The organism is Lactiplantibacillus modestisalitolerans, assembly GCF_005405425.1.
GTDB classification, from domain to species: Bacteria; Bacillota; Bacilli; order Lactobacillales; family Lactobacillaceae; genus Lactiplantibacillus; species Lactiplantibacillus modestisalitolerans.
Map to the genome: position 1 here is coordinate 1 of NZ_BJEA01000018.1, position 57,671 is coordinate 57,671.

Annotated in this window: 50 protein-coding genes, 2 tRNA genes, 1 CRISPR repeat array, 1 riboswitch and 2 other annotated features (1 of these 56 running past the window's edge); of the genes, 27 read left to right on the forward strand and 25 right to left on the reverse strand. The window is 49.3% G+C overall.

The annotated features are described in order from the left end of the window. Window positions 1-126: 126 nt before the first annotated feature. The 7 genes from FFM79_RS10435 to FFM79_RS10465 all read right to left on the reverse strand — a co-directional run bounded on the left by FFM79_RS10435 (window position 127) and on the right by FFM79_RS10465 (window position 7,682). On the reverse strand, window positions 127-672 hold the full coding sequence (locus FFM79_RS10435; protein ID WP_137643424.1) for a phosphoribosyltransferase family protein: 546 nt from the start codon (window positions 670-672) through the stop codon (window positions 127-129). Window positions 673-674: 2 nt separating this feature from the next. Next, window positions 675-1,751, reverse strand: a complete 1,077-nt coding sequence (locus FFM79_RS10440; RefSeq protein WP_137643425.1) for an NCS2 family permease — start codon at window positions 1,749-1,751, stop codon at window positions 675-677. A 215-nt stretch (window positions 1,752-1,966) separates the two neighbouring features. After that, on the reverse strand, window positions 1,967-2,488 hold the full coding sequence (locus FFM79_RS10445) for a GNAT family N-acetyltransferase (protein ID WP_137643426.1): 522 nt from the start codon (window positions 2,486-2,488) through the stop codon (window positions 1,967-1,969). A 111-nt stretch (window positions 2,489-2,599) separates the two neighbouring features. Beyond that, a complete protein-coding gene (locus tag FFM79_RS10450) occupies window positions 2,600-3,436 on the reverse strand; it encodes a metallophosphoesterase family protein (RefSeq protein ID WP_137643427.1) in 837 nt (278 codons plus the stop codon). Between the two features lie 290 nt (window positions 3,437-3,726). After that, window positions 3,727-5,067 carry an Nramp family divalent metal transporter gene (locus FFM79_RS10455; RefSeq protein WP_137643428.1) on the reverse strand — a complete coding sequence of 447 codons (1,341 nt, stop codon included), beginning with the start codon at window positions 5,065-5,067 and terminating at the stop codon, window positions 3,727-3,729. Beyond that, window positions 5,048-6,013, reverse strand: coding sequence for a ferrochelatase (gene hemH / locus FFM79_RS10460; protein ID WP_137643429.1), 966 nt, complete (start codon window positions 6,011-6,013; stop codon window positions 5,048-5,050). Before hemH ends, FFM79_RS10455 begins: the two co-directional genes overlap by 20 nt. Window positions 6,014-6,293: 280 nt before the next feature. Then, complete coding sequence (locus tag FFM79_RS10465; protein ID WP_137643430.1) at window positions 6,294-7,682, reverse strand: amino acid permease; 1,389 nt, start codon at window positions 7,680-7,682, stop codon at window positions 6,294-6,296. 107 nt (window positions 7,683-7,789) lie between these two features. Between FFM79_RS10465 and mmuM the strand changes: the two genes are divergently transcribed. From mmuM to FFM79_RS10480, 3 genes are all read left to right on the forward strand, one after another. Continuing rightward, window positions 7,790-8,722, forward strand: coding sequence for a homocysteine S-methyltransferase (mmuM, locus tag FFM79_RS10470; RefSeq protein ID WP_137643431.1), 933 nt, complete (start codon window positions 7,790-7,792; stop codon window positions 8,720-8,722). Between the two features lie 209 nt (window positions 8,723-8,931). After that, complete coding sequence (locus tag FFM79_RS10475; protein WP_137643432.1) at window positions 8,932-10,218, forward strand: hypothetical protein; 1,287 nt, start codon at window positions 8,932-8,934, stop codon at window positions 10,216-10,218. 15 nt (window positions 10,219-10,233) lie between these two features. After that, window positions 10,234-11,904, forward strand: coding sequence for a hypothetical protein (locus FFM79_RS10480; RefSeq protein WP_137643433.1), 1,671 nt, complete (start codon window positions 10,234-10,236; stop codon window positions 11,902-11,904). A gap of 180 nt (window positions 11,905-12,084) precedes the next feature. Here FFM79_RS10480 and FFM79_RS10485 read toward each other — a convergent pair whose 3' ends face one another. Continuing rightward, window positions 12,085-12,804, reverse strand: a complete 720-nt coding sequence (locus FFM79_RS10485; RefSeq protein WP_137643434.1) for a hypothetical protein — start codon at window positions 12,802-12,804, stop codon at window positions 12,085-12,087. A 110-nt stretch (window positions 12,805-12,914) separates the two neighbouring features. Next, a riboswitch (SMK box riboswitch) is annotated at window positions 12,915-13,021 on the forward strand. Between FFM79_RS10485 and metK the strand changes: the two genes are divergently transcribed. From metK to FFM79_RS10500, 3 genes are all read left to right on the forward strand, one after another. After that, window positions 13,019-14,206 (forward strand): methionine adenosyltransferase, encoded by a 1,188-nt coding sequence (gene metK / locus FFM79_RS10490; protein WP_137643435.1) that lies wholly within the window; start codon window positions 13,019-13,021, stop codon window positions 14,204-14,206. It overlaps the preceding riboswitch by 3 nt. A 152-nt stretch (window positions 14,207-14,358) precedes the next feature. Further along, window positions 14,359-15,960 carry a hypothetical protein gene (locus FFM79_RS10495; protein WP_137643436.1) on the forward strand — a complete coding sequence of 534 codons (1,602 nt, stop codon included), beginning with the start codon at window positions 14,359-14,361 and terminating at the stop codon, window positions 15,958-15,960. 102 nt (window positions 15,961-16,062) lie between these two features. Beyond that, entirely contained in the window at window positions 16,063-17,583 is a 1,521-nt protein-coding gene (locus tag FFM79_RS10500; protein ID WP_137643437.1) for an MDR family MFS transporter, read from the forward strand. Window positions 17,584-17,967: 384 nt separating this feature from the next. Then, window positions 17,968-18,972: direct repeats of the CRISPR family, unit length 29 nt; unit sequence AGGATCACCCCCGCATACGCGGGGAACAC. 171 nt (window positions 18,973-19,143) lie between these two features. Here the strand turns inward: FFM79_RS10500 and mnmM are convergent. Both mnmM and FFM79_RS10510 read right to left on the reverse strand, forming a co-directional pair. Next, on the reverse strand, window positions 19,144-19,737 hold the full coding sequence (gene mnmM, locus FFM79_RS10505; RefSeq protein WP_503826022.1) for a tRNA 5-(aminomethyl)-2-thiouridylate-methyltransferase MnmM: 594 nt from the start codon (window positions 19,735-19,737) through the stop codon (window positions 19,144-19,146). Window positions 19,738-19,764: 27 nt separating this feature from the next. Next, window positions 19,765-20,412 carry a phosphatase PAP2 family protein gene (locus FFM79_RS10510; protein ID WP_137643439.1) on the reverse strand — a complete coding sequence of 216 codons (648 nt, stop codon included), beginning with the start codon at window positions 20,410-20,412 and terminating at the stop codon, window positions 19,765-19,767. Window positions 20,413-20,556: 144 nt separating this feature from the next. Next, window positions 20,557-20,764 (forward strand) — a binding site (T-box leader). Between the two features lie 178 nt (window positions 20,765-20,942). On the opposite strand from FFM79_RS10510, the gene leuS reads away from it, so the two are divergent. Continuing rightward, entirely contained in the window at window positions 20,943-23,369 is a 2,427-nt protein-coding gene (gene leuS, locus FFM79_RS10515; RefSeq protein ID WP_137643440.1) for a leucine--tRNA ligase, read from the forward strand. Between the two features lie 75 nt (window positions 23,370-23,444). On the opposite strand, the gene FFM79_RS10520 is transcribed toward leuS, so the two are convergent. After that, a complete protein-coding gene (locus tag FFM79_RS10520) occupies window positions 23,445-23,777 on the reverse strand; it encodes a bacteriocin immunity protein (RefSeq protein WP_137643441.1) in 333 nt (110 codons plus the stop codon). A 297-nt stretch (window positions 23,778-24,074) separates the two neighbouring features. Here FFM79_RS10520 and FFM79_RS10525 point away from each other — a divergent pair, with 297 nt between their 5' ends. Both FFM79_RS10525 and FFM79_RS10530 read left to right on the forward strand, forming a co-directional pair. Further along, a complete protein-coding gene (locus FFM79_RS10525; protein ID WP_137643442.1) occupies window positions 24,075-25,745 on the forward strand; it encodes a putative polysaccharide biosynthesis protein in 1,671 nt (556 codons plus the stop codon). Between the two features lie 7 nt (window positions 25,746-25,752). Then, window positions 25,753-26,481: a pseudouridine synthase gene (locus FFM79_RS10530; RefSeq protein ID WP_137643443.1), complete on the forward strand. Its 729-nt coding sequence runs from the start codon at window positions 25,753-25,755 to the stop codon at window positions 26,479-26,481. Window positions 26,482-27,003: 522 nt separating this feature from the next. On the opposite strand, the gene FFM79_RS10535 is transcribed toward FFM79_RS10530, so the two are convergent. After that, on the reverse strand, window positions 27,004-27,837 hold the full coding sequence (locus tag FFM79_RS10535; protein WP_137643480.1) for an NAD(P)H-hydrate dehydratase: 834 nt from the start codon (window positions 27,835-27,837) through the stop codon (window positions 27,004-27,006). A 119-nt stretch (window positions 27,838-27,956) separates the two neighbouring features. Between FFM79_RS10535 and pepV the strand changes: the two genes are divergently transcribed. The 3 genes from pepV to FFM79_RS10550 all read left to right on the forward strand — a co-directional run bounded on the left by pepV (window position 27,957) and on the right by FFM79_RS10550 (window position 30,804). Next, window positions 27,957-29,360, forward strand: a complete 1,404-nt coding sequence (pepV, locus tag FFM79_RS10540; RefSeq protein ID WP_137643444.1) for a dipeptidase PepV — start codon at window positions 27,957-27,959, stop codon at window positions 29,358-29,360. A 17-nt stretch (window positions 29,361-29,377) separates the two neighbouring features. After that, window positions 29,378-29,884, forward strand: a complete 507-nt coding sequence (locus FFM79_RS10545; protein WP_137643445.1) for a universal stress protein — start codon at window positions 29,378-29,380, stop codon at window positions 29,882-29,884. A gap of 233 nt (window positions 29,885-30,117) precedes the next feature. After that, a complete protein-coding gene (locus FFM79_RS10550) occupies window positions 30,118-30,804 on the forward strand; it encodes a glycerophosphodiester phosphodiesterase (RefSeq protein WP_137643446.1) in 687 nt (228 codons plus the stop codon). Between the two features lie 75 nt (window positions 30,805-30,879). Here the strand turns inward: FFM79_RS10550 and FFM79_RS10555 are convergent, their stop codons facing one another. The 3 genes from FFM79_RS10555 to FFM79_RS10565 form a co-directional block, all read right to left on the reverse strand. Continuing rightward, window positions 30,880-31,527, reverse strand: coding sequence for a deoxynucleoside kinase (locus FFM79_RS10555; RefSeq protein ID WP_137643447.1), 648 nt, complete (start codon window positions 31,525-31,527; stop codon window positions 30,880-30,882). 242 nt (window positions 31,528-31,769) lie between these two features. Then, window positions 31,770-32,150, reverse strand: a complete 381-nt coding sequence (gene mscL, locus FFM79_RS10560; RefSeq protein ID WP_137643448.1) for a large-conductance mechanosensitive channel protein MscL — start codon at window positions 32,148-32,150, stop codon at window positions 31,770-31,772. Window positions 32,151-32,662: 512 nt separating this feature from the next. Next, window positions 32,663-33,373, reverse strand: a complete 711-nt coding sequence (locus FFM79_RS10565) for an alpha/beta fold hydrolase (protein WP_137643449.1) — start codon at window positions 33,371-33,373, stop codon at window positions 32,663-32,665. Between the two features lie 87 nt (window positions 33,374-33,460). Then, window positions 33,461-33,699: a binding site (T-box leader), on the forward strand. Between the two features lie 60 nt (window positions 33,700-33,759). Between FFM79_RS10565 and asnS the strand changes: the two genes are divergently transcribed. The 11 genes from asnS to FFM79_RS10620 all read left to right on the forward strand — a co-directional run bounded on the left by asnS (window position 33,760) and on the right by FFM79_RS10620 (window position 43,517). Further along, a complete protein-coding gene (gene asnS, locus FFM79_RS10570; protein ID WP_137643450.1) occupies window positions 33,760-35,151 on the forward strand; it encodes an asparagine--tRNA ligase in 1,392 nt (463 codons plus the stop codon). A 106-nt stretch (window positions 35,152-35,257) separates the two neighbouring features. Further along, window positions 35,258-35,875 (forward strand): GNAT family N-acetyltransferase, encoded by a 618-nt coding sequence (locus tag FFM79_RS10575; RefSeq protein WP_137643451.1) that lies wholly within the window; start codon window positions 35,258-35,260, stop codon window positions 35,873-35,875. A gap of 99 nt (window positions 35,876-35,974) precedes the next feature. Then, window positions 35,975-36,745 carry a potassium channel family protein gene (locus FFM79_RS10580; RefSeq protein ID WP_137643452.1) on the forward strand — a complete coding sequence of 257 codons (771 nt, stop codon included), beginning with the start codon at window positions 35,975-35,977 and terminating at the stop codon, window positions 36,743-36,745. A 75-nt stretch (window positions 36,746-36,820) separates the two neighbouring features. Beyond that, window positions 36,821-37,312: a P-loop NTPase family protein gene (locus FFM79_RS10585; protein ID WP_137643453.1), complete on the forward strand. Its 492-nt coding sequence runs from the start codon at window positions 36,821-36,823 to the stop codon at window positions 37,310-37,312. Between the two features lie 149 nt (window positions 37,313-37,461). After that, window positions 37,462-38,283 (forward strand): Cof-type HAD-IIB family hydrolase, encoded by an 822-nt coding sequence (locus tag FFM79_RS10590; protein WP_137643454.1) that lies wholly within the window; start codon window positions 37,462-37,464, stop codon window positions 38,281-38,283. A gap of 137 nt (window positions 38,284-38,420) precedes the next feature. Continuing rightward, on the forward strand, window positions 38,421-39,023 hold the full coding sequence (locus FFM79_RS10595) for a hypothetical protein (RefSeq protein WP_137643455.1): 603 nt from the start codon (window positions 38,421-38,423) through the stop codon (window positions 39,021-39,023). Window positions 39,024-39,170: 147 nt separating this feature from the next. Next, window positions 39,171-40,511 carry a sensor histidine kinase gene (locus FFM79_RS10600; protein ID WP_225424435.1) on the forward strand — a complete coding sequence of 447 codons (1,341 nt, stop codon included), beginning with the start codon at window positions 39,171-39,173 and terminating at the stop codon, window positions 40,509-40,511. 5 nt (window positions 40,512-40,516) lie between these two features. Beyond that, window positions 40,517-41,284 carry a LytR/AlgR family response regulator transcription factor gene (locus tag FFM79_RS10605; protein ID WP_137643456.1) on the forward strand — a complete coding sequence of 256 codons (768 nt, stop codon included), beginning with the start codon at window positions 40,517-40,519 and terminating at the stop codon, window positions 41,282-41,284. A 162-nt stretch (window positions 41,285-41,446) separates the two neighbouring features. Beyond that, on the forward strand, window positions 41,447-41,791 hold the full coding sequence (locus tag FFM79_RS10610; protein WP_137643457.1) for a hypothetical protein: 345 nt from the start codon (window positions 41,447-41,449) through the stop codon (window positions 41,789-41,791). A gap of 182 nt (window positions 41,792-41,973) precedes the next feature. Continuing rightward, entirely contained in the window at window positions 41,974-42,342 is a 369-nt protein-coding gene (locus FFM79_RS10615; protein WP_137643458.1) for a hypothetical protein, read from the forward strand. Between the two features lie 479 nt (window positions 42,343-42,821). Continuing rightward, window positions 42,822-43,517 carry a CPBP family intramembrane glutamic endopeptidase gene (locus tag FFM79_RS10620; protein WP_137643459.1) on the forward strand — a complete coding sequence of 232 codons (696 nt, stop codon included), beginning with the start codon at window positions 42,822-42,824 and terminating at the stop codon, window positions 43,515-43,517. On the opposite strand, the gene FFM79_RS10625 is transcribed toward FFM79_RS10620, so the two are convergent. The 3 genes from FFM79_RS10625 to FFM79_RS10635 form a co-directional block, all read right to left on the reverse strand. Beyond that, window positions 43,514-44,101: a C39 family peptidase gene (locus tag FFM79_RS10625; RefSeq protein WP_225424436.1), complete on the reverse strand. Its 588-nt coding sequence runs from the start codon at window positions 44,099-44,101 to the stop codon at window positions 43,514-43,516. The genes FFM79_RS10620 and FFM79_RS10625 overlap by 4 nt on opposite strands. A 357-nt stretch (window positions 44,102-44,458) precedes the next feature. Further along, window positions 44,459-44,935 carry a MarR family winged helix-turn-helix transcriptional regulator gene (locus FFM79_RS10630; protein WP_137643461.1) on the reverse strand — a complete coding sequence of 159 codons (477 nt, stop codon included), beginning with the start codon at window positions 44,933-44,935 and terminating at the stop codon, window positions 44,459-44,461. Window positions 44,936-45,050: 115 nt separating this feature from the next. Beyond that, complete coding sequence (locus tag FFM79_RS10635; protein ID WP_225424437.1) at window positions 45,051-45,551, reverse strand: hypothetical protein; 501 nt, start codon at window positions 45,549-45,551, stop codon at window positions 45,051-45,053. A gap of 116 nt (window positions 45,552-45,667) precedes the next feature. On the opposite strand from FFM79_RS10635, the gene FFM79_RS10640 reads away from it, so the two are divergent. Then, window positions 45,668-45,955, forward strand: a complete 288-nt coding sequence (locus FFM79_RS10640) for a hypothetical protein (protein WP_137643462.1) — start codon at window positions 45,668-45,670, stop codon at window positions 45,953-45,955. Window positions 45,956-46,166: 211 nt separating this feature from the next. On the opposite strand, the gene FFM79_RS10645 is transcribed toward FFM79_RS10640, so the two are convergent. Beyond that, window positions 46,167-46,250: transfer RNA gene (locus tag FFM79_RS10645), tRNA-Leu, on the reverse strand. A 156-nt stretch (window positions 46,251-46,406) separates the two neighbouring features. On the opposite strand from FFM79_RS10645, the gene FFM79_RS10650 reads away from it, so the two are divergent. Then, window positions 46,407-46,479 (forward strand) — tRNA-His (locus FFM79_RS10650). Between the two features lie 265 nt (window positions 46,480-46,744). On the opposite strand, the gene FFM79_RS10655 is transcribed toward FFM79_RS10650, so the two are convergent. From FFM79_RS10655 to FFM79_RS10665, 3 genes are all read right to left on the reverse strand, one after another. Further along, entirely contained in the window at window positions 46,745-48,469 is a 1,725-nt protein-coding gene (locus FFM79_RS10655) for an aryl-sulfate sulfotransferase (protein WP_137643463.1), read from the reverse strand. A 390-nt stretch (window positions 48,470-48,859) separates the two neighbouring features. Next, window positions 48,860-49,288 (reverse strand): hypothetical protein, encoded by a 429-nt coding sequence (locus FFM79_RS10660; protein WP_137643464.1) that lies wholly within the window; start codon window positions 49,286-49,288, stop codon window positions 48,860-48,862. Between the two features lie 146 nt (window positions 49,289-49,434). Further along, window positions 49,435-50,448 carry a hypothetical protein gene (locus FFM79_RS10665; RefSeq protein WP_137643465.1) on the reverse strand — a complete coding sequence of 338 codons (1,014 nt, stop codon included), beginning with the start codon at window positions 50,446-50,448 and terminating at the stop codon, window positions 49,435-49,437. Window positions 50,449-50,614: 166 nt separating this feature from the next. On the opposite strand from FFM79_RS10665, the gene FFM79_RS10670 reads away from it, so the two are divergent. After that, window positions 50,615-51,082 carry a GtrA family protein gene (locus tag FFM79_RS10670; protein WP_225424438.1) on the forward strand — a complete coding sequence of 156 codons (468 nt, stop codon included), beginning with the start codon at window positions 50,615-50,617 and terminating at the stop codon, window positions 51,080-51,082. 40 nt (window positions 51,083-51,122) lie between these two features. Here FFM79_RS10670 and FFM79_RS10675 read toward each other — a convergent pair whose 3' ends face one another. The 3 genes from FFM79_RS10675 to metE all read right to left on the reverse strand — a co-directional run bounded on the left by FFM79_RS10675 (window position 51,123) and on the right by metE (window position 55,731). Beyond that, window positions 51,123-51,482 (reverse strand): DUF1516 family protein, encoded by a 360-nt coding sequence (locus FFM79_RS10675; RefSeq protein ID WP_137643466.1) that lies wholly within the window; start codon window positions 51,480-51,482, stop codon window positions 51,123-51,125. A gap of 68 nt (window positions 51,483-51,550) precedes the next feature. Then, the gene (locus tag FFM79_RS10680; RefSeq protein ID WP_137643467.1) at window positions 51,551-53,407 is read right to left on the reverse strand and encodes a bifunctional homocysteine S-methyltransferase/methylenetetrahydrofolate reductase; all 1,857 of its coding nucleotides are present in this window, start codon (window positions 53,405-53,407) and stop codon (window positions 51,551-51,553) included. A 14-nt stretch (window positions 53,408-53,421) separates the two neighbouring features. Next, on the reverse strand, window positions 53,422-55,731 hold the full coding sequence (metE, locus tag FFM79_RS10685; RefSeq protein ID WP_137643468.1) for a 5-methyltetrahydropteroyltriglutamate--homocysteine S-methyltransferase: 2,310 nt from the start codon (window positions 55,729-55,731) through the stop codon (window positions 53,422-53,424). Window positions 55,732-57,176: 1,445 nt separating this feature from the next. Between metE and FFM79_RS10690 the strand changes: the two genes are divergently transcribed. Then, window positions 57,177-57,671: the 5' portion of a sulfotransferase family protein gene (locus FFM79_RS10690; protein WP_225424439.1), read on the forward strand. It continues 1,167 nt past the right edge of the window; the window shows 495 of its 1,662 coding nt (coding positions 1-495); the start codon lies at window positions 57,177-57,179; its stop codon lies beyond the right edge, outside the window.

Genomic DNA, 57,671 nt, shown 5'->3' on the forward strand with positions numbered 1-57,671 from the left:
TTCCGGAACATAGGCCCTAAACTTCTTATCATAAAACATTGATTTAACAACATTCTTATTGACAAGACGTAGAAAAACAGCCTGTGATTTTGATCACGGGCTGCTTTCGTGTCTTCAGAGTATTACTCAATCAAATAGTGGCAGGGGGGCCAAAAAATCAATGTCGGAACGGTCAGCCGCCGCTCCCTCTGCCAAAATAGCGAGTTGTTTGACGACGGTGGCGCCCGCCCGCGTCAACAGGTCGTGGGCCGTTTGGAGCGAGCCGCCACTACTGATGACGTCGTCGACGATAACCACCTTGCGGCCGCGGATGCGGGTGGTATCGGCGCCGTCCAGAACGAGTTGTTGGTGGGCGCTGGTCGTAATGGCGTGGACGTCTTCACAGCGCGGGGCCTGCATGTAATCCTTGATACTTTTGCGTAGGACAATGAAGTGCGGATGGTGCGTCTGGTCGCTCAGAACCTGGGCTAACGGAATCCCCTTACTTTCCATGGTAACGAGGTAGTCAAAATCGACGTCCACTAATTTTTGTGCTAACTGGTCGGCCGCGTACGCCGTTAGTTCTGCGTCACCGAGCAATACGAACGATGCAATCGTTGTAGTTGGATTAATTCGGATTAACGGTAACGTGCGGGTCAACGGCCCGAGTTTCAATTGATAAGTATTTGCCATTGTTACAACCCCAATCCTAGTAGTGGTAGACCAAATTTTAGTAACGCCCCCGTTAGGAGCCCGGTAAACGGATCAATTAGCGCCGTCACGACTAACGTGAGGGCCGCTACTGGGCCAAATGAACCCTGAAGCGCAGTCGCTGCGTTTTCCGGGAAGGTCACGACCGCACCCAAAATAAACAGAAAGCCGGCAATTGATGTGCTCGGAACGTACTGGCCGATTTTGGGTAGCCAACCAAGTAGTAAAATGACTGCCATTATGATCATCATGAGGACGCCGGCAAAAACCGGCTCCGGGGCGCTGGCGGTCGCGGAGATAATCGTTTCGACCGGGGCCCCTCCCAGTAAACTGGTCCCAAAGTCGGCTAGCGCCTGGGTGCTGGTTAGCAGGTTAAGGTCAACTGGATTAGGTTTTTGACCCGTCATTTGGCCCGTGATCAACCCGTATGAAATGTTCGCGCCAATGTTTAGGCAGGCTAAACTGAGTGCGCCTCGAAGAATTTTTAAATTGAACCGGGGTTTGACGAACTGGAACCTGCGGGCGGTAACGTGGGCGGGCAGGGTGACGTGGTAACGTTCGCCCAATACGGCGTACAGGCTCGTGCCAATCACTGAAACCGCAATCGTCCAGACCAGGTTTTTCGTTACGAGGTAAGTCGCGGCGGCGAGGCCGATTGAAAGCCAACCGAAATGCGGCTGTTCACGGGACATCTGAAGCGCAATCTTCGCCAACATAATGCCCACGCCAGCCATCATCCCGGCCATGATTTGATTGCCGAGTAAGGCGACGATTTTGGTGAGTGAGCCGGTCAGTCCAATGATTAACATGATGCCAGCGCCAAGGAAGATAATTGAAGTTCGTTCACGTAAATCTTTACCGAGGTGACCGGTCAAGGCCAACGATTCGGCCTGAAATGAAATTGGTGCGACCGACCCGGCCACACCGTTGACGAGGGCTGCCAGTCCAAATGAGAACGCGGTTGGGAAAACCGCAAATCCGAGGGTCATCGCCATAATGCCTTGGGGAAGCCCGTTGAGGACTACGCCAATGGCGGCGAGTAAGTCTGCTAACCAGTGCAAGTGTTTCGCCATCCTTTTTATATTTTATACGAACAATATACAATTAAAATAACCTAAATTCCAGTATTTTTACATATAAATATGAATTAAAAGTTTTATTAACGTTTTAATGTTCGTGTTTATGAGTGGTGGTGAAGTGCTGGACAAAACAATTGGATGCAAAAAACCCGCTAGCGCAACCAGAGGATTACGCAAGCGGGTTTTAGACATTAAAATTAATGAATGATTTTTTCGTAAACGTAGCAGACGTCGTCAGTATGGTAAACACCGACCATTTCGCCGACGCGTTCAAAGCCCATCTTAGCAATTAAGTGTTGCATGGGTAAATTGTCCGAATGGGTGTCGATCCGGATACTCTTGATGTCCGGATGTTTAGCGGTAATGTGGTCAATAATCTTTGCGAATAGTTGGGTTGCGTAACCGTGCCCAGCATGACTGGAGTGAATCGCGACGCGGTGAATGACCCGGTAAGGTTGATCGGGATTCAACCACTTGGCAGTTGCCGTATCGTAAGTATCGTCAGGTGATGGGACCACCGCGACGGCACCAACCGTTGCGTTATCATCGGCGTTAAATAGAAACGCGGCGCCTTGCATGATGTCCGCCGTAATTTGGTTACGGGACGGGTAATCGCCTTGCCATTGGTCGACGCCGGCTTCGGCGAGTTGATTGCGACCATCGCTCAAAATATCGATGATCGTATCTAAATCATCAAGGGTTGCTTGTTTAAAGTACATAAATCGTGACTCCTCTCTTAAGACGAACGTTCTGATAAACGCTCGACCTTAAACAGTATACAGAAATCACGAAAAATTGGAACTATTTTTACTCGAAAAACGCTATTTTTTTTAATGCCAATTTTCAAGTAAAATCTTGCGCGCAACCCGATCTAGGTCGTGCTGGGCATTGTAAGCGGCAACAGCACTCGGTGCGTATTGGTAAGTATTGGTGCTTAACGTTTGCGCGTAAAAGTCGAAGTAGGGCAGGTGGTGTTCACGGGCAATTTGAATGGCGCGGTGGGTATCAAAATCAACGTTACGGTAATCAAGGTCGCGTAAACCGCGTTCGTCAATTGTCAGGATCAGGTACATGGCGCGCGGCTGACCGAGTTGGCGACGGGGAGCGGTCGGCAAGCCGACCGTCCCGGCGTTTAAAATCAGTTGACCGCGTGACGAGTAGCGCATGATGGGCTGGTGGGTGTGCGCGTAAATCACAATGTCCGGTTCGCCACTGGCCGCTTCGTCGAAATTGGCCTGGGGTGCGGTTGGCGCGAGGGCGTGCCCACTAACGAAATCGGGTAAAACGTGCTGTAACCGGATGGTCAGGGGCCCAACGTGCTTCGTGACCGTTTTGGGAAGGGGCAGCATTTTTTCAAAGTGCGCTTGACTGAGCTGGTGGCGGTCATAGGCGGTTAAAATGGTGGCCATGACCTGCTTAGGCTTATTAAAGTGGTCGGGATCCGCCGCGAGCACCTTTTGATAATTTTGCTCGTGATTGCCGAGAACCGCCACCGTGGGCTGGACGGAATCGAGTAGCTGTAAGCATCGTTCGGATTCTGGGCCCCGGACGGTCATGTCGCCGACCGTCCAATAAGTGTCAACCCCCTGAGCGCGGGCATCCGCTAAAACGGCTGCTAGGGCGGTGGCGTTACCGTGTACGTCTGACAAGACTGCAATTTTGACCATCGAAAAACTTCCTCTCGCACTTATCCCGGATTTAGTAAGATAGCGATCAATCTGGGTAAAAAAGTGCTTAAAATTTGGTTGATTGTAATGACTATGAAAAGTCATCGTAACTTTAATCTGTTATAATGGACTACGAAACGAAGTAATATATTAGCACGTATATTCAAGCCAATTCGTTTCGCGGCCGTGGTTATCCTTGTGATAACGACGGTTTTTTTGTGGCGCCGTGCTAATTATTACTGATACTGCCGCCAGCACCGGGTGTCACCGGGTGGCTGGAACACGGTTTTCTAAAACCAGTTCATAACTAAAAGTAGGTTCAACCCACTGATGACGGTCGCCAATCCGTAGCCCAGCACCGTACTAATACGGTGGTTAACGCGGTTGTGCATCAACTTATGGCTCGCGGTTAACGCCACTAGCGGGAAAAGCGTGAAGGGCAACGCAATGCTCAGAACGACTTGGGCGTTGATGATCAACTGCTCAAGCGCCTGGTCCCTAAAGCCAACCCGCCAACCAATTAACAGCACCGGAATCAGCGTCACCGTTCGCGTTAATAAGCGTCGCTGCCAAAGCGGGAGCCGAATTCGCAGGTAGCCTTCCATCACGATTTGCCCCGCTAACGTGCTGGTAATTGACGAAATGAGCCCGGTGATCAGCAGGGCGATTGCAAACAGGCTGCCCATTAGTGGGCTGGCGAGCTGCCCGACCACCGCTGGCGTTTGCAGGCCACGGGAAACCCCGCTTAGACTCGCGAACGCCTGGGAATGGCCGAAAAACAGTGTTCCACCCAGCACGAGTAGCAGCGCGTTAATTAGAAACGCCGCCACCAAGTGAACGTTGGAGTCCCACTTGGCAAACCGCAGCGCTTCGCCAACTTGACGGGCATCGTGGCGGTCGTAGCGCCGACTTTGCGCCAGTGATGAGTGCAGGTACAGGTTGTGTGGCATAATCGTCGCCCCGACGATACCTAAACTTAAGACGAGCGCCGCGTGGTTGTCAATGATCACGTGACTGGGGATCAGGCCCTGAAGCACCTGGGGAAAATTCGCGTGGGCGCGGGCCACCTCGATGCCGAAAATAATCCCAACGGTTAGGATGGCGAGGAGTACGAGCATTTCGACGCGGCGGATGCCGAAGCGTAAAAATAGCAGGACAATTAGGACGTCGGCAATCGTTAAAATAATCCCAACCGCGAGCGGCAAGTTAAACAGCATCTTTAGTGCTAGTGCGGTCCCCAAGACACCGGTCATATCGGTGGCCACCATCGCGACTTCGTTAAGTAGCCACCAGCCGTAGCGTAGCGGGCGCGGGAGGTGGCTGGCAATTGCCTGGGCGAGATCCTGGCCGGCGACGACCCCGAGCTTGATAGCCAACGTTTGCATGAACATGGCAATTAAAATGGCGATGGTAAGGACCGTAAGTAAGCGGTACTGAAACTGTCCGCCGCCGGCCAGCGACGTTAGCCAGTTGCCGGGGTCCATGTAGCCGACCGCAACGAGCGCGCCGGGCCCGCTATACGCTAAAAATTTACGCCAAAACGCGGGCTGCGGCGTGTCCGGGACCGCCACGCTTTGGTTGATTTCTTCCAGACTACGGTGGGCTGGTTGCTTAGACGGATTGGGCGTCACGTTGCGCCACCTCCAAACGCTGGGTTGCTAGGTTTGCCAGCATCCGGCAAAACTGCGGGTCGGCGTTCATGAGGGGGGTAATATCTAAACGCTCACCACCGCTAGCCTTAAAGGTTTGGTAATTTTGAACGGCGTCTTCTTCGAGCGTTTCCAGGCAGTCGGTCACAAACGACGGTGTCACTAGTAAGACTTTGCGCTTACCGAGTTCAACTAAGCTCATTAGTTCGTTTTTGAGGTAGGGCTTTAACCACGGTAACGGGCCAAACTTTGACTGGTAGGCCGTCACAACTTTCCGTTGCGGTAAGTCGGGAAGTTGGTTTAAGACCAGTTTGGTCGTTGCTTCACACTGCTGCTGATAGGGGTCGCCGTGCCGAACCATTGCGGTGGGAATGCTGTGGTAACTGAAGACCACCGTGTCGTAGTCGTGTTGCTGATACGCTGCCCACAGCTTAGCCGCCAGTAACTTGGCGTAGTCCGGTTGGTCGTAGAAGTGGTCGATCAATTGGTAGTCGAGTCCGGTAGCGTCGGCTTGCCGGATGATGCCCTGATGGGTGCTCTGAGTGTACTGGGGAAACAGCGGTAACACGATGAGCGGGTCGCAGCCCGATTGGTGTAACGCCCTTAAATTTTGCCCAATGTCGGGTTCACCATAAGTCATCGCGAGCCGCACGTTCCAGTTAGGCAGGCACGCTTGAACCTTTTTATGGATCGCCCGACTATTAACAATTAGTGGTGACCCCTGCTTGGTCCAACTATCGGCGTAAAAGGTCGCTGAGCGCCACGAACGGGTTGGCAAGATGATGCCCTTTAAAATGGGCTGCCACAAGGCCCGCGGCATTTCAATAACACTTGGATCACTTAAAAATTCACGTAGGTAGGCCTTCACGTCCGCCGTTTTGGGCGATGCCGGAGAGCCTAAATTCACTAATAATAACCCTGGTCGCATAGATAATCCCCTCCCATAATCAATAAACTAATCATAGCATAAAACCGCGTCCGTTCCGCGTGGTTAGTGGGGAAAAGCGGTTGTTCTTGGCGATTAGCGCGCGGTCCCAATTAGGGTTAATTTTGTTGCTGGCAGCGGATGGGACCCTTTAGCAAGTCAACACCAATTAGTACAGAGTCCACAAAACGCGGCCAGCCGAACGATTCCGACTGACCGCGTTTTAAACGCTAAAGCTTTTAAATATTTGCTGTTTCAAACAAGGCTGCCGGAAAGGATTGCCTTACCGCGGCGCCTTCAGCTGGCGTTTGTGCCATTTTTGCCGGAGGTAGTAACCCGCGTAGTACAGCAGTACGAACGGCACCGTGTAGTAGAGCGCGATACGCTGGTTCGGGTCAAACCAGATTAACAAGCAGGACAACCCGCTTAAAATGAATGCCAACCAGGGCACTAACGGGTAGCCGGGCGTCTTAAACGCTAACTGGTCGAGCGGCTTACCACTACGGCGGTAGGCCTTGCGGAAGTTGATTTCAGACAGTGCAATTGCCATCCAAACGATCACGACTGCCAGCCCCGAGATCGAGACTAGCACCAGGTAGACCGAATCGGCCGCGTAAACGCTGGAGAGGAGGGCTAAGATTCCGCCCAACATACTGGTGATCAGGGCAATCAACGGTACGTCGCGCTTGGTCGTTTTTTTGAAAATTTTCGGAATGGTCCCTTCGTTAGCGAGCGACCATAGCATCCGCGTCGAGGCGTACAGCCCGGAGTTGGCCGCCGACATAATCGCCGTTAAGACGACGAAGTTCATCAGGTCGGCCGCGTACGGAATCCCGATTTCTTTAAAGACCAGCACGAACGGACTTTGAGTGACGCCGGCCTGTTTGTACGGAATGAGGGCGGCCATCACGAACATACTCCCGATGAAAAAAATAATTAGGCGCCAAAGCGTCGTGTGAATCGCCTTGGGAATCGTTTTAGCGGGGTCCTTCGTTTCGCCAGCGGTAATCCCGATTAATTCGGTCCCGGAAAACGCAAAGTTGACCGTCAGCATGGTCGTGAAGACGCCCCCAAAGCCGTTTGGAAACCAGCCGTTGCGGGTGTAGTTGCTGAGCAACGGTGCCTGGGCGTGACCGTGCAGTGGGAGCCAGCCCACGATGGCAAGGCCGCCGAGTACGATGAAGGCAATGATGGCAAAGACTTTGATGCTGGCAAACCAGAATTCGGCTTCGGCAAACCAACGGACGGATAACGCGTTGACGGTGAAAATGACGACCATGAAGAGCAGGCTCCAGATCCAGGTCGCGACGTGCGGAAACCAGGTTTGCATGATCAGTCCGGCGGCGGTAAATTCGGAGCCGAGCGCGATCGTCCAGGTTAGCCAGTAGAGTACCGCCACCGTAAAGCCGGTCCCGGGACCAATGTAGCGCTTCGCGTAGACGTGAAAGGCGCCGGTGTAGGGCATGGCGACCGCTAATTCGCCGAGGCAGAGCATCACGAGGTATACCAGTAGGGCCCCAACCGAGTAGGCAAGCAGGGTGCCAATCGGCCCCGCTTCGTGAATCGTATAACCGGAACTGAGAAACAGTCCGGTCCCAATCACCCCGCCGAGGGAAATCATCAGCACGTGCCGTGACTCCATTTGCCGGCTAAGGTGGGTTTGTTTTGACATGGTTATTTAGCCTTCCTTACTTGCAAGATTGAGTTGATTAGAATAAGATGAGGAAATCGACAATGTTATTAGAATAACATACCTAACGGACGGAGGAAAACGAAAAAATGCAAGTTTCATCATTCCAATCAGCACTGCAACGGGGGCCAATCGTCTCGGATGGCGCCATGGCAACCGAGCTTGAAAAACGCGGCGTTGCAACCGATAGCGCGTTGTGGTCGGCGACCGCGATGCTCGACCACCCCGAAGCAATTACCGCGGTGCACCGCAGTTATTTTGAAGCGGGCGCTCAAATTGCGACGACCAATACTTACCAGGCCAACGTGCCCGCGTTTGTGAACGCCGGGATTGCGGCACCGCGTGCGCGCAAGTTGATCCAGCAGGCAGTCACGTTGGCGGACCAGAGTCGCGATGCTTACGTGGCGGCGCACCCCGAGCGCCCAGTTTGGGTGGCCGGCAGCATCGGCCCGTACGGCGCTTACTTGGCGGATGGTAGCGAATATACCGGCCACTATAACCTGGACGAGGTCGCGTATCAGGAATTTCACCGGGAGCGTCTCGAGCTAATTTTAACCAGTGGGGTTGATTTATTGGCCCTCGAAACCATGCCGAAGTTAAGTGAAGTGCAGGCGCTTACCCACCTGATCGACCAGACGTGGCCGCAGACGCCGTACTGGGTCAGCTTCAGCATCGCTGATCCAACCCACCTATCCGACGGGACGCCACTGGCGGAAGCGGCCAACTGGGTCGCGACCCAGTCGCACGCCGTGGCGGTCGGGGTCAACTGTACCGCGCTCGAAAATATTGAACCGGCGCTTAAAACGCTGGCCCAGGCGACGGACTTGCCACTGATCGTGTACCCGAACTCGGGTGACGAATACGATCCGCAGACTAAGACGTGGCAACCAACTGAGTTGAGTCACCAGTTTGATAGTTTCGTGCCGCGTTGGTTGGCAGCGGGGGCCCGGATTATTGGCGGTTGTTGTCGGACGACGCCGGCTGATATTGAAACGATTGCGGCGGAAGTGCAGTCGAATTAAAGTGAATTAATGAGGTTGAGGGATGCTTGCGGTCGTGGGACTGGGGCGTCCCTTTTTGAGTGCTTAGGGGACGCCGGTTATTATTGGAAATAATTAGTGATTTAGGCCTTGAAATGTAGCTTAACTTAAGCAGTCGATTTAACAGTTAAAAAAGCGCTTACGAAAGCGTATAATTATAGTTAAATTCGTTTATAATTAGGGTGATTTCCGTGAAATCGAAATGGGATGAGTTGCGAAGTCAAAATGCGGACGTTGTGCATGATATTCAGCAGTTGTCAGAGCGACAGCAAGTCTTAACTGATTATCAAGTTAACTTAAATCGGCAACAACTGGCCATTGCGCAAAAATATCAGCATAATTTTGATGGCTTGCAACAACTATTAAATGACCGTAAGGATTTGGCTACCGTTGCCTACAAAGTCGGGGATGCGGCTAGTCGGGTTAACGAAATCGTGGCTAAATATGCGGATGATTTTAAAACTGCTACTAAATTAAAGAAAAAGGATTTTATCTTTTTATTTACAGCAACAGCTTTACAGGTCGTACGTCAACTTGCCTTCTCAAAAGTTAATAATTATCGGTCGTCTGATCGTCTTGATGATCAAGCAGCTGCAAAGAAGGAAGGACATGGTGGTAAATATGATCGCAGTACCCGCGGTAGTGGCTATTATCACGCTACGTATGAAGAAATGGAGCATAATCCAGTACCCTTTGACACTCAAAATGCTTCTTTTAATTTTGGCGAAAATTTAGGTGGTGGCTGGGGGCACCGTTTCCACACTCTGGGGCATGATCCAATTCTGGGCTGGATTTTTGGGACGGCTAATATTGCGACACGCACCGTTACCATGAGTGATATCGTGAGCTCTTACCATGTTCGTTATGGTCAGTATATGACTGGTAACCAGACATTATCGGTAAGACCAGGGGATTATTTTGCTGCCAGAGCGGACACTTATAAGGTACTTAAGTACGGCTTGGTAGAACCAGCGAAGCATTTGGATAATTGTATTCTGGCAGAGGCACTTTCCGTTGAGGCCCGTCACTTACATTCGGATATAAATTCAAAAGCTTCATTAAGTTTGCCGGGTCTTGAAGCTATGAGTCCAGAGTTTGCCGAAAAATTAAGTCGATATGGTCTAAATATGCATAATCTTACGATGGTTGGCGCGCAGGCTGGCGCTTCGGTTGCGATTAATACATTGGTTGCCATGATTCACCGACTCATGTATGACGCAGCGACGGACGGTGACGAACGACTTTACGAGGTGCGTACGCGTAAAATTATTAGTTACTCTAATATGATTGCTAGTGCCAGTAACGTTGTTTACGTAGCAGTGGCCTCAGCTTTCGGAAATGCGAATGCAATTAATAGCTTAGACATCGGGGGCTTGCTAGTCACCATCGTAACTGTCCTCCGTAACGGGAAGGTTCAAGAGGATATATTTGAAGAGTTTATGGCGAACCGCTGGTATCAAGAAATCATGGATTTATAAAAAAGGGGTATAAAAATGGGACTTTTTGGATTTGGTAAAAAGAAAGCATATAAAAATGGTATGGCGGATGGCGCTAAGCCATTCGAGGAAAAGTTTAATAAGTTGGGTGACCAAGTGTCACAGAATACTGAGCAAACTGAACAAAAACTCAATCAACTTGATGAATCGGTCAAACAATCGAATGAGAATTTACAACAAGCCACGAAAAACGCGCAAGCAGTCAATGATAATGTCCAAGCCATTAATCAAAAAGTAAATCAGCACGGACAAGTTATGGATGCCGTATTAGACTCACTCTCTACTAAGGAACGCTATGACCTATACCAGATTAATACTACTTACGATGTCAGCACTCTGGATGAAACTGAGCGCCAGCATTTAATTGGTTTACTCTATACTTTCAGTGGCGAATTCGATGTCAATGAGCTTCAACAAGAATACTTGCGCCACTTACAGGCTTACTTAAACGTGACGGAGCCGCAAATTGGCGTAAAAATTTCATCGATTGGTAACATTGATAGCTTGAGTACTCAAAAAATTTACTTGCAGGTCTTAATGGAATACGATTACTTAAATGATACTGAAAATTATCAGGACGAAACGTTAAGTGAATTCAGTGTTAATAAACATGATCGCGAAAAAATCGCGAATAACATTCAAAACATTGTGCAAGTGGTCGGTTTTAAAGGACTAATTGAAAAATATGGTTTAAAAGATATTGATGAAGTAAAAGCAGCTCAACTGGCAGCAGAAAAAGCACATGCCAAAATTGAAGCAGAAAAAAGGGCTTTTGAAGAAGAAAAGGCTAAATTCCTAGCTGAACAGGAAAAGAAGCAAGCCGAAGCAAAGGCTAAAAAAGAAGCAGATGAGAAAGCTAAACTTAGCAAAAAAAGGATTACTGCAATAGTTGATGCTCGATCAAAAGAATTGAAAGAGGCTCTTGCTCTTCATAAAAATGACTTGACATATGAAATTAATACGGTTCCTAGTCGTTTGTTCAATAAAAGTCTATTTCAGATTTGGAGAGCGACACCAGAAGAAAGAGAAAATATTTATAATTGGATTGATGATGCTGATGCTATTTCCTACGCGGGACAATTTCCAATCACAGTTCCGAATAATTTGGTTCCTGACGACTTAATTTTTGCTTTAAGCACACGTTATATCTATGATATTTCAAAACTGTTTATTTTTAATGATGGAACAGTTATGTACGTTCAGTCAAAAACTGATAATTCAAATTTTAATCAAAAAACTTTTTTTGCTAATTGGGATTTTCTTAAAAGTATAGCGTCTTCTGATTCTCAGTTGATATTTACCGGTTATCTTAATGCGCCTTATGGGGCTGAAGAGTTATTTTCTCATGATATTCCAAAAAAATTTGAGACTGTACAAACACTGCCAGATGGCGCAAATGGAAATAGACTAAAAGATTCAATGACGGTTCAACAATTGATTTTTAACATCAAGGATATTAAAAAAACGTCTGAAGTTAAACAGGATAATATTAGCAACAATGAATCTATGCAAATCACTTTAGAAAGTGGTGAAGCTTTTTATCTGATAGGTGAATTACAATATATTAGCGAATCTGGTATTTTTAATAAGAATTATACTCACCATTTTTACTTTAAACTTATTTCAAAATTATTAAATGATATTAAAGATGACCTTCAAAAATCATAACAGCAGTCAATACGAATTAATTGAACAAGTTGCTGGTGATTCAAAATGATTTATGCTACTGTGTCTTGGTGTATAAGCCTATACAAGATAGGAAATGGGTCTGTTAAATGGTAACGGTATTTGCCGTTAAAGTCTGAATCTTTCCATAGTAAAAGCGCTGAGGCTGCCTCAGCGCTTTTACTAGTATAGCAACAACATCAACGCCAACTGCACCCCGACGTTCATAAATAGGTGCCAGCGGGTGCGGCCCATGAACTGCTGACTAAACCAGACCGCGATGGCAATGGCAATCGCCAGCATCGTTTGCCAGGACAGCGGCTGGAGGAAAATTGTTAACACCAGGATGATTCCAGTCACGGCCGAAACTAGCTGGTTGATTTGGCGTTCGTGACTGAAACTGGGCACGTAGAGGAATACGTAGCTGGCCAGTAGTGGCGTTAGTTGCCAGAGAAAGGTCGTTGATAAGTAATTATTTTGTAAATCAAACACCGCGACCGGCACCGTAAAGGACATAACCACGCTAAACACGACCAGGCCGAAGTAGTTCTGCATGCCGAACCGGGGGACGGCCATGACGAATAACCAGGCGCTCCCTGTCAGTAGTAGGTAAAGGAGTTCTGATTCCCGGGCAATGATGTTTGTGAATGCAAACGCCACCGAGATTCCGATGGCGACTAGGCACCACTGCGGTGAAATGTGATGATCTAAAATGATAAAAACGGCGGCCGAAATCGCTAACGTGTAACCAATTAACGGTAGTTGCGCGGCTGAAAACTGCGCGGTTTCAAAGGAGCGGCCGTAATCGAGCGCGGCCCACCAACTAACGATACTTTGCAGCAGCGTAAAAACGATCAGCCCGAGGTAGTTGCGGTTGAGCTTTATTTTTCCAATCCGAATCATAAGCCAACATCTTTCTTCATAATGTAATACGTTTATCGTACCGGTCGGGCGCGGGGGCGTCAATCTTTTCTGAAGAATCTTTTAAAAAAGCCTAGATTGTGATACGCTAAAAGGGTTATGAGCCGTTCCCGAAAGGATAAGTTAGTTAATTTTGGCCCGGTGCCAAAGCTTACTTAGATGCCTTGTAACCGAATTTGTTAAGGGGGAATTTACAATGAGTGAACGACACTTATTCACATCTGAATCCGTCTCAGAGGGCCATCCGGATAAAATCGCTGACCAGATCAGTGACGCCATTTTAGATGCAATGTTAGAACAAGATCCACAAGCGCGGGTTGCCGTTGAAACGTCCGTTACGACCGGGTTAGTCCTAGTCTTCGGTGAAGTTTCCACTAAGGCTTACGTTGATATTCAAAAGGTCGTGCGCGATACGATCAAGTCGATTGGCTACGTTGATGGTCAATATGGCTTTGATGGTGATAACTGCGCCGTCCTAGTTTCATTAGACGAACAGTCACCAGACATCGCCCAAGGGGTCAACGACTCCCTGGAAACGCGTGAAGGTGACGGTGATCCGTTGGACCAAATTGGTGCCGGTGATCAGGGGATGATGTTTGGCTACGCCATTAACGAAACCCCAGAATACATGCCGCTCCCAATCGCATTGAGCCATCGCTTGATGCGTAAAATTGCGGCACTGCGGAAGGACGGGACCATTAAGTGGTTACGGCCAGACGCAAAGGCCCAAGTGACGGTTGAATACGATGAAAATAATCAACCGCAACGGGTCGACACGGTCGTGGTTTCAACCCAACACGATCCCGACGTTGAATTACCAACGATTCGGCAGACCATCATTGATCAATTAATCAAGCAGGTGATTCCAGCCGAATTGTTAGATGATCAGACCAAGTACTTGGTCAACCCAACTGGCCGCTTCGTTATTGGTGGCCCCCAGGGTGACGCCGGCTTAACGGGTCGTAAGATCATCGTGGATACTTACGGTGGCTTTGCCCATCACGGTGGCGGGGCCTTCTCCGGTAAGGACGCCACTAAGGTTGACCGGTCTGCCAGTTACGCGGCGCGTTACATTGCCAAAAACGTGGTGGCGGCCGGCTTAGCGGACCAAATCGAAGTCCAACTAGCCTACGCCATCGGGGTGGCGGAACCCGTCTCGGTTGCCGTCGACACTGCGGGCACCGGTAAAGTTAGCAACGAGGCGCTAATCAAGGCGATTCGCAAGCACTTTGACTTACGGCCAGCCGGCATTATTAAGATGCTGAACTTACGGCGGCCCATCTACCGGCAAACGGCGGCGTACGGCCACTTTGGTCGGACCGACATCGACTTACCGTGGGAACACACGGACAAGGTCGACGCCTTGAAAGCTGAATTTAACTAAAAGATATGAATGGTGATCTCCGTATATATAGGAGTGATCCGCTTTCTAAGCGGCCTTCCGGGGTCGCTTTTTTGTTAGGGCAAATTGGCGCTTGCCGAAGTTGGTCGGAAACGATTATAATGAAAGCATTTCAAAAAGAATGGGGTATTTGTATGGGGGAGAAAATCCGCTTTAACCGCGGACGTCAATTTACGGGTTACTGGTTAACCGGTGGGCTAATTGCAGTGATCGTAGCCTTTGCGCTGCTATTTGTAACCGCCAGCCCGTTAAGTCAGGGTAATCCGTGGGTGGATAGTAACGCAATGCTGTCGGTGGGTCACTATTGGTTAGAAGGGCACGTACCGTTCAGAGATTTTTTTGAACAACGCGGCCCGGTCATGTACGCTTACTACTTGGTGGCCAATTTAATTCACGGGCAGGGTTACTTGGGCCTGTTTGTGATTGAGGTACTGAACTTAGTAGCGCTGTGGTGGCTAACGGTTCGGTGGCTCGGCTTGTACTGGTCGCAAAAGCCAGTTTTGATTCGGGTTAGCGCACTAATAGTGCCGCTACTACTGGTGGGGGCGTTTTCGTTTGAAACCGGCGGCTCACCGGAGGAGTTTGCGGGTGCCTGGATGTTACTGGCCCTGTTTGCGTTTGCGGCGTGGAAACGGCAAGTTTGGTCGGCCTGGCGCAGTGGCATCGTCATTGGGGTGGCGTTTGCACTGGTTTTTTGGATGAAGTATTCATTAGTGGGACCGTGGGTCGCGTTAGCGCTCGTGGGCCTCGGTTGGTTAGTTTATTTTCAAGACTGGCGGGCAGCTTGGCGCTTAGCGCTAGGCGCGTTAGCCGGCGTTGCCGTGGTTTCCGGCGTGATTTTAAGTTACTTTGCCTTGGTGGGCGGCTTACAAGCGTTAATTGACGTTTACTTTGTCACCAACTTAACGGCGTACGGGCAGGGGTATCAGGGACCGCTCGCAACGGCCTGGCGTTCAGTTCAGGTTTTAATGTTGGGTTGGCAGCACCATCCGCACCTGTTCGACGGCCTGGTACTGGCGCTTATTTACCAGTTCTGGGGGCAACGCCGGTACTGGTTAGTGGGTGAAAGTCTGGTCATTGGGCTCTTGACGGCCATCCTGGCCTTTTGGTCGGGGGGCAACGACGTTTACCTGTTCATTCCGCTCATTTTACTTATGAGTTGGCTGTTCGCCCTATGTTTAGTCGATTTACTGAACGCGGCGAGTCGGAAAGTGGCCCTCGGCGTGGTCGGACTACTGGTGGCGGTCCTGTTCGTTTTACCGAAATGGACTAATCCGTTCGCTACGGCCGCCCCGTACGTCTGGGAAACTGAACGGCCAGTTGCTGCACAACTGGCGCAAGCGGTTCGGGCGGATGGTCATCGCCAGCCACGCCTGTTATACTATAATACGCTGGACTGGGGCGTGGGCCGCTACGTCCGCTTGCGGTTACCGAACTATATTTTTGAACATACGAACGTTGATGACCAAAAATATCCGCGCCAACCGCAAGCCTTACGGGCCCAAGTGAAGCATCAGTCGCCGGAATACGTTGTGTGGGGCCTGACGTGGGGGACGCCGCCGGTTGATTTAACTGACCGCGCGGCTATCTTAGCCCGGCTCCCCAAGGAATTGCGGCAAAATTATCAAGTTATCAAAGTGGCCAGCATGCCCCTACCGCAACAAGCGGCAATGGGCATCAGTTCGGCCAGTGCCAACCAGCTCGTACTTTTACGTGCGCGCCGGTTAGCGCGTTAGTCTGTAGGTACTCGACGATAAAAGCGACCTGATTTAACCGGGTCGTTTTTTTGCGGCCTGAAACTGAACTGAACACTGTTTTTTTAGGGAGGAAGAACGAACATGCAACAACGAAAAACCAACGTGATGGCAGTCACGGTGGCAATTTACGTCGCTACTTTTATGAGTGCGATTGAGGGAACCATCGTTTCGACGGCCCTGCCGACAATCGTCGGGGACCTGCACGGGGTGTCGCTGATGAACTGGGTCTTTTCGATTTACTTACTGACCAACGCCATGATGACGCCAATTTATGGTAAGTTGACCGATTTAGTCGGCCGGAAGCCGGTCATGCAAACCGGATTAATTATTTTCATTATCGGGTCAATGATGAGTGGCTTGTCTAACTCGATGCCGGTCTTGATTTTCTGGCGGGCAATTCAAGGAATTGGGGCCGGAGCGTTAATGCCGGTGTCGATGACGATTATTGCCGACATTTATTCGTTTGAACGTCGGGCCAAAGTACTGGGTTTCAACAGCTCGGCCTGGGGCATCGCGTCGGTGCTGGCACCGCTTATCGGGGGCCTGATCGTCGACCGTCTCAGCTGGCACTGGATTTTCTTCATCAACGTCCCGGTCGGCCTGATCACGCTTTTCTTATTCCAATTTTACCTGCGTGAACCACGCCGCCACAATGACGTCAAGGTCGATTACCTCGGCAGTTTCTGGTTAATGCTCTTTTTACTCTGCTTAATGCTCAGTTTTCAACTGCTCGGAAACGCAACCATCAGTTGGACGGCCGTCCTTTTAGCGTGGCTCGTTAGTGGGGTGAGCCTCTGGTGCTTTATTCGTCGTGAAAACCATACGGATGAGCCGGTTATTTCAATGAACCTGTTCAAAAACCGCACCTTCGTCATTCAAAACGCGGTGGCCGCACTGGTCAGCGGTTTCTTGATGGCCGTCGAAGTCTACATTCCGACTTGGACGCAGGGGATTCTAGGCGTCCCGGCCTCGCTGGCGGGGTTTGCGGTTACGCCCAGTTCATTAATGTGGATCGTTGGGTCGTTTGTCACCGGCCGGCTACTTGCCAAGTGGGCGCCGCGCCGCATCCTTTTCCTGAGCCTAGCGTTCATTCTGGTCACGAGCATCTGCCTGGCGCTACTGCCCGTCAGCACGCCGTTCATGTGGTTCTTCCTGATTACGGCCATTGGCGGGATCGGCTTTGGGATTACCATCACCGCAACGACCGTGACGTCGCAACACCTGGTGCCCGCCGAACACGTCGGCGTGGCGACCTCGTTTAACACGCTGAGCCGAACGATTGGTCAAACGCTGATGATTTCCGTTTTCGGAATTGCCCTCAACGTCGGCATGAACCAGGGAATCGCCCAACATCACGGCACCACGATGGGAATGCTGAACAAACTGATCAACCCGAAAACGGCGACGAGTTTGCCAAGTGACCTGCTACCAACGTTGCGCGGTATTCTCTATACCGGTTTGCACTGGGTTTACTGGATTGGCTTGGCGCTGGTCGTACTCGCCATCCTCGTCAACTGGTTGGATCGCGGTCCGCAACTAACGGCCGCTCAGCACGCAGAAAAATTGAATCATTTGAACGAAAAACTGAAGTCGCACGAATAGCTGTGGCTGTTCAGTTTCTAAGTCAATAAAAATGACCCCTGCGATTTTTTTCGTAGGGGTCATTTTTGGAAGTGGCGGTGATGGGCAAGCAACCGCATTGAATCCTAACCAAATAGCGCGGTTAGGATAAAAATGATGCCAAGTACTGTGATAACAATGGTGAGTAGCGTGATGGCAACGGACCAGAGGGACTTTAGCGCGTTCGCAAGATGATCGATGAGCTTAAACATTAGCGTACCTCCGATAGGAAATAGGTGTGAAGCTGAGTAATTCTACAAGCTGCGGTTGGATACCGGCGATTGGGGTCGAAGTGGCGGATGAAAAGGGGTGGCCCCGCGTATGCGGGAAATATGATATATGAAATAGCACTAAAATGGCACCAACAGGATCACCCCCGCATACGCGGGGAACACTTAAGCGCGACAGTTCGATTGATGTAGTCGGGAGGATCACCCCCGCATACGCGGGGAACACGTAAAGCGTTGTCGTTCGCGCTTCATGGTGCTGGGATCACCCCCGCATACGCGGGGAACACTGAACGCTGGTATGGGCTTTTATAACGAAATTAGGATCACCCCCGCATACGCGGGGAACACAGCGTCAACGCGGTAAAGCAACTTTCCAAATCAGGATCACCCCCGCATACGCGGGGAACACGCCGGCTTTGCGGTTGAATCTAATGAATAATCAGGATCACCCCCGCATACGCGGGGAACACAAGGTTGGTCGCATTGGCGAGGAACAACACCCGGGATCACTCCCGCATACGCGGGGAACACGCAATGCTAGCTTTTTTATAAGTCTCATACCAGGGATCACCCCCGCATACGCGGGGAACACGAACGGTTAACGCCGTAAGTCATAAAGCCGGTAGGATCACCCCCGCATACGCGGGGAACACTTTCCAAACGAGAACAATGTTATGATATAATCAGGATCACCCCCGCATACGCGGGGAACACCGCCCTAGTCCGTGGTGTACGATAAACTTGTAAGGATCACCCCCGCATACGCGGGGAACACTTTACGGTGGAACGCAAGACGGAAATAAATTTAGGATCACCCCCGCATACGCGGGGAACACTTATTCCATTTAGAAATTGAACCGTTTGTAAAGGGATCACCCCCGCATACGCGGGGAACACCTAAAAGGGTGCACTAACCCCACTAGTAAGTTAGGATCACCCCCGCATACGCGGGGAACACCGCCCTAGTCCGTGGTGTACGATAAACTTGTAAGGATCACCCCCGCATACGCGGGGAACACGGTGCATTGCAAGCCGGACAATTAACAATATTAGGATCACCCCCGCATACGCGGGGAACACATCAGCGGGTTATCGCCCCAAACGTACTTGTGGGGATCACCCCCGCATACGCGGGGAACACACTAAAAAAATCCCGTAATATCAACGTTTTAATATTTCGATATCGGCGTTTTTTATTAAGTTGATCCGGACCCACGCTCTTATTATACCGAAAGTAACCGCTTTATTAAGTTAAAATGACTAGAATTTTATAAAAAAATCCAGCTACCGACTCAATCGGCGCTGGATTTTACTAATTTGTAGGTTGCTGATGACGAGCACGCTTCTGAATCGCTAATAAGTAGGGTGGCTGGTGAATTTGGTTCACAAAGCTGTACTGCAACACCTGAAATTCATGCTGATTAAGTTGCTGTACGTGTTCCCACAGGGCATCGGCCTCGTCTTGACCACCCGGATGACCGGTGTAGACCATCAATAAGACGAGCCCGTTTGGTGTTAAGCGTTGCTCGACCGCTTCAACGGCGGTTAAGGTGGTTGGAGCCGTCGTGACCACCGTTTTATCACCGCCCGGTAAGTAGCCGAGGTTAAACACCGCGCACTTGACCGCGGCCTCGGCGGGTAAAACTTGGGCGATGGTTTCGTGGCCCGCTTGCGTTAGGGTCGTCTGTTGGCTGAGCTGCTCGGCAGCGAGGGCCTGACGGGTGTTTTCAATCGCCGTGGCCTGAATGTCGAAGCCGTAGACGTGGCCGCTGGGACCAACCAGCTTGGCAAGGTAAACGGTGTCGTGGCCGTTGCCGACCGTTGCGTCAATGACGGTGTCGCCGGGATCGACGGCCTGATTAATTAAAGTATGACTAAAAGCTAAGGCTGAACTGAGTTGGATAATGAATCACTCCCAAAAACCAACTTGAATTTATTTTCTGAACTGAACAGGACCTGTTCGGTGACCGCGACTGAGGCGGGTGCTTGCGTATAGTAGCAAGCTACCGAGCATTGCGCCACCGAGTACGTCGCTGGGATAGTGGACGCCAACGATGACCCGACTGACGAGCATTAACCCGATGAGCACTACCCCGGTGCCGAGCAACCACCGCCGAACCGCGGGCCGTTTAAGTAGGTCGTACGCGATGACGAGTAGGCTCCCAATTAAAACGGTCGTCGTGGTGGCATGCCCACTGGGGTAACTGAACCCGCCAATATTTGTGAGCCGCCAAGCAGTGGGCCGGGGCCGCTGGATAAGCTGCTTGATCCAGTAATTACCGCAGGCCGCTAACAACCAGGTATTAAGCCAAAAAAAGAGCGCTGAGCGCGGGTGGCGGCCAACGATTAAGGCCAATCCAATGACTAAGGTAATTAAAGTCACGGAGTGGGGGTTGCCAAACAGGGTGTAAGTCAGCATGGCTTGTTGAAACCACTGTGGCGAGTGGTGCAGGGCCAGGGCGACGTGGTGATCAAAGCTCGTGAGCCAGTCCGCACGTTGCCAGACTGACCAGCTCCAAAAGAGCCAAAATAATAGTAAAGCGAGCATGCCTCCATCACGGCGGTGCCAATTAAAGGACATCCCGTCACCTCCGATAAATACTTTGTTGTGCTTATTATAGCATTGTTCATTATATTTTTTATTAGGGGGCACATGCAAGTCTTTCGATTTTACGGGTTAGCGCTTGAAAAAGCGGGCGGGGTTTGCTACGATGAGAACAATAACTTTACGACTCTGAGAAGGATCAGTAAGTTTGCGTGTTTTTAAGAAACGCCGTGGTTGATGAAAACGGGGATTCACGCGAACTGAACTCACCTTCGAGTTTTCCGGCTGAACCAACGTAGGGCGGACGTGTTTTCGCGTTAAGAAAGTCAAGAGGCCACGGCAACGTGGAATCATAGGTGGTACCGCGGAACCCGTTTTCGTCCTATAAGTCATGCTGACTTATGGGATTTTTTAGTTTAACGGCCAAGTTGAACTGAACGGAGCGAACCGCCGGGGGCGTTTATGCGGCTTTTTGACCGGGAATAAGTCCTCCTGTTCAGAGTTGTTCAGTCAGCACAGTCGCAATGCTAGCTTACATAAATAGGTAGCAAGAAAGGGGCAACATTATGGCATACAACCATAAGGTCATTGAACGTAAATGGCAACATTATTGGAAAGAAAACAAAACGTTTAAGACGCTAGATACAACCGACAAGAAGAAATACTACGCCTTAGACATGTTCCCGTACCCGTCTGGTCAAGGGTTACACGTGGGACACCCGGAAGGTTACACCGCAACGGATATTATGTCCCGTTTCAAGCGGATGCAAGGTTACAACGTTTTACACCCAATGGGGTGGGATGCGTTCGGTTTGCCAGCTGAACAGTACGCTTTGAAAACGGGGCACAACCCGAAGAACTTTACGGCCCAAAACATTAAGAACTTTAAGCGCCAAATCCGCTCGTTAGGTTTCTCTTACGATTGGGACCGGGAAATCAATACGACCGATCCGTCTTACTACAAGTGGACCCAGTGGATTTTTGAACAACTCTACAAGCGCGGGCTGGCCTATGAATCCGAAACCTTAGTTAACTGGGCGCCGGACATGATGGGTGGGACCGTCGTCTCTAACGAAGAGGTTGTTGACGGCAAAACTGAACGCGGCGGCTACGATGTTTACCGCGTTCCAATGAAGCAGTGGAGTTTGAAAATCACGGCCTACGCTGACCGCTTGATTGACGACTTAGACGACATTGACTGGCCTGAAAACATCAAGGAACAGCAACGTAATTGGATTGGCCGTTCCGTTGGCGGTTCCATTAAGTTCAAAGTGGCGGGGCAAGCCGACGACGTTCAAATCGAAGTCTTCTCGACCCGTCCGGACACGTTATTCGGTGCGAGCTACATGGTCTTGGCGCCTGAACACGAACTCGTTGACCAATTAACGACGCCTGAACAAGCGGATGCCATCAAGGCTTATAAGGAAAAGATTGCGACTAAGTCCGACCTTGAACGGACTGATCTGAACAAGGACAAGACCGGGGTCTTCACTGGTAGTTATGGGATCAACCCCGTAAACGGCGAAAAGTTACCAATTTGGATTGCCGATTACGTGCTTGCGTCATACGGCACTGGGGCCATCATGGCCGTACCAGCGCATGACGATCGCGACTTTGAATTTGCCAAGAAGTTTGACTTGCCAATTAAGCCGGTCATTGCGGGCGACAACGACTATGATCAACAAGCTTATACCGGCGACGGCGAACACATTAATTCTGACTTCGTCAACGGCCTAGACAAGCAGGCCGGAATCGATAAGATGATCGACTGGTTAGAAGCCCACCATTGTGGCGCAAAGAAGGTCAATTACCGCTTGCGGGACTGGATTTTCTCCCGGCAACGGTATTGGGGCGAACCAATTCCCGTTATTCATTGGGAAGATGGCGAAACTACGCTGGTTCCAGAAGATGAATTACCACTCCGCTTACCAGCAACTAAGAACCTGGAACCATCCGGGACTGGCGAAAGCCCGTTAGCTAACATTGACGACTGGGTTAACGTGGTTGATGAAAACGGCCGGAAAGGGAAGCGCGAAACCAACACGATGCCACAATGGGCCGGGAGCTCCTGGTACTTCTTGCGTTACGTTGATCCGCACAATCCGGACGCCTTAGCTGACTTTAATAAGTTGAAGTACTGGTCACCAGTTGACTTGTACGTTGGCGGAGCCGAACACGCCGTCTTGCACTTGCTATACGCGCGGTTCTGGCACAAGTTCCTCTACGACTTAGGGGTCGTTCCAACCAAGGAACCCTTCCAGAAGTTGGTTAACCAAGGCATGATCCTAGGGGACAACCACGAAAAGATGTCCAAATCACGGGGCAACGTGGTTAACCCGGATGACATCGTGGACCAATATGGGGCCGACACATTACGGCTTTACGAAATGTTCATGGGGCCGTTGGAAGCTTCGATTCCGTGGAGTACCGATGGTTTACACGGTGCCAACAAGTGGATTGAACGAGTTTGGCGCCTAATTATTGATGACAATAACCGCGTTCGCGATCGGGTTACGACCATTAACGACGGCAAGTTAACCAAGGTTTACAATGAAACCGTCAAGAAGGTCACCGAAGATTACGAAAACATGCGCTTTAACATTGCCATCTCACAAATGATGGTCTTCGTTAACGAAGCCTACAAAGTGGACGATTTACCAATCGTTTACATCGAAGGCTTTGTAAAGATGCTGTCACCAATCGTGCCACACTTGGCCGAAGAATTATGGCAACTGTTGGGTCACGACAACACGATTACCTACGCTAACTGGCCAACTTATGATGAATCGAAGTTGGTTGAAAGTACCGTTGAAATCGTGCTCCAAGTTAACGGTAAAGTGCGTTCACACGCAACCGTTGCTAAGGAGACCGGGAAAGACGAACTTGAAAAGCTCGCCTTGGCCGATGAAAAAATTCAAGAATTTACCGCTGGCAAGACGGTTCGCAAGGTCATTGCGATTCCGGGTAAGCTGGTTAACATCGTCGCTAACTAGCGATTAATTCTAAAAATAAAATAATTAAAACAGGGTCCCCAAGTCGGTTAGCTGACTTGGGGACCCCGTTTTGATTTAGAAACCGCCAAACGAGATGGAAAGGGAAATTAGCCCAGTGGCGATAAAGTAGTTTCGGATGTTGGTATCGTCGTACTTACCGGCTTCGACGTCGGTTTGAATCTGATTATAGAACTGAACTAGAACCGCGGGCACGTCGTGATGGGCAACGTAACGCTGCGAAATCGCGTGCGAAAGGTCGGAAACGACCTTGCCGAAGTCCTCATCTTGATTCAAACGGTTAGCCGCAGTCAATAACATGGTGCGTAGTGCGGGATTCCGCTTAATTTCCGGCTCTTGATATAAGTGGCTAAGTTGTGTAATAAAAGCGTTCAGTTTTTCATCGGTCATGTAGTTGTCCCCCTATATGTACATTGACTTTAAGCATAGCGCAGCCGATTGGAAAGTCAAGTCGGGGGCGGTTTGCGCGCTGACCTAACAAAGGGGCAATCAGCCGTTGCTTTTGGGCGCGTCTCTGGGCACTTCACGGTAGGATAAAGTTGGCCCCTAAGTTGAACTGAACAACCTGGAAAAGTGGACATCCGTTAAAGTTCGGTTAAACTCACGTGGAAGTTCGGATTTGGATTGCAACTTAGGGGTATTTCATCTAAAATAGTTAAGATTGAACTAAGAAAGTGGGTTACAAACATGTCTGAGGAACCAAAAGCGAAGCAGTCGCAGGCTGGACACGTGAATTCGGAAGCTGAAGCGCGCCAAAAGATGGTTCGCGGGTCGGCTTGGATGACGGCGGGGAGCATGTTTTCCCGCATTCTCGGTGCGTTGTACGTTATTCCCTGGGTGCTCTGGATGGGCAGCGATTATACCCAAGGGAACGCGCTGTACGCGAAGGGGTATAATATTTATAGTTTCTTCCTCCTCATCGCGATTGGTGGGATTCCATCCGCCATTTCGAAACAAATTTCAGAATATAATGCTATGAATGAATACGCCGTGGGACAACGGCTCTTTAAACGCGGCCTGTTATTGACCGCAGCCTTTGGGATTGCCGGCGGCGCGATCATGTGGTTCGGCGCCAAGCCAATTGCCGTTATCTTTGGGGGGAGCGACCCGAACGTCATTCCAGTGTTAAAAGCGCTGGCCATCGCGCTAGTGATCATTCCATCAATGTCGCTAACCCGGGGCTTCTTTCAGGGTTACCAAGAAATGGCACCCTCGGCCATTTCGCAGTTCGTGGAACAAGTTTTCCGGGTCCTGTACCTCTTAGGGGCGACCTACTTTATTATGCGGGTTCAACGCGGTGACTGGTTCAACGCGGTAACACAATCAACGTTCGCAGCCTTTATCGGGGCGGCGGCGAGTCTGTTACTGTTGGCGTGGTACTACTACCGAAAACGCCCTGAACTGAACGCTCTGGCTGAACAAAGTGAAAACCAACTCGTGATTCCCGTTTGGAAGCTGTTCAGAGACATCATCGTGCAGGCGATTCCGTTTATCGTAGTTGATACGGCCACGACCGTCTTCAACTTACTGGATCAAGCGACGTTCCAGCCAATGATGAAGCTGGCCTACCACTTAGGGGTGGATCAAATTAACACTTTGTACGCCTACTTTGCGTTCAATGCGAACAAGTTAGTTATGATCATCGTGTCGTTAGCGTCGGCGATTGCCGTCACGGTCGTGCCGCTTTTATCCGAATCGTTAGCGAGCCACAACATGCGCAACATCCGGAAACAATTGGAAGATTCGATTATTTTATTCCTCTTTATCATGATTCCAGGAGCGATGGGGATGGCCGCGGTAGCCCAACCACTGAACACCCTGTTTTATAGTTACGACCAAATCGGCACGTTGATTCTACAAATTGCGGCTTTTACCGCCATCTTGCTCGGCCTGTTCACGGTGGTTTCAGCCCTGATGCAAGGACTTTCGCGGAATCGCGACATTATCCGCTTTTATCTGATTGGTTTGCTGGTCAAAATTATTGTCCAGTGGCCATGTATTTACTTCCTCTCGACGGCCGGTCCGCTCGTGGCGACCGCCATCGGGATGGCCGTTGCCAGCATGATGGCGATGTACGATTTGGAACGGAATTTCGGGATTCGTTACGTGAAGATTTTACCGAAAGTAAACCGAATCTTGATGTATTCCATTTTGACGTACATTACGGCTCGCGTGCTCGTATACGGCTTAAACTTCATTTTTAACGAACAAAGTAAGTTCCAATCACTGATCATCGTGCTGGTGGCCGTGGCTGCGGGTGGGTGCGTCTACGCGTACTTTGCCCTCAAGTCGCACCTTGCGGACATGATGATTGGTAGTCGGGCCGCCGGTTTACGGCGAAAACTACGAATTAAGTAGGTGAATTATGCGAATTGACAAATATTTACACGCGATGCGAATCGGGACGCGCACGCAGGTTCGACGGCTGATTAAAGACGGTCACGTGACCGCAAACGGTGAGCCGGTCTTGTCTGGCAAGCAACAGGTGACCCCAGGTAATGACGAGGTCGCCCTCGATGATGAACCCGTGCGCTACCAAGAATACTTCTACTACGTGTTAAACAAACCAGTGGGCGTCATTACCGCAACCACCGATGCAAGTGCGAAAACCGTGATGGACTTGTTCAATACGACTGATTTTCGGGACGACTTATTTCCAGTTGGGCGATTAGATAAGGATACCGAGGGGGTGCTGTTGATCACCAATGACGGCGCCCTAGCACACGCCTTGCTCGCACCAGCACACCACGTTACTAAGATTTACGAAGCTGAGGTGACTGGCGAGATCACTGCCGACCAAGTTGCGGGCTTTAACGACGGCTTGATCTTAAAGGACGGGACGCAGCTCCAACCTGCTGAGGCTGAGATTGTGGCCTTTCATGAAATTGAAAACTTTACGACGGTCCGAATCAAGATTCACGAGGGTAAGTATCACCAGGTGAAACGGATGATTGGGACGCTGGGGGAACGGGTCGTTGAGTTGCGCCGAACTGCCTTTGGACCGCTAACGTTGCCGGTTGGCTTGATGGCCGGTAATTACCGGGCGTTGACGGAGACGGAGTTGGCGGAGCTGAGGAAGGTTGTCAGAGTGTGAAGCCCAGCGGGTTGATGCTGAGCACTGCCTAGACAGCGGCATGACGCGGTGTTTGCGTTGTGCCGCTGTCGTAGCAGGCGCAGGCATCAGCTGGGCTGAACACGTTTCGGCTATAAAGCATGGGAGCGCCCGGGTTTGGCGATGGCGACTTAGCGTAGCAAGCGCAGATGCCAGTCGGACCGAACACGTTTCGGCTATAAAGCATAGAAGCGACGCGGTGTTTGCGTTGTGCTGCTGTCGTAGCAAGCGCAGGCATCAGCTGGGCTGAACACGTTTCGGCTATAAAGCATGGGAGCGCCCGGGTTTGGCGATGGCGACTTAGCGTAGCTAACCGCAGGACCATGCTAGCTCGAACACGTTTCAGCTATAAGGCATTTAAAAACAGCAAACGAGGCGGTGACAAGGAAAATGTCACCGCCTCGTTTTAACTATTCTTGGTTCTATGAGTTGTGATGTTGATCTGCTGGCGGCAACCTCAACACCAATTGGTACAGCACCTGACTAATAACAGTAGGGGTCTACTTAATCTTGGGCAACGCTCATTCGGTGCATATACGCTGGCAGCGCCGCGCTAATTTGCGTCGGCAAAACCACGTAGCGGGTCCGCGCTAAATCGTCTGCAATCGCACTGTGGAGGTAGACCGCGCTCAAAATTGCGTTAGTGAAATCGGTAAATTGGGCCACAAAGCCGCCAACCATCCCAGCTAACGTATCACCCATGCCACCAGTCGCCATCGCCGGCGTGCCGCCCGGATTACGCCACGCTTGTTGATCCGTATAAACGGTGGTGTGGTGGGCTTTCACGACCGCCACGACGCCTAACTTTTGTTGGGCCCGCTGGTTGGCCGCCGGTGTTTGTTCGGCGATTGGAATCCCACTTAAGCGTTGCCACTCCATCTGGTGGGGTGTCACCACGATGGGTAAGTCCGGCAAGGCTTGGGGGTCGGCCGCTAACAGTGTCAACGCCGAGCCGTCGATCACCAGTCGCTGGGGGGCTTGTAACGTGCTTAAAGCGGCGGTCAAGCAACCTTGGGCCACCACGTCCGTGCCCAGGCCAGGGCCAATCACCACGACGTCCATTTTCGGCAGGAGTGCCAACAAGGTCGTGGTGGCGCGGTAGTCGACGATCATCGCCTCTGGTAGCCGTGCGTGCAAGCTGGCGAAGTTGCTGGGGGCGGTTGCGACGGTCACCAGGCCAGCACCGCTATAAACGGCGGCGGTCGCTGCCATGATAATGGCCCCGCCGAATTGGTCGTTACCGCCAATCAGCATGACCCGACCATAATCGCCCTTATGCGAGTTGGCCGGTCGGCGTTTAATTGTGTTTTGAACCAAATTAGTTGTAATCGTTTGCATCTTATCACTGACTTTCATGCGTTTACATCGAGTATAGCACGCGCGCGTTGCTTTCGATTATTAACTTACGGCGAGCTATGCTAAAATTAAGGTAATCACAATGTGGGAGGAATAAACAAATGACAATTGATTGGCAAAAAGAAGCGGCCAACCGCAAAGACGATTATTTAGCGGATTTAACGACCATGCTTCGCGTTCCAAGTTTTCGAGATGATAGTCAAGCCACCCCAGACGCACCCTTAGGACCCGGTCCCAAGCAAGCGTTGACGACCTTCTTGGCATTAGCTGAACGGGACGGCTTTAAGACCAAAAATATTGATAACCTCGTCGGTTACGCCGAATACGGCGAGGGTGACGAAACCTTAGCGGTACTCGCGCACGTTGACGAAATGCCGGCTGGCAACGGTTGGGACACTGATCCGTTCGAACCAACCATTAAGGACGGTAAGTTGTATGCGCGTGGTGCTTCGGACGACAAGGGCCCCGGTATGGCCGCTTATTACGGACTCAAAATCGTTAAGGAACTCGGTTTGAAACTGAATAAAAAGGTCCGCTTCATCGTCGGAACCGACGAAGAAAGCAATTGGACCGGGATGAAACGCTACTTTGAAGTGGAACCCGCACCAACGTTAGGCTTTTCACCCGACGCTGAATTTCCACTGATCAATGGTGAAAAGGGGAACGTTAGCCTGCAAGTTCACTTTGGTACCAGTGATACGGGTGCGGATCAATTGCTTTCCTTTGATTCGGGGCTACGAGAGAACATGGTTCCCCGGGAAGCCGTCGCGGTCGTGACAACGGCCAATGCGACACAAATGACGAGCGCCTTCAACGCATTTTTGGACCAACAACCAGTAACTGGTGAAGTTAAGTCCGTCGCGGACGGACTACAATTTGAAGTCATTGGGAAGGCCGCTCACGGAATGGAACCGCGTAACGGAATCAATGCCGGGACCTACTTGGCTACGTTCTTAAGTCAGTACGCGTTTGCTGGCGACGCTGGTAACTTCTTAACTTTCATTGCCACTAAGCTACACGACGACTCCCGGGTGAACCAGCTAGGGCTGACCTTTGCGGACGACGTGATGGGTGACTTGACGATGAACGTTGGGTTGCTCCACTTTGATCACGACCAGGGTGGCGACTTAACGCTGAACTTCCGTTATCCAAAGGGGATTGAACCGGCCGACTTGACCAGCAAGGTTAAAGCGCAAGTGCCAGCGAACACGACCGTGACGCAGGGGAGCTTCATGGTTCCACACTACGTTGATCCTGACGACCCAATCGTTAAAGATTTGATGGCTGTCTACCGGCGTCAAACTGGGGACCAAAATTCACAACCAGAAATCGTTGGTGGCGGGACCTATGGCCGGATGATGAAACGCGGGGTTGCGTTTGGGGCCCTTTTCCCACACACGGAAGATACAATGCACCAAGCAAACGAATTTCAACCGGTAGCCGACCTAATGGCCGCCATGGCGATCTACGCCGAATCAATTGCCGTTTTAGCCACCGATAAGTAAAAGAGGGGGTATTCAAGATGACACAGTATCAACGAATTCTCGTCGGTATCGACACTTCACCCCAGTCCGAACTCGCCCTAGATAAGGCGATTGCGATTGCCATCGAAAATCAGGCGGCGCTGGACATCGTGACGGTCATCAATACCGAAAAGTTTATTGGCATTACCCAGGGACCGATGGGTTTCGGGGCGGCCACGCCGCAAGTGCTGAACGAGCTGACTGCGAAGTTGAAGGCCGAACTCGCCAAGACCCACCAACGCGCCGTTGCGGCCGGGGTGACGGACGTCTACGTTCACTTACGCTCGGGTAATTCGAAGACGCTACTCGCGAATACCTTACCGACGGAACTCGGAGCCGACTTGATCGTGGTCGGCGCCACCGGTCTAAACAACGTGTCCCGTATTTTAATTGGGTCCAACGCCGCTTACATTATGCGCAACGCGGTGTGTGATACCTTGATTGTTCGGACGAATTTAGCGCAACGGGTACCGGAGCTTCCTAAACGGATGATGCGGCACTTATAATTGCAAGAACGCTTGGGACGGGTGCGTCTCAGGCGTTTTTTGTGGGAAGGTGCTTTTGGGTTGGTCCTCTAATTCTAAAATTGACCGAATCTTTACAATCTAGCCTAAACACCTAACTGGCTTGAAGTTCGCCGGAACCGCACCCCTAAAACGCCCGGCTGGTGAAAGTGAAAAGTGGTAAACTTAAAACGCCGAGCCACGGCCGGTAATTAGAGGAAAGAGTTGAGTGAGTAATGGCGAGTACATCATTGATTTACGGGCACCGGGGCGTCCCGGTAAAATTTCCAGAAAATTCACTAGCGGGATTTGCCTACGCAATCGCCCATCAAATTGACGGGCTGGAGTTTGACGTGCATTTGACCCGTGACCGGGTACCAGTTATCATGCACGACGAACGGATTGACCGCACGACGAACGGCCGCGGCCGAATTATTGATTATTCTTTAGCGGAACTCCGCCAGTTTACCTTGGCAAACGGTGAACCGATTCCTGCCTTAGCGGAACTGTTAGCGCTAGTGGCCGCGAAGCCGGTCCATCTGAATCTCGAACTAAAAACGGATCATCAATACTATCCGGGAATTGAGCGGCTCGTGCTAGGGATGCTCAAACGGGCGGACCTGGTTTACCCAGTCGTAATCTCGTCGTTTAACCTTCACAGCATTGAACGCAGCTACGCCATTGATCCGAGCCAGCAGTACGCGTTTTTGACGTCGGCGCGGATTGGTGACCCGGAGGACTTTGCGGCGACGGAACACTTAGAAGGGCTGCACCTCGAACATTATCAGCCGGTCGGCCAAGTATCGGAGCGCGTTTGGACGGTCGATGATCCGGCCGAATTACGACGGTTATTTGCCCGTTCAGTGAGCGCGGTTATCACCAATAACTTTGAGCTTGCGCGCGATGTACGAGCGGCAATGTAAGCCAAGCATTTATATTAATTGAAAAAAGGGTCCCGCGTAATTAGTTTAGTTACGTGGGACCCTTAATGATTGTATTTAGACGTTAGCTGGGTTGCGAATCTTGCCAAGTTCAGCGTCGATTTGAGCTAACACGGCCCGCTGGTTAGCGGGATCTTCCAAGTCATATTGTTGTAAGTCGATTTTCATCTTAGGACTTGCATCGTATTCGTCGTACCATTTACGGTAAGCCGTCCACATCTTGAAGTAGTAAGACTCTAATTCGGGGTTATTATCGAATTGTTCGTAGTCGCGACCACGCTTCTTGATCCGGTAGAGGATGGTTTCAAAGTCGGTTTCGGAGTAAACCATCAAATCCGGCGCCTTTTTAGGAAGCTCGGTCAGTTCGGTCATCATATTATCTAATAATTGTAGATAAACGTTCAGTTCAGTATCTGAAATATTTCCTTCAGCGTTGTTTTCTTTGGTGAAGAGGGCATCTTCATAAATCGAACGGTCGAGGACGTTGTTGTCATCTGCCAGTGCCTTCTTGATCATTGCAAAACGTTTGTTGAGGAAGTAGATTTGAAGTAAGAAACCGTAGTTTTTTGGGTCCGAATAGTATAGTGGCAACACTGGGTTGTCACCAACGGGTTCGTAAAAAGCCTTAGTTCCAAGGTGATCGGCGATTAACCCCGTTAACGTGGTTTTGCCGACCCCAATCATTCCTGCTGTTATTATCACCATGATAGCCCCTCTTTATAGAAAATTGCACCATATATTGTATAACAAAAAAGCACTTTACACCATATCTATTATCTGGTTTGCAATTGAATTTTAATATTCTGTTATGAATCTGAATGATAATAGTTGCTACCGGTCGCATACTACCGGTGGCTGGGCTAATTCTTAGACCAACCCGCTAGCTTTTACATTCGAAAAAGGCTGAAACGCAAGTATTTATGCGTCCCAGCCACGGATAATTAAATTTATTTTTCAGACTGCTTTTTGAGCAGGTCACGAATTTCTTCTAAGTATTGTTCGGAAGCGTCGGTTGCGTCTTCTTCGGGTTCTTCTTCCTTAGTCCGAACGATCCGGTTAATAATTTTAACTAAGAAGAATACGACTAACGCAACGATGAAAAAGTTGATGACGGAGTTTAAGAAGGCCCCGTATTTGAACGTGGCGTCACCGATACTGACTTTTAAGTTAGATAAATCAATCTTGCCTAAGAAAATCCCAATCAACGGGTTAATCAAGTTATTGGTTAATGATTTAACGATTGCGGTAAAGGCTGACCCAATAATGACCCCAACGGCCAAGTCGATTACGTTGCCCCGTGCAATAAATTCTTTGAATTCCTGAATCATGATAAAAATCCTCCTTTTTTAGTCAAAATCAAGTATAGCTAAAAAGGGACGGTGACTCAACTGTGACGGAACGTAAGTGAAGCGCCTTTGAGAAATTGGGATGAAAGTTCGCTAAAATGTTAAGAATCTTCTGTTAATGATTAGTTTTAACTTAATAAAAACAGTTTCCAACTGAATAATCTGATGTTCGCAGGCTATGTTTGCAAGGTCAACGTACTAATCGGGTGGCGTGGGCGAAACGGGTTCTCCTCAGTGGCGGCCTTTGCTCGCTACGACAGTGGCACGACGCAAGAATCGTAGCGCACCTATGCTTTATAGCCGAAACGTGTTGGTCCGACTGACATCTGCGCTTGTCTAGCTAAGACGCCATCGCCAAGCCCGGGCGCTCCACTGCAACATAGCTGAAACGTGTTCGGGCTAGCATGGTCCTGCGGTTAGCTGCGCTACCGGCACCATGCACAGTTCGCACACTACCGGTGGCTAGGCTAATCCTCAGACCACCCCGCTAGTCCTCACACGCTTTCCGACAACCACCCAATCATCCGCTCCGCGACCTCCCGCTGCTGCTGACGGTTACTAATGGTTGCGGCTCGATCGCCGCTTTGCCGACCGTAACTCCCAAAACCGGCGTGATTTCCACCGTTAATTACACCATAGACGGTTTGCGGTGGCAGTAATTTTTTCGCTTTGCGATAATTGGTCCGGTTCAGTACGCCATCCCGGGACGCGGTTAGCGATAAAACCGGCACCTTAGTTTTTTTGAGCGTTCCTTTGGCTTCCGGGTAACTAGCCAAGAAAAACACGCCCTTGAGGTGCTTAGGGTGGTTATGGGCGTAGCGCGCGGCCATCGTCCCACCGAGCGAATGTCCGCCAATCACGTACGCCTGATTACCCTGAACTTTTTGGGCAGCGTTGACGTTCAAAACGGCCAGGTCGAGTGGAAAGCGGACGATGTCGACGGTGTAGCCCGCGGCCGCGACCTGCTTAGCCCAGAGACTATAGCTTTGCGGCTCGACTAACGCCCCGGGGTAAAAAATGACCCGCGGGTTCGCGGCATTCCCCTTAAATTCAGTGGTGCTTCCCAGTTGGGTACTGGTTTGCGCGGCCTGATTGGCAGCCGCTGACGGTTGGTATTGCTTGTGTTTGATGGTCAAAAGGCCAACCAAAACGACCACAAAGAGGGTCGTTAGTAGGCCGATTAGCCATTTGGTTCGTTTTCGCATGAACATTCCTCCAAAGATTTATGGCTATAAATACCATACTATACTTTACAAGTGAATTGGGAATATGCTACATTTAAGAAAATCAATATTTGGAATGTAAAAAGAACGAGTACGTTAATCTTGATCTACAGGGAGCTAGGGTGACTGAGAACCTAGTGTGCCGGATTAGCGGAAAAACATCTTGGTTTCCTCAGGCTGAACATGGTAGTAGGCCGCGACGCATTTCCCGTGCGTTATCATGGGTGCGCATTTTTAATGGATGCGTTTTGAGGTGTTTTTTTATAAAAAACTTGGGTGGTACCGCGGAAAGACCTTTCGTCCCTGTTACAGGGGGCGAAGGGTCTTTTTTTCGGCCACTGACATTTCAATAATCAAAGGAGAACAATATGGCACAGGTTTTAGTTAAAGATTTATACAAAAAAGAATTTGCCGACGGCGATCAAGTTACGCTGGAAGGCTGGATTCGGACCGTCCGGGGTTCCAAGCGGGTCGGCTTTATTGAACTGAACGATGGTTCATTTTTTAAGAACGTTCAAGTTGTGCTGACGAGCGACATGGCCAACTACGCCGAAGTGGTGAAATTCCCAATTAGCACGACCATCAAAGTGGTTGGTGAAGTGGCGTTAACGCCAAAAGCACAACAACCGTTTGAAATTCACGCGACCGAAGTAGTGGCCCTCGGGGCTTCTGATTCCGATTACCCGTTGCAAAAAAAGGCGCACACGTATGAATACATGCGGACGATCGCGCATTTACGTCCCCGGACGAACACCTTTTACTCCGTTTTCCGGATTCGGTCATTAGCCGCTTTTGCGATTCACGAATACTTACAGTCTAACGATTTCGTCTACGTGCACACGCCAATTATTACCAGTTCCGATGCTGAAGGGGCCGGCGAAATGTTCGAAGTGACGACCTTGGATATGAACAACGTGCCGAAGACCGATGACGGCAAGGTTGATTACAACGAGGACTTCTTTAAGAAGGAAACTAACTTAACGGTTAGTGGTCAATTGGAAGTTGAACCGTTTGCCTTAGCGTTCCGTAACGTGTATACTTTCGGGCCAACCTTCCGGGCTGAAAACTCCCATACGGGTCGGCACGCGTCCGAATTTTGGATGATTGAACCCGAAATGGCCTTTGCGGACATGCAGGATGAAATGGATTGTTCAGAAGCTTTACTGAAGTACGTGATTAACTACGTGATGGCTCACGCCAAAGAAGAGCTTGAGTTCTTAAACGCAAACGTCGATGATACGTTGATCGACCGCTTAAAAGCGACGGCTAGTGAAGAATTTGCGCACGTGACTTACACGGATGCCATTGACATTTTGGAAAAGGCAACCGACGTTGAGTTCGAAGTTAAACCATACTGGGGCTTAGACTTAGATTCTGAACACGAACGCTACCTTTCTGAACAAGTTTACAAGAAACCGGTCTTCATTACGGATTACCCGAAGGATTTCAAGGCCTTTTATATGCGGGCTAACGATGACGGTAAGACCGTTGCGGCGGCTGACTTGTTAGTGCCTGAAATTGGGGAACTCATTGGTGGCTCACAACGGGAAGAACGGTTAGACGTACTTGAAAAACGGATGGCTGAACTTGAAATGAACGAAGAAGATTATAAGTGGTACTTAGAATTGCGGAAGTACGGTGGTACCGTGCACTCCGGGTTCGGAATCGGCTTTGAACGGCTCGTGATGTATATCACCGGGATGGAAAACATTCGTGACGTGATCCCTTACCCACGGACACCTGGGAACGCAGAATTTTAAGGATCATTTTAGTTAAGCCGTAGCGCGCATTTGGTTGCGGTTAGGCGTTAATTTAGGAATTCAGTTCAGTTTTGAACTGGATTCTTTTTTTGAAGGAAGGGGTACCATGACGATTCAAATTCGACCACTGCGACGGCAAGACTTTGATGCGATGCGGCGGTTCGCAATTGATGGTATGCACCTGGACCGCTATACGCACAATGCCATCGAGCTGGCGGCTTACAGTCGCTACTTCGTAGATGGTGAATTGTTGGAAGCGACCCAGGCGTACGGTGCGTACCAAGCCGGTCACTTGGTGGGCGCGTTATTAGCCCATTTTGACGGGCAAACGCCCGTCTACCGGTTACCGTTGCGGGCGATTCGTAACCGGCTGATTGATTGGGCGATGACCAAATTTTACGGTAACTTAACGGATCAATACGAGCGGGCCAACTTGGCCATGCGACGTGAAGTGACGGCAAGCCGAACATTAGCTGGCGAGCTAAGTTTCTTAGTCGTTGATCCGCAGTGTAATGGGCAGGGGATTGGAACGCAGTTATTGACCCAGCTTACGCGTGCTAACGCCGGCCAAACGGTTTTCCTATACACGGATTCGGACTCGACGTACCAATTTTACTTGCACCGGGGCTTTCATATCGCAGCTCAGCGTCAAATTACGATTAAACGCGGGCTGGAGCGCCTACCGCTAACGTGTTATTTGATGGTGGCGGAGTTGGGACGTTAGCGAACTTCAAGTTTATCAAAAAATTTAACGATTGATTATGGTTATTTAGCCGAAATTGGATTATATTATGACCAATTTATAAGTTTAGGGGTAAGCACAATGGTAGCGAAACAACGTTGGCAGGTTTTTTATCATTTACTGATTACTGGATTAACGTTATTGTCAGTTGTTAACGTCCTCTTACAAGCTGGGCACGTTGGCGATTGGTATTTTGAAGCGCATCTGAATAACAGTTTGTTAGTAGCTTTTGCCGTTGATTACTTTGTGCGGCTGGGACGGTCAACTGATCGTAAAACCTTTTTGATTCATTCGACGTTTGATTTGTTAGGGATTATTCCAATGCACCCAGTTTTTGCCCTGTTTCGGATTGGTCGTTTGGTTCGGATGGTTCAAGCTAATCATTTGTTTTGGAAGCTTGGTTGGGATGGCCGGTGGACGCACGCCTTTCATAAATTTATTTATGATACGGGATTTATTTACCTGTTCTCAATCAGTATTGCGATTATTGTATTGAGCGCGTTGCTGTTTTCTGTTTTTGAACACCAAAGCTTGTCAGATTCCCTTTGGTGGGCCATCACGACGGCAACGACGGTGGGCTATGGTGACGATACGCCGCATACTGCGGTCGGTAAGGTGATTGCGGTGGGCTTAATGTTTGGCGGAATTGGTTTTATTGGGTTGTTGACCAGTACGATTACGGACTTTTTTACGCAGCAAACACAGCAAACGACCGATTTAAACGGCCGTTCGCACGCTGAACATGCTGAAGATTTACAACAATTATTCGTTAAAGTTGACCAGTTGACTCAAAAAGTAGACCAATTACAAAAGCAAGTTACGCGAATTGAAAAAAATGAACTCCGAAAATAAGGTAGATGAGCTTTTTGTAAGCTGCTCAATGCCGGTTGGTTTAAATAGGATTAGATTCATTGCGGGGTGAATGGGATGAAAAAAGTCGTGGTCATTGGCAGTCCGGGTGCTGGTAAAAGTACGTTTGCCCGTAAATTGCAATTGAAAACGGGGTTGCCGTTGGTTTATTTAGATTTAATTTGGCATCAACGGGATCGAACGACCATTTCAAGGGCAAAATTTGAGCAACGGCTACAGAAAATCATTAACGGGGAGACCTGGATCATTGATGGTAATTATTGCCGCACCCTCCCGTTACGTTTGAACAATTGCGATACTGTTTTTTTGCTCGACTATCCAGTTGACGTGTGCCTTCAAGGTGCTAAAAGCCGGGTGGGTCTAAAAAGAGTGGATTTGCCGTGGGTTGAAACTGAATTTGATCCTAGTTTTCAGCAATATATTTTAGATTTTCCTTATAAGCGATTGCCACTAATTTATGACGATTTGGCGCGGTTTGGAACTGGTAAAGCGGTGACCATTTTTAAGGCGCGGGCGGAAGCCAACGCATATTTAGACCAGTTAGACTAGTTAAATTTAAAGATTAGAACGTAGCAACGTTAATTAAAGATGGGGTTATGGGGGTCAATCGTGTGTGGGTAAAGCGGTTGCATTCGGCCGCAATGTTCGCTAGAGTGGACAAGTAACCTGCATTTTTAACGGGAAGAGGGCTTGCATCGATGTATAAAATGATTGTTTGTGACTTAGATGAAACTTTATTGAACGACGACGGGACGTTATCGGCTGAAAACCAAGCAGCCATTAAGGCGGCAGCTGCGAAGGGCGTTTACTTTGTGCCTAATTCGGGACGAAGTTATACGTCGTTTCAAACGGAGTTGGCGACGCTGGGATTAAAGAATCAGGCAAACCAATATTCAATTTCTTATAATGGGGGGCTGATCGTCGAAAACGCCGGCAACCGGCCAATTGCGGTTAACGCGATGGACTATGACCTGGCGGCGACCGTTTTTGCGGTTGGGGCGGCTAACCCGAACGCCGCGACGCACGTCTATACGCAGGATCAGACCTATATTTATAATCAACAACCGGTGGACAGTGCCTATTTAAAAAATCGGGGGGTTCAGTTTGAACCGCTAACCAGCCCAGATTTCACGCGCTTTAAGTCGATGAATATTATGAAAATTATCATGGCGCTACCAAGTATGCCCGAACGCAAGCAAATGCGAGCGGACGTTGAGGCGCAGGTGGACCCGGCTAAATTAGCGGTCACCTATTCGTCTGATCGGTACGTTGAATTTAATCCGGCCGGAGTTAACAAGGGGACGGCCAGCGTTCAACTGGGGAAGTTACTTGGAATTAAACCGGCGGAAATCATTGCGGCTGGTGATAATAGTAACGACTTACCAATGTTGACCGCGGTTGGGCTTCCCGTCAGCGTCGCGAACGGGATTGATGCGGTTAAAGCGGCCGCTAAGTACGTGACTACCGCGAACAATAATCAGTCTGCATTAGCCGAAGTTATTAATAAATTTGTGCTGTAACTGTTCTTTTGGTTGCGTTCACGCGACTTAGTTTGAATTCAATTATTAGCTAGTGGTATGATGGTTACTGAAAATATAGTATTGGTTCATTAATTTTTCAGTAAGCAGCCTTAAAACTTTTGAATGGGGGAACACGTATGAGTGCGATTCGCGACGATTTGGCTAAAGCAATTAAGAACCAGCAACTCGTTGAAATCTATGCCAAAGGAACCAATGAACAGTTTAGTGTTGGATTTGCCGTTCATCAGGATGAGAAGTTCGTCCTCGTGAAAGCAATTAACGTTGACGGAGAATTAGACGGGCTCGTCGTTTTTCGGAAAGCGTCAATTGCCAAAGTTGTGAGTGGTACGGATTATTTGAAGAGTATGGGCACCATCATTACCTTAGCGCAACAACGCGGGTACTACGATGTTTGGAATACGGAGCACCTAGTTGCGAAGTTTTTAAAAAAGGAACGCAAGCATTCGCTGTTAAAAACCTTACTCAAACAAGCCTTCAAGCATGACCAGGTGATTCAGCTTTCGGGCCGAATCAAGCATCATGGTGATAGTTATACTGGCTTTATTCATAGTGAACATAAAAAATATATTGAATTTAATTACGTGGACATGTTTGACCTTAGTCAACGGCCCCAAATCGCGGTGCGCTATTCGGAAATTGATGAAGTTAGTTTCCATAGCTTTGAAACCTTCAACGCCACCGCAATCATTGAAAGTTACATGCCGGGCGATTTCCATTAACCGGTTAATTCAAAATTCCACCCTCAGTTGCGTCAGCACTTGGGGTGGAATTTTTGGTTTCGCTGGGCTAAACGTTAAAGATTATTAAGTTTTGCGTGTACAAATATACAAAGCTGGAGTCCTTCGCTACAATGGGAGTATTGAGTTATGAGTCACGGGGGGAGTGAGGGGCTCATCGTTTACGTTTATTGGTACATTGCGGCGTTTGATCACTGGTACTCGGTGATGCTGGTCTTTATGCTCCAAATTTTGATTAACCGCGAGCTCCGCCAGCCACGCGTTTACTGGACCGTGCTGGCAATGGCGGTCGGTTTAACGCTAACCTACATGCTTTATGACGACTATTCGGACATTGTTACCTTCCTAGTTAACCTGGGATTGTTGGCCTTTGTCCGGCGTAAAAAATATTTTATTGTCACGAGTTTAACGGCTACCTTGGCCTACATTTTGTTTAGTTACTTTGGAAACTATGCAACGGCGGCAATGTTTGCGCTTGGCCGGCTTAGCATTAACGCTTGGCAGGGCTGGCTATTTGAAATTGTGGGCGAAGCCATCGTGACTGGCTGTATGCTGGCGGTTGCGGTTGGATTTCGCCTACTACATCAGCGTTACCCGCAACCCTTTGCGGACCGGATGATGCTGAACGTCACGGTCAGTGCGCTGGCGGTTGCGTCGAGTGCTTTTTTTGCCATTACGGTGGCGGCCGACAATTACAACATTGGTTCCGGCTTCGTGGGCATTCTCATGCTAATCTTAGTGGTCATCCTATTGATCAACGCCGGTTCGTTTATTTACGTGTTCTATAGTTACACGATTCGAATTCGGGCCCACCGCCAAAAGCTTGAGCGCCGGCAGTACGATCTCTACGTTCAAAATTTGGAAAGTAGTTATCAAAACTTGCGGAAATTCCGGCACGATTATCAAAATATTTTATTGTCGTTAAGTGAATACGTGCAGACCAGTGATGATCCGGCGCTTAAGCAGTACTTTGACGCCGTTGTTACCAAGTCGCAGCAGAGTTTGACCCGTGATTTTGGTCACTTTGATAATCTGGAACGGATTCAGGATAAGTCGTTGAAAGCCATCATTCAAAATAAGTTTTCAGTGGCGCGTCAAGCCGGAATTCAGGTGCGGCTGGAGGCCAGCGAACCAGTTGGTCAGTTACCAATTGACCCGGTGACACTCGCCCGGGTTAGCGGGATTTTGCTTGATAATGCGATTGAGGCCGTCAACGGGTTGGCTAACGGTCAGATTGCCGTTGCCGTAATTAAGTACCCCCAAATGGTTGAGTTAATTTTTCAAAATACGTTGCGCCAGCCAATTGAGCGCTTAGATGAGCTCTTTGTGGCGGGCAAAAGCACTAAGGGGAGCGGGCACGGTCAGGGCCTCGCCACCGTGCGGGAATTATTGGATCCGCTACTGAACGTTACCTACGAAGTGGCGGCTAACCACCAGTTTGAGTTTATTATTAGTATTGAAAGTGAGTGACCCACATGTTGAGTACGTTTATCGTGGAAGACGATGTTGAACAATTAGCAACGCTCAAGCAAACCGTTGCTAATCACATTATGATCAATGATTTTGACATGGAACTGACCTTAGCGACTTCGCAGGCGCAGGAGTTGTTGAGTTATTTAGCCGACCACGCCGACGTTGATGGTCTGTATTTCCTCGACATTGAATATCCCGGTCAAACGTTAAACGGGCTCACCCTCGCCACTAAGATTCGGGATATGGACGTTAACGCCAAAATTGTGTTTGTGTCCACGCACGCGGAGATGGCGTTTTTAACGTTTGAACGCCGGATTGAACCGCTCGACTTCATCGTTAAGGACCTGGGTCCCGCGGCGGTCAAGGCTAAGGTTGAAACTGATATTCGAATCGCGTACGATCGTTATACCAAGCAGGGTGCGGTTAGTCAGGCGATTTTTTCCTACACTAAGGGCGGTCAGCTCTTTAACGTGGCGCTAAACGACGTCCTGTTTATCGAGACCGGGACGAGTCGCAATAAGTTAGTGCTCCATTTGACTGATCGGCTCGTGCAGTATAACGGCAAAATTAGCGACGAAGCGACCGCGCACCCGGAGCTATTTCGGGTGCACAAGAGTTTTTTGGTCAATCCGAGCCAGTTAGCGCGCATCGACAAGCCTAATCAGCGCGGCTACTTCGATAACGGCGAGGCGGTCGACATTGCGGTTCGAAAGATGCGCGATTTAGTGGCGCTGATCAAGCAAAATGAGTTGACGGTCACAATCGATTAAACAACACTTAGGTAACAAAATCGTTAACCGCCCCCGGCCGAAGTGACAGTTATGCTAGCATTTACGCTTTTTGAGTAATTGTTCGTTGCGCGCCCGCTAAGTTTGGTAACCTAACGCTAAGTCAAACGCTTAGTCGTGGGGACTAAGAAGGGGGTGAACGCGATGAAACGGTGGCAGTCACTAAGCTTGATGATTATTGCCAGTTCGGCATTGGTCTGGGGCTCGGAATATAGTTTACAAGGCGCAGATCACCGTAACGTGCGGCGACGCGTGACGGCTCAACTGAGTTATCAAGCGGCGACTCATCAAGCCACGGTTCGGGGGCAAACTCGGCGCGGCAGTTTGGTTACCATTAGTAGTGATCATCGCGTTCACCAGGTTACGGCGAACCACAAGACCGGCCGTTTTCAACTGACGTTGCGGGCTAAGCGCCGCCAGTCGGTGGTGGTTCAAGTGGCGGGCGCCAAGCCCAAAGTGTTAGTTGTTCCGGCAAGGGCCAAGAGTTAGGTTGGTTGCGGTTTGAACTAAATTGATTAAAGTGGTGCTGAAAAGCTGCCGGGAGTGGTTCCCGGGGGTTTTTTTCGTGAGGAGTGATTTGCTAAAAAAACGTTAAATTTATCAACGGATGCTAGCTAGGCTTACGCGGGAAGCGTATTGTGAAACTAACTGAGTTAGAAGGGACGTGCACCATGCTGATAATTAGCGTGATCCTGGCAGTAGGGATCATCGGAACGTTGATTTTGCGCTACGGGTTTCATTTTCGCTTAGCCATGGGGTCGGTAACCGAAACGGCCTTTGCTTGTTCGTTGCTGAACATTGGCGTTTTTCTGTTATCTATCTTGTTGGGTCAATTAACGGCGCCAACGTTCATTGCCAAAATTTATTTACCGCTTTATTTGATTTTTCAGGGTGGGCTGATTCCGCTGATTGGAATTGGGCTAGCGGTTTACGGCATGGTTCGTGAGCGCGGATTAATGAACTGGTGGTTATTACAATTTAACGTTTTATTTTTGTGCTTTGATGTGCTGATTGTTTGGTTGGGGGCATCCGGGGCGTAGGGTGATTTTCGGCGGGGCTGGGAATCACTTTTTTTGTTTACGATAAATTTATTTATTTACGATGATTCCGATTAATTATAAGAGATCAAGAATAATTGGCGTTTGGCGGCATAAAAAAATGACTCTACCGCTAAGAAGCAGTAGGGCCAAAGAGTTAGGTTTAAGTACAATATGGGGGATTGTACTTGCTTGTCCATCCACTTTGGGGGAGTAAAATGAACAAGTGTATAACTATTAGGTACAAGTATATACTATTACATAATTGTGAAGAAAGTGTGAAGATTGACGCCGAAACGTCCGTAAATATAACTTTTATTTGTAAAGGTATTGTTGTTTCGATATAAACTATATTTATTTAAACTACAAATTAGAACGCTAGTGGTCTAATCGATGCGGGACGCAACTATAAATCAGACTTGCAAACGCGTGTCAGGCGCGGAGCGGTGCGCTAGAATGGAGTCTAAAGGGGTGAGGCATCCATGGAATTAATCGACCGCGGATTGAGTTGGCTTTGGCGAGTCGCCATCATGGTCGGACTCATTATTGGCGTTTTAGCGCCGCCAATGTTACTTAGATTAATTAACCAACTTGCAACCCACACAGGGACGTTGGGCTGGCAGATTGCCATTATGGTGGCTTATTTTGGTGTTTTCATTTTACTGATTTTGGCCGCTGATGCCGTTAAACGCCACTATACTGGTATTTATGAATCGGAACCACTAACTAAACGTGATTGGGGTGCGGTTTTACTCGGGTACCTCGTGATCGTGGGGTTAGAAAGTGGGTTCCAAGCGCTCAACCACTTTTTGTACGGTCAAACGCAGACGCAAAATAATGCGGCAATTAAACAGTTAATGACGGGCAGCCCGTTTGCGCTCTGGATGATGGCGTTTAGCGCCGTTTTGTTAACGCCCATCGTGGAAGAATTAGTTTTTCGGGGCGTCTTAATGAACCTCTTTTTTAATCAGGGGTGGCTCAAAGTAACCGTTAGTGGCGTACTCTTTGGGAGTTTGCATAGTAGCTCGACGTGGCCCAGCTTTTTAATTTACGTCACGATGGGGCTGATTTTAGCAACCGTTTATTTGCGAGTTGGTAAAATTAAGGCGGCGATTGCACTCCATTTCATTATTAACGCATTAGCAATGGGGATTCTAATTGGTCAAATCTTTGTTTAATGGTGCTTTAACGTCAAGACAACGGCTTGCTGGCCCAGCTGTTTGTAAGCGGCAGCAAAGTTTTGCCAATCAACGGCCTGTTGTTTTTTGCCATACGGGTTATTAATATAGATTTTTTGCTGTTGGCGATTAAAACCGACAATGACCACGCTATGCACATCGTACGTAATTTTGACTTTTCCCTGGGGGGTATCCCAAGTTTCCATCGAATTGACGGGGGCAAAGCTCGTCGTCGTAACGGTCCACACTGGCCGTCCGGCTTCCAACTGCTTAATTACCTGGTTAAAGCTAGCCCCAGTTAAATCTTTGACGTGCTTCGTCTCAGTTTTAGCCACCCGCTTAATTGGCCCGTGGTAAACGCCTAAGCCCGGATCAGCTCCAGTGACGTCGCCCACAAAACCAACGTTAGGATTACCGTGCTGACCATTGTCGTAGGTTAGGGGGACGCTCGTTAAGCGGTTAGCGAGGGTGTTCTTACTAACGTTAATCCCGTAGTAATGCATAATCATGGTCAGTGAAGTGATTTCACAACCGTTATAGAGCGTTGGTGGGGTCATTTGATTGATCAGGGGAACGTTTAGCATGACACGATTTACTTTTACTTGGGGTTTTTTACCGATTTGTTGAAACCATGTCAGGGTTGAGTCAATCCAATGGTGGTTCTGAATAGTGGTAAGCCCCATTAGTATAAGTAAAGTAGTAATTAAGGTAACTACTGTAAGCCGAACTCGGCCACGTAACGAGCGCTGATAATGTTTTGCCATGACAATAATTAGGGCCTCTTTTTTAATTTTGGGTATCGGTTACTTATGCTAACACGCCTGGATGAAAATGGACACTTTTTTTCAATTTTACTTTTTAAGATTAAACAAAACGTAGGATCAAGCACCGGTAAATGGCGATTGATCCTACGTTTTAGTCTGGTTGTTAGAAACTATTAACTAAATGTCGTCTTCAGAAAATTTAATCTTTTTTGGATCGGCTTGCTTAATACGTTCAGCCGCAAAGTTGACCGTATCGCGCGTGCGTTCATATGTCGCTTGATCCATCCCTAATAAATCCATGCACGTATTGACGTGGGCGAAGATTTCGGGCTTGGCATCGATTGCTTTTTGTGACAATGAAATATTGACTTGGCGCTCGTCATTTTCATCGCGCTTGCGTTCGACCCATCCTTGAGTCTGCATCCGCTTGAGCAGTGGGGTTAACGTCCCACTATCCAAGTTAACGTGGGAACCAAGTTCACGAACCGTCATCGGACTATTTTCCCATAAGGCCAATAGCGTAATGTATTGGGGATAGGTAAGCTTAAATGGCGCTAAAGCCTCCGCGTAAAAGTGGTTGAACCGCTTGCTGGCGGTGTAGAGTGCAAAACAAAGTTGTTCGTCTAATAAAATGTTTTTGGTTGGCGTTGCCATTCAACTGACCTCCTTTGAACCTTTCCAGTACATTGTACGCAATTAATTGGCCAATTGCAATTATTATTACAGATATAAATAACTTTTATAATAAATACTTATAAATTTACGGTTATTAACGCGCCTCTTGATGGCGGGTGACCGCAACACTGGCTAGGAATAATTTAGCCATTGCCGCCTGGTTAAGTGCGAGTTGATGATTATCGGTAAACGCATACAGGGGAACCTGGTCGGGCAAGGTCATGGCGACCCGCTTTTTAATTGGAATGAGACAGCTAACCTTGGCGCGGTCGTGCTTAACGTTAGCGTCAGCTTTAGGGGCGCGTCTAATGGTTAAATTAGCTACAACCGCGTGCTGCGCAGTTGCTTGGTGCCGAATCCCTTGTAAACGGGCGCGTAACCGGCCTCCGGTGGCGGGATTCGTTACTAATTGTTGCTTCAATTCGAGTTCATAAGCTTCCTGGTTGTCGATATTCTTGAGGCGCAACCGGAAGTGGCCGAACGGAATCGCGCGATCCTGATGGTGGACCCGTAAAAGACGTTGGTCGAATTTTAATGAAGTAGTCACTGGTTCAAACGTATAAGTTTGTAAAAGTTCTGTTACTGTTTTCATCATTATTCTTCCTCCCATAGCCTAATCTAGTCCTTCTAAAGAAAGTGGTCAATTATTTTGCCAATGTTTGCTAGCTATCCGAATATCAAGTAAAATTGATGCGTAAAGGGGTTGATTAAATGTTTATGACGACGGGTGATTTACAGCGCGCTCACATGATCAAGGGCGTTGTCTCGGTAACGAAGCACCTAATGTTTGAATCCGATGAGATTGACCAGTTTGATCGGTTTGATGATCTAATTGAGCAAGTGAAGCCCGAACTAATTGCTAAGGCGGAAGAAAAGGGCGGCGATGGACTCATTTACGTGAATTTCAACACGGAAATTGCGCAAATGAGTGTCGCGCCCCGCTTTTTAGTTGTTACTGGTTACGGAACGGTCGTTAAATTAGTGAATGAATCGGTTTAGCCTTAAAATTGAAAATGAAAGTTGTTCAAAAAAGTAGGGCGTATGTACCTACCGTTCTTGACCTATTGGGAGTGCTATCCATTTGCGTGGACGGTGCTTTTTTAGTGCCTAAGTGTATTTAGATACTGGTTAAGAGGATTTTAGCGAAAATAAAAAACTCCGAGGAATCGGAGTTTTTAACGACTAGGCGCCGTTAGACGTATTAAAATGATGCCCCAGGCAGGATTCGAACCTGTACATTGTTTCCAATACAGCGACCTGAACGCTGCGCGTCTGCCAGTTCCGCCACTGGGGCAACTAAGTTTTAACAACAGCTATAATTATAACGAAAACGAGCCCAAAAAGAAACCTTTTTCTATATTTATGCAATTTTTTTTGCAAATAACGCGAATCGGGTTTGCAAATAGTGGTTTTAGTGTATAATAGTCAATGTTGATTCATAGTGTTGATGGCGGTAGTGGCGAAGTGGTTAACGCACCGGATTGTGGCTCCGGCACGCGTGGGTTCGATTCCCACCTACCGCCCTTTAATTTTATCAGTTAAAAAAGGTTTCACATTGTACGGTATTTATGTCAGTGTGAACCTTTTTTTGAAATCCAAATAGCCATAGCAATTATGGTTCATATTTTTGGGGAGGTACAATGAATTACCGGCATTACTTAAGTTAATAATTCCGCCCAGTTCGAAAAATTAACCGAAATAAAAGGGACTCAGCAACTAATCGTTTGCCGAGTCCCTTACTATTTATCTAATTCACGTTAGGGTTCATCCCCCATATTGTCCTTAAACTTACTTGGTTGCATCAAATCGGTAAGCTGAACTATAGAACGGTACCCGGTAAGCGCGATAAACGTAGGCCTTGGCGCTCGCGTTTTTCATCGTTAAGTTGAAGACTTGTTCACCACTAGGGGTCACTTCAATAATGTTACTTTCCTGGCCGCTATTCTTATAACCAAAGTCAATCAAGACGTTACCGTTTGCTTGCTTTTCAGCATAGCCAATTACCTGGGTGAAGTTCGCTTTGCCTAGCGACTTACCGTAGGCCCAGGTTTCCTTAATGGTCATTTTATCGCTATCCACGTGGTATTGAACCGCCTGCGAATACTTACCAGACGTTTTTTGATTACCGTTGGTGACCGCAATGTTGTTATCGTAAAGTAGGAAGTCTTCGCTGGATGCTTGGTTGCTACCGCCGTTATTTAAAAGGTACAGGCCGTGCTGACCACCAGTAATGGTGGTGCCCTTAGCCGGTGTTAGGAGGTACTTACGGTAGGCTTTGGGCCAACTGGACTTCTTCTTACCACTATAAATCCATTTGATTTGCTTTGTCTTGTAATCCAGTTTCATAATCATGTCTTGATTACGGGAAGAAATGACGATACTACCATCATTTTTGTCGTAGTCCACGGCATTTTGGTGGAGCCAATCACGCTTACCATCGGCGCCTTTTTTATAAGTTTTCCACATTGATTTTGGTAAAATCTTCTTCATATCAATGACCTTCACGATTTTACCCGTCCGGTAATTGACTTCAATCATCGTGTCTTCCTTATACTTGGAGCCGTCGGAAACCGTCGCCAACAAGTTGTGATTTGGCAATTCAATCAAGTCGTGGTGAATAACGGTCGTTTCGGGATTGGCCTTAGCCGCCGCCTTGCTGACGCTGCTGGAGTCGGAACTACTCGTATCCGCGGAAAAACCGTATTCACGGTAAATGCGGCCGAGGTAGTCGGTCTCCAGTAAGTCGTTGTAAACGTCTGAATTAACGTCGCGCTTAGATAAAATCATGATGTGGCCGTTTGACCATTGTTCGATCATGTGCTGCGAGTAGTTGGTGCTGTACCAACGAACCTCGCCATCCGCGTCAACAGCGAGCGGTTGCTTGGTCGTGCGGTTTAAGACCGTTAACTCATTATCGCCGAGGTTCATTTTAGATTTGTTGACATTCTTAACACTGACGGTTGCGTTTTGAACGTACTTGGGCAACGCCCCCGTCTTAATGGTGATGGTTTTGGTACTAGTTCGGCCATCCTTAGTAGTCTGTGTGATTTTGACGGTATTGTTGTAATTGGCGTACAGGCCAACGATGGGCACCTGGTGAACCTTCGTATAACCGCCCTTAACCGCATTCGTAATGTCCGTCTTATCCGTTTTGCCAGCGACCGTGTAGCTGACTTTAACCGGCTGGTTGGTCGTGTAGATAGCCAGCGCCGATAGTGGCGAGGTCTTGTAAGGGTTCACTTTGACGTACGGATTGGTGAAGGTGTACTGCTTATTTTGCGCTGCTGCCTTGTATGTAGCCGTTAGCGTTTTTTGTTTCTTTTCACGGGTCGTTAGTAATTGAACGTCCAAGTTTTTCTTGATCTGGTTGGTGGAAAGAGTTGTTGGCTGACTGCTGGTCGTCTGCTGGGTTGCTGTTTGTTGGTGATAGTACCAGTAACCACCACCGATGATGGCAACGATGATCAGTAGGGCTCCGGTCCAGAGCCACCAACGATGTTGCTTAGTTTGCACGGGTTTCAGCTCCTTAATAAAGTATGATTGTTAGGACAAAATGTGAAGATTAGTCGGGTCAATGAGATGCTAACCGAACCTTTACCGTGATTGTAGCGAAGGGATATTGTTATCCTGCGATAAAAATGTGAATAAAATGTAAAGATACTTAAAAAACGTTAATATTTAGTGGTGGTAGTTGTAATTCTCGGTAAAGTGGAAGATGAATGGTAACTGAAACCCAAAAAAGGCACTAAAACGAGGTTACGCCTCGTTTTAGTGCCATAAATTAAAATCAGATTGATTTGATATTGCCAATTGAAGGCCATACGTGTTAGGCAGTGCTCAGCATCAACCCGCTGGCCCGAACACTCTAAACGTGCTCAATACCAACCCGTCTGGTCTCACACGCTAATCTAATTGCCTTGTCGTAATATTTCCGTTTGGATAAACAAAGTAGCTTTTCAACGGTGCGCCGCGCTTTCCATCAGCCCGCCTTTGAAAACTATTGACCTGGTAATAGTGGTGGCCCTGACCATCCGTACTACTAGTCGGCACCGGGATAATCAACTGATCCTGCGGTTGGTTCAGGACCTGACTAACCGCTGCACCGGCCTTGGTGGCACTAGTAATGTGGTCGTCGGTCGCCTGGTACTGCCGACCAGTTTGGTGGCTCGCGGCCGCGTCACTTTGCGCATCCTGCCGTTGTGCGGCCTGTGACCGGTTCGCAGCCGCAACCGCGTTTTGTTGGTGCGCTGATAGGCCGCTTGCGGCCGTTGAACGACAACCGGTGAGTAGTAGTAACCCACTAGCTGCGATAATTAATGCGAAGTGCTTCAAGCACAATCCCCCTCATTGACTTTGTTGTTGCGTCAGGCTGGGGTAGGAGGTCGTGTGGATAATCCGCGCATCCGTAAACCCCATCCAGCCGATTAAAATACAGAGAATCAAGCCAATTAATAAATGCTTCATCTAACCGCTCCCGTCTATTTCCAGTTAGGCACCCAGATGACCCGGTCGATTTGTTCGGGGATCACCGCCACTTTAGTGCCCAGTTTGGAGCCCGCTTCGACGTCCACGATGTAAGTCGTCGGGGCCGCATCGACCTCGATAATTGAGCCCCGCTGACCGTCGACCGTGTCGACCAGACTATACAGCGGAATTTCATCGTTACTAATTTCCATTTCGTACAAGGTGAACTGCAAGAAGTAGGACTGCTTACCCGTTTTAATTTTCAACGGCGTATCGATGCCGCCGTAATCTTGTAAGGCGCGGTGCTGGGCGTTTGGATCGTTTAAGTATTGTAGCTCATCGACCGCGTCGATTGCCATTTTCCACTCACCACCGGTTAACTGGGTCTTAGAAGACAACGTCATCACCGAATTAGCGTAGATGTCGATAACGTTAAAGGCTTCGTTGACCTGCTTTTTCGGTAGGTAGCCAATCGTGTAACCGTGGTCGGCGACCTTTAATTCGACTCGGACCGAGCGGTTGGGACCGTCAACTTCTTCGACTAACTGAATTTCACCAATGTTGGCGTTGGCGTCGACCCGGTACTTCTTGGCGTACAGGTAGTCGGCCTTCAAACCGGAATCATTATAGTCGTTATAGGGTTTAAAGTAACCCCGTTTGCTTGCGTCTGTGAGCGCCGCTTCAAATTCCTTTTGATAGTAATCTAAGCCAATCACGTACGACCGAAAAATCGCCCGCGAATTCGAATTGATACGCCGAGTATGCGGTACCGCAATTGGCCGGGGGACCGCCTGCTTGAGGCGCTCCCGAAAACCATTATTTTGCGTTTCGAGTTTGGTTAATTGTCGGGCCTGCTCCTGGTTGGCTAAACTTTGATGGACCAGCTTCGTGCGGATCTTTTTCAGTAAGGCGGCCTGCTTAGCCGCATCCTGCTTGACGTGGCGCAAGTGGACGGCACTCGCAACCAGAATTATCAATAGTAGTAGGGAGACCAACGTGAGGCCCCCAATCAAAAGGGTAGTTGTCATAGAATTCACTCCAAAATAAATTGCCAATTAGGTCTAGTATAAGCGCTCTTCACGCTCAGGGCTAGCTAGACGGGCGGGACTTGTTATTTAGCCCGTAAATGCGGTATGATATTGCTAATGTTAAGTGCCTGATGGCCATTAATTTAAGAAACGGCGGCGAACGGCAGTGCAGTGGTTAATAAAAGTCTACCAGCGGTTCCAATATTTTTGGAAGTACGCGCTCTTTGGATTTATGGCCGCACTTGTAAACGTGCTGGCTTTTTGGATCTTACATTCCGTTTTGTTCCAACATTATTTATTTTCAAATACGATTGCGTGGATCGTGGCGACCCTGTTCAGCTTTTTTGCGAACAAGGCGGTGGTTTTCCGCTCAAAATCGACGAGCGGTTGGCACTGGTGCCGCGAATTTATTGGTTTCATGCTGACCCGCGGGCTTTCGTATTTTTTCGATACGTTCGTAATGTTTGCCGGAATTACGCTCCTAGGTTGGGCGCCAATGCTGGTCAAAGTAATTGATCAGTTGTTGGTCGGTATTTTTAATTACGGGACGTCCTACCTGATTTTTATGGAACATAATCAGAAGATGCGTTTGCGACAAACCTTGATGAAACGGTTAAGTAACCGGGATAGTTAGGGGTCGTACTCGGGCTACGTTTAAGGCGTGGCCTTTTTGATTACCATAAATTCCCCGTGAGGGAAAAATGTAACCAGCAACCGCAAGCGACGGTTAAGATCAAACCGCCAATCAGGAGCGCAATTAAGCGCCCCGTCAGGTGACTTTCTTGGCGGCGGGCAAACGCCAGCTCAATGGCGCCCAACGTGGCAATGCCGACCCCCGCTTTTAGCGTCGTTAGCCACCAGTTACCACTAAACGTTTTGGTGGCGAGGTAGACGCCGGTGATGATTAAAAATAGGTAGCCTAACCGACTCAGAATCAAGTAGCGGTTCGCCGCTTTGACCGATTGCCGGGTCAAGCCGATTAAAACCATGAAGGTGAGCCAGAGCCAGCCGCCAATGTGCAGAATTAAAAACATAAAACCGCCTCCGAAAATCCGATTCATGTCTAATTTTAGCATGAAAGTTTGTTTCGGGGCGGTTTCTTTTATTGAATTGCGGTTAAGTTTTTTTGTTGAACGTAGTGGACGAGTTCAATCACCGTTTTAAAGCGATTAAACGGGGTCACAATGTGGACGCCGTTAAAGTTTTCGCAGATGCCGTCAATTAATTCCTTGGCAATCTGGATACCGACGGCGCGTTCGTTACCCGCTTGTTCCGCGGCCGCCATTCGGTCGCGGATGGCTTGCGGAATACGAATGCCGTGGACTTCATGGTGTAAGAAGTCGGCGTTTCGACGCGAAACTAACGGCAAGACGCCGACAAACACCGGAACGTGAATATCGTTGGCGCTGAGGGCGGCTTTCAACGCGGTCACGTTAGCGAGATCGAACACCGGTTGAGTGATCAAATAGTCGCAGCCGTAACTCAGCTTGCGGCTGATTGATTTAGTTGACAAGCTCGTGCGGTAGGCGTTGGGATTGAAGGCGCCGGCAACCCGGAAGTCGCAAGTTTCGCGTAAGGATTTCCCGGTCGGGCCGATGCCGCTGTTAAATTGTTTGATCAACTTCATCAGTTCAACCGAGCGAACGTCTCCCACCGAGGTGGCCCCCGGAAAATCCCCAAGCTTAGCGGGATCGCCGGTTACAGCTAAAATATCTTCAATTCCTAGACTGTGAAGGCCCATGATTTCGGATTGCAGGCCAATTAAGTTATGGTCGCGGGTCGTTAAGTGCACGATTGGCGTGATATCGTACCGTAATTTGAGTTGGGCGGCAACGATGGCGTTGGCAATGCGCACCGTGGCTAACGAATTATCCGATAAGGTAATCCCGTCAACACCGGCGGCCTTGAGTCGCTGCGCGCCCTTGAAAAACTTGGCCGTTTCAAAGTCGCGTGGCGGGTCTAACTCGACGAGCGCCGTCTTAGCGGTCGTGACCCGCTGCAAGAACCGGTGCTGACTGGTGGTCGGAGTTAGGGTTGGTTGTTGTGGCACGGACGTTGCCCGTGGGCCTTGGACCCGACTGCGACTTGCGAGACCGCGGACGGTTGCCGCGGTATGGAGGGGCGTCGTACCACAACAGCCACCAATGATGGTCAGCCCGAGCTGTCGGAAACGTTCGGCGTAGTCTTGAAAGTAGCTCGGCTCGCCGTCGTAAACGACCGCGCCGTCCTGGTCGGTTCCGGGTAGCCCCGAGTTGGGATAGACGGCCAGGGGCACTGGCGGCCGACTGGTTAAGCCCGCAAACGCCTGCGCTAAGTAGTAGGGGCCCAACCGACAGTTCGCTCCGACTACGTCCGCCCCCGCGGCGCTAAGCTGGTCAATTGCACTGGCAAAGCTGGTCCCGTCACGGAGGACGCCCGGTGCGAGCATCGACACGTTGGTGATCACCGGCAGGGTCGTGTGGGCTTTGACGAGCTTAAGGGCGGCCAGCAGTTCCCGTAGATCATAGAAGGTTTCGAGTAAGATGGCGTCAAGGCGGCCACCGGTTAATAGGGCGGTCAACTGTTCCGTTAAGCTAGCCGCGAGTGCGGTGGGCGTGGCACGTTGCACGTCTTGATCCGTATCCCCGGCCATCCCGCCAATCGTTCCGAGAACGAATACCGGGTGGTCGGCCGCTTGGCGGGCTTGGTCCGCCAGTTTAACCGCGGCCTGATTAATGACGCTGACCTGGTCTTGGAGGTCGTAGCGGGCGAGCTTCAAGCGGTTGGCCGCGTAGGTGTTGGTTTGAATAATATCGGCGCCGGCATTGACGTAGGACTGGTGGACCCGCAGGACCGTGTCCGGATGGGTCAAGTTAAGGAGTTCGAACGCCGAGCTGATGCCGTAGCTTCCATAGAGCAGGGTTCCCATGGCCCCGTCAGCGACGAGGACTTGGTTTTGAAGCGCTTCGCGAAAATCCATTCAACCGCCCCCCTTTAAGCGTGGGTCGCTGTCGGTAATTGGGCGCGGATGGCGTCGCGCGCCGCGACCATGTTTTGAAGCGCTGCTAGTGCTTCGGCCTCGTGGCGGGTCTTTAAGCCGCAGTCCGGGTTGATCCAAAACTGGCGAGCGTCAATGACGCGGAGGGCCCGCTGAATATTAGCTTCAATTTCTGGTACGCTGGGCACCCGCGGGCTGTGAATGTCGTAGACGCCCAAACCAATTTCCTTGTCGTAGCCGGTCTGTTCAAAAGCACTGATCATTTCACCGTGGCTCCGGGAGGTCTCAATTGAGATCACGTCGGCGTCGAGCGCCTTAATGGTCGCAATGATATCACCGAAGTTGGAGTAGCACATGTGGGTGTGAATCTGGGTATCATTGCGGACGCCACTAGTGGTGATCTTAAATGAGTAGACCGCTTCGTCAAGGTAGGCTTGCCAGTGCCGGCGCTTTAGCGGTAGGCCTTCCCGTAGGGCGGGTTCGTCCACTTGGATGATGCGAATGCCGGCCTTTTCCAGGTTTAAGACTTCTTGACGCAGGGCGAGGGCAATCTGGTTTTGAACGCGGGCCTTAGGAACGTCGTCGCGCACAAAGCTCCAATTGATAATCGTAAGGGGGGCGGTTAACATTCCCTTTACCGGGTGCTTGGTTAAACTTTGGGCGTAAACCGACGCGGCCACGGTGATTGGTTCGGTATAGGCAACGTCGCCGAAGATGACCGGCGGACGCACGCCCCGCGAGCCGTATGATTGGACCCAGCCGTTTTGAGTGGCGTAAAAGCCGGTCAGTTTTTGACCGAAGTATTCCACCATGTCGGTCCGCTCGAATTCGCCGTGGACCAAGACGTCCAGTCCGAGTTGTTCTTGGAGTTTGATCCAGCGCTTCGTTTCCGTGTGTAAAAAGTCCTGGTAGGCGCGGTCACTAAGGTTACCTTTGCGCCACGCCGCCCGTTTAGCACGAACCGTGGGACTTTGAGGAAAACTACCGATCGTCGTGGTCGGTAATAATGGTAGTTTTAAGCGGGCGTGCTGACTTTGAATTCGGGTGGCAAATGGTGCTTGGCGTTCAAAGCGCTGTGTTTTTAAAGTGGCTTCCGCCGCCCGCACGGCCGGATTGTTGCGGTGTGCGGACTGGTTCAACGCAGCGAGTTTAGTCTGATTAGCATCGAAAGCGGCCTGAACCGCTTGCACCCCGTCGTTAGCAGCGGTCGTTAGCCAGCTTAGCTCGCGTAGCTTTTCGTCGGCAAACGCTAAGCCGCCCAGTAGGACCGGATCGACTTTTGTTTCGTTGCGGGTCGTGATGGGGACGTGTAGTAGCGAGTTAGCGGGCTGTAACCAGAGGTGGTCGGGAGCCGTCAACGTTTGAAGTTCCTGCACGAGGGCGAACTTCGCGTGAAGGTCGCTTGCCCAGACGTTGTGGCCGTCAATGATGCCAGCGGCTAAGATTTTATCAGCTGGGAAGCCGTAATCACGGAGGTGTTGTAAGTTTTCGCCGTGGTCGTGGACGAAGTCGAGGCCGATGGCTTGAACGGGTAAGTCGACGATTTGTTCGTAGCGATCCAAGCTGTCAAAGTAAGTCTGAAGTTCAATTTTGATGGCGGGAACCGCGGTATGGAGCGCGGTCAGTGCCTCGGTGTAGGGTTCTAGCTCGGCTGGACGGGTAATCTGAACGAGCGTTGGTTCGTCCAGCTGAATCCAGTGGGCTCCGGCGGCCGCTAATTCTTGTAAGACTTGAACGTACAGCGGGAGTAGCCGCGGTAATAAGGCCGCAATTTCAGCCGCCGTTAGCGGTTGACCGGCGCGTTTACCGAGCTTTAAGAAGGAGACCGGGCCCAAAATGACGGGCTTACCGTCGATGCCCAGCTCCGTTTTGGCTTCCTGGTAGTAGCGCAGCCAGCGGTTATCGAGGAGTTGGAAGTGGACGTTGTCAAATTCGGGCACAATATAATGGTAGTTAATGTTAAACCATTTTGTCATTTCGGCTGCCACGGCGTCCTTAGTACCGCGTGCGATTGCGTAGTAATCCGTCAAACTTAAGCGGTGGTCAAACCGCCCGAAGCGGGCGGGAATGGCGCCAAACGCAACCAGGGTATCAAGCACGTGGTCGTAATCCGAATTATCCGCCACTGGAATTAAGTTGGTGCCGAGGTCGCGCTGCTTCTTTAAGTTGGTTAACCGCAGGCGTTTAGCCGTTGCGTGAAATTCGGGTTCGTCCAACTTGCCTTGCCAAAAATGTTCTAATAAGTGCTTCCATTCCCGGTGTTCACCTAACCGGGGATAGCCTAAATTACTACTGATCACTGTCATGTGGGTCACTCCTTTTATTTTGACTGCCGCCAGTAGGGGGCCGCGACCGGTGGCTGGAACGTGATGGACATCCATTTGAGCTCACTCGGAAGGGCACCGAGTGAGCTCAAATTCGAGTCTTATTCTAAGTTGGAAGCAGCCCACTTCCAACTAAGAATAATTTCATCACTGAGCCGTAGTCGCGGTCCCCTGCTGGCTAGCTAGTTCGTTGTACGTTAATTAACTGATAATGCTGCTGGTTATAAATCCGGTGCTGCTACTGTCGACGGGTGAGAATAAATGCTAATCCTGCTTGCTCAGCTAAACAGTGATTAGCATTTAGTTTCATAGTTTTTAAATGCAATAGGGTGCTAGTTGGATTTTCAATCAATTCACTTGGACTACCATAATTAGCAGAAAAGTTTGCGTTTAAATTAGTAAGCGTTCAACAGAACTTTCTTCATCACTTGAGAGCTACTAAAATAAACCGTTGAATTCAGTATTAGGGCAAGTCTAGCCAGTAGCGGGTGTAACCATGGCTCAACTGCGAAATTATTCTTGGCCGGAAGTGAGCTTCTTCCGGCTTAGAATAAGGCTCGAATTTGAGATTGCGGGGTGGGCTTTCCCCGTGAGCTCAAATCGATGCCCGCAGTGTTCCAGCCAACCGGTTACACCCGCTGCTGGCGGCAATCTCAACACTAATTAGTACAGAACCCAAATAACACTAAACAACATCAATGGATAAGAATATAAAGAACAAAAAAACGGCAACCTCGTCACTTAAAAGGACGAAGTTGCCGTTCGTGGTACCACCTTAATTTCACCAATACCTCACGATATTGATCTTAGCCCGTACGTTTCATACGGTAGCTGGGTAACAGGAGCTAACTGTTGCCACCTAGCAAATGCTCAGTGGGACCGTTTAGGGGCCATTGTTCGTCAGGTCATCGATGACTTGGTTTCCACTCTCCCAAGCTCACTGGACACGATTCAGTGACTACTTTCCCCGTCAGGACGTTTACGATATTAAGAATGATTAGAAAATACCACCTTCTCAAGCGCTAGTCAAATCAAATTCTCATTTTTAGCCCGCTTTGCTCATTTAATATTAATTTTAAAATCAAACCGACCGCTAGCTTGCGGCGTCTACCCGTCCTACTTAATTATTTAAAATAAATTTAGTTATATCTGAGAAAAGGCATTGCCAGATTAGTTAAAGGGCTGCTTTAACTTGGCAAACAAGGGTCGTTCAGTAGGAACTTGCGGTTCCGGCGGGGATTTTAACCGCGCAAGTTGGGAGCTAAATGTGAAGAAACGGTTAACTTCGGGAACTCGGAAACCCCGTAGTTTGCGTTCCTCGTCAGTGCTTCAACGGCCGGATTCATAAATTGATCACAGTTCTTTCAGATTCTAGTTATGGAATTGAACAATGTTCTTGCTAACATACGAAATGAGCCCAACGGCAGATGACAAACAAGCAAAGGATGATTGGTATGACTCAAAGTTTCTGGCAGCGTTTATTTAAAAAGCAACCCACCCAGCAAGCCGTTCTGATTTTAGGGAGCGGGCGCTCGGGAACGTCGGTGATGACCCGCAGCCTAAATTTGATGGGAATTTCACTGGGAACCGACCACTTGTTAGCACCTAGTAAAAAAATTAACCCGAAAGGTTACTTTGAAAATAAAGACGTCATTAAGATTCATAAGGCGCTCGGGAGTAAGATTCGTTACAGGCCCGCTGCGGAAGGCTACTATGACCATTCGCAGATCAAGGCCGACCGGGTGGCGCTGACCAATTATTTGAAGACCTTTTTTGCCAACCAGTCATATTTGGCCATCAAGGACCCGCGGATGAACGATTATATCCAATTATGGCAACACGTCCTAAGTGACATTAACGTTGCACCGGCCGAAGTAATCCTAATTCGGAATCCGCTAGACGTGGTCGCCTCAAATTCACGG

Coding starts and splice junctions, on each gene's coding strand:
- hemH (WP_137643429.1), bottom strand. CDS start 6,013: ATGCGACCAGGGTTATTATTAGTGAATTTAGGCTCTCCGGCATCGCCC.
- FFM79_RS10435 (WP_137643424.1), bottom strand. CDS start 672: ATGGCAAATACTTATCAATTGAAACTCGGGCCGTTGACCCGCACGTTA.
- metE (WP_137643468.1), bottom strand. CDS start 55,731: ATGACAGTGATCAGTAGTAATTTAGGCTATCCCCGGTTAGGTGAACAC.
- FFM79_RS10510 (WP_137643439.1), bottom strand. CDS start 20,412: ATGTCCTTTAATTGGCACCGCCGTGATGGAGGCATGCTCGCTTTACTA.
- metK (WP_137643435.1), top strand. CDS start 13,019: ATGAGTGAACGACACTTATTCACATCTGAATCCGTCTCAGAGGGCCAT.
- FFM79_RS10665 (WP_137643465.1), bottom strand. CDS start 50,448: ATGACAACTACCCTTTTGATTGGGGGCCTCACGTTGGTCTCCCTACTA.
- FFM79_RS10615 (WP_137643458.1), top strand. CDS start 41,974: ATGCTGATAATTAGCGTGATCCTGGCAGTAGGGATCATCGGAACGTTG.
- FFM79_RS10580 (WP_137643452.1), top strand. CDS start 35,975: ATGGTAGCGAAACAACGTTGGCAGGTTTTTTATCATTTACTGATTACT.
- FFM79_RS10500 (WP_137643437.1), top strand. CDS start 16,063: ATGCAACAACGAAAAACCAACGTGATGGCAGTCACGGTGGCAATTTAC.
- FFM79_RS10520 (WP_137643441.1), bottom strand. CDS start 23,777: ATGACCGATGAAAAACTGAACGCTTTTATTACACAACTTAGCCACTTA.
- FFM79_RS10620 (WP_137643459.1), top strand. CDS start 42,822: ATGGAATTAATCGACCGCGGATTGAGTTGGCTTTGGCGAGTCGCCATC.
- FFM79_RS10465 (WP_137643430.1), bottom strand. CDS start 7,682: ATGTCAAAACAAACCCACCTTAGCCGGCAAATGGAGTCACGGCACGTG.
- FFM79_RS10530 (WP_137643443.1), top strand. CDS start 25,753: ATGCGAATTGACAAATATTTACACGCGATGCGAATCGGGACGCGCACG.
- FFM79_RS10480 (WP_137643433.1), top strand. CDS start 10,234: ATGGGACTTTTTGGATTTGGTAAAAAGAAAGCATATAAAAATGGTATG.
- pepV (WP_137643444.1), top strand. CDS start 27,957: ATGACAATTGATTGGCAAAAAGAAGCGGCCAACCGCAAAGACGATTAT.
- FFM79_RS10630 (WP_137643461.1), bottom strand. CDS start 44,935: ATGGCAACGCCAACCAAAAACATTTTATTAGACGAACAACTTTGTTTT.
- leuS (WP_137643440.1), top strand. CDS start 20,943: ATGGCATACAACCATAAGGTCATTGAACGTAAATGGCAACATTATTGG.
- asnS (WP_137643450.1), top strand. CDS start 33,760: ATGGCACAGGTTTTAGTTAAAGATTTATACAAAAAAGAATTTGCCGAC.
- FFM79_RS10535 (WP_137643480.1), bottom strand. CDS start 27,837: ATGCAAACGATTACAACTAATTTGGTTCAAAACACAATTAAACGCCGA.
- FFM79_RS10555 (WP_137643447.1), bottom strand. CDS start 31,527: ATGGTGATAATAACAGCAGGAATGATTGGGGTCGGCAAAACCACGTTA.
- FFM79_RS10590 (WP_137643454.1), top strand. CDS start 37,462: ATGTATAAAATGATTGTTTGTGACTTAGATGAAACTTTATTGAACGAC.
- FFM79_RS10585 (WP_137643453.1), top strand. CDS start 36,821: ATGAAAAAAGTCGTGGTCATTGGCAGTCCGGGTGCTGGTAAAAGTACG.
- FFM79_RS10545 (WP_137643445.1), top strand. CDS start 29,378: ATGACACAGTATCAACGAATTCTCGTCGGTATCGACACTTCACCCCAG.
- FFM79_RS10640 (WP_137643462.1), top strand. CDS start 45,668: ATGTTTATGACGACGGGTGATTTACAGCGCGCTCACATGATCAAGGGC.
- FFM79_RS10485 (WP_137643434.1), bottom strand. CDS start 12,804: ATGATTCGGATTGGAAAAATAAAGCTCAACCGCAACTACCTCGGGCTG.
- FFM79_RS10445 (WP_137643426.1), bottom strand. CDS start 2,488: ATGTACTTTAAACAAGCAACCCTTGATGATTTAGATACGATCATCGAT.
- FFM79_RS10495 (WP_137643436.1), top strand. CDS start 14,359: ATGGGGGAGAAAATCCGCTTTAACCGCGGACGTCAATTTACGGGTTAC.
- FFM79_RS10550 (WP_137643446.1), top strand. CDS start 30,118: ATGGCGAGTACATCATTGATTTACGGGCACCGGGGCGTCCCGGTAAAA.
- FFM79_RS10675 (WP_137643466.1), bottom strand. CDS start 51,482: ATGTTTTTAATTCTGCACATTGGCGGCTGGCTCTGGCTCACCTTCATG.
- FFM79_RS10450 (WP_137643427.1), bottom strand. CDS start 3,436: ATGGTCAAAATTGCAGTCTTGTCAGACGTACACGGTAACGCCACCGCC.
- FFM79_RS10680 (WP_137643467.1), bottom strand. CDS start 53,407: ATGGATTTTCGCGAAGCGCTTCAAAACCAAGTCCTCGTCGCTGACGGG.
- mmuM (WP_137643431.1), top strand. CDS start 7,790: ATGCAAGTTTCATCATTCCAATCAGCACTGCAACGGGGGCCAATCGTC.
- FFM79_RS10610 (WP_137643457.1), top strand. CDS start 41,447: ATGAAACGGTGGCAGTCACTAAGCTTGATGATTATTGCCAGTTCGGCA.
- FFM79_RS10525 (WP_137643442.1), top strand. CDS start 24,075: ATGTCTGAGGAACCAAAAGCGAAGCAGTCGCAGGCTGGACACGTGAAT.
- FFM79_RS10575 (WP_137643451.1), top strand. CDS start 35,258: ATGACGATTCAAATTCGACCACTGCGACGGCAAGACTTTGATGCGATG.
- FFM79_RS10635 (WP_225424437.1), bottom strand. CDS start 45,551: ATGATGAAAACAGTAACAGAACTTTTACAAACTTATACGTTTGAACCA.
- mscL (WP_137643448.1), bottom strand. CDS start 32,150: ATGATTCAGGAATTCAAAGAATTTATTGCACGGGGCAACGTAATCGAC.
- FFM79_RS10595 (WP_137643455.1), top strand. CDS start 38,421: ATGAGTGCGATTCGCGACGATTTGGCTAAAGCAATTAAGAACCAGCAA.
- FFM79_RS10565 (WP_137643449.1), bottom strand. CDS start 33,373: ATGCGAAAACGAACCAAATGGCTAATCGGCCTACTAACGACCCTCTTT.
- FFM79_RS10605 (WP_137643456.1), top strand. CDS start 40,517: ATGTTGAGTACGTTTATCGTGGAAGACGATGTTGAACAATTAGCAACG.
- FFM79_RS10625 (WP_225424436.1), bottom strand. CDS start 44,101: ATGCTAAACGTTCCCCTGATCAATCAAATGACCCCACCAACGCTCTAT.
- FFM79_RS10600 (WP_225424435.1), top strand. CDS start 39,171: ATGAGTCACGGGGGGAGTGAGGGGCTCATCGTTTACGTTTATTGGTAC.